This window comes from Paenibacillus haidiansis, assembly GCF_036553665.1.
GTDB classification, from domain to species: Bacteria; Bacillota; Bacilli; order Paenibacillales; family Paenibacillaceae; genus Fontibacillus; species Fontibacillus haidiansis.
Window position 1 is genome coordinate 1 of the sequence record NZ_JAZHPZ010000021.1, and the last position, 57,671, is coordinate 57,671.

The 57,671-nt window shown below is 53.2% G+C and carries 47 protein-coding genes, 1 tRNA gene, 2 rRNA genes and 2 riboswitches (1 of these 52 running past the window's edge); of the genes, 32 read left to right on the forward strand and 18 right to left on the reverse strand.

All coding sequences use genetic code 11. From position 1 onward, the window contains the following. From V3851_RS24480 to V3851_RS24540, 13 genes are all read left to right on the forward strand, one after another. Positions 1 to 178, forward strand: a 23S ribosomal RNA gene (locus V3851_RS24480); the annotation flags it as partial. Between the two features lie 61 nt (positions 179 to 239). Beyond that, a 5S ribosomal RNA gene (gene rrf / locus V3851_RS24485) occupies positions 240 to 356 on the forward strand. Between the two features lie 406 nt (positions 357 to 762). Continuing rightward, positions 763 to 1,599, forward strand: coding sequence for an RNA polymerase sigma factor (locus V3851_RS24490; protein WP_331849068.1), 837 nt, complete (start codon positions 763 to 765; stop codon positions 1,597 to 1,599). A gap of 17 nt (positions 1,600 to 1,616) precedes the next feature. Beyond that, positions 1,617 to 2,213, forward strand: coding sequence for an ATP-dependent Clp endopeptidase proteolytic subunit ClpP (gene clpP, locus V3851_RS24495; protein ID WP_331849069.1), 597 nt, complete (start codon positions 1,617 to 1,619; stop codon positions 2,211 to 2,213). Between the two features lie 330 nt (positions 2,214 to 2,543). Continuing rightward, positions 2,544 to 4,001 carry an IMP dehydrogenase gene (gene guaB, locus V3851_RS24500; protein ID WP_331849070.1) on the forward strand — a complete coding sequence of 486 codons (1,458 nt, stop codon included), beginning with the start codon at positions 2,544 to 2,546 and terminating at the stop codon, positions 3,999 to 4,001. A 109-nt stretch (positions 4,002 to 4,110) separates the two neighbouring features. After that, complete coding sequence (locus tag V3851_RS24505) at positions 4,111 to 5,532, forward strand: D-alanyl-D-alanine carboxypeptidase family protein (RefSeq protein WP_414859356.1); 1,422 nt, start codon at positions 4,111 to 4,113, stop codon at positions 5,530 to 5,532. 85 nt (positions 5,533 to 5,617) lie between these two features. Next, positions 5,618 to 6,499: a pyridoxal 5'-phosphate synthase lyase subunit PdxS gene (pdxS, locus tag V3851_RS24510; protein WP_331849072.1), complete on the forward strand. Its 882-nt coding sequence runs from the start codon at positions 5,618 to 5,620 to the stop codon at positions 6,497 to 6,499. Between the two features lie 77 nt (positions 6,500 to 6,576). Beyond that, complete coding sequence (gene pdxT / locus V3851_RS24515; RefSeq protein WP_331849073.1) at positions 6,577 to 7,161, forward strand: pyridoxal 5'-phosphate synthase glutaminase subunit PdxT; 585 nt, start codon at positions 6,577 to 6,579, stop codon at positions 7,159 to 7,161. A gap of 167 nt (positions 7,162 to 7,328) precedes the next feature. Further along, complete coding sequence (serS, locus tag V3851_RS24520; RefSeq protein WP_331849074.1) at positions 7,329 to 8,612, forward strand: serine--tRNA ligase; 1,284 nt, start codon at positions 7,329 to 7,331, stop codon at positions 8,610 to 8,612. Between the two features lie 61 nt (positions 8,613 to 8,673). Next, positions 8,674 to 8,762, forward strand: a tRNA-Ser gene (locus V3851_RS24525). Positions 8,763 to 8,889: 127 nt separating this feature from the next. Further along, entirely contained in the window at positions 8,890 to 9,042 is a 153-nt protein-coding gene (locus tag V3851_RS24530) for a small acid-soluble spore protein P (RefSeq protein ID WP_331849075.1), read from the forward strand. 289 nt (positions 9,043 to 9,331) lie between these two features. Then, positions 9,332 to 10,162: a YitT family protein gene (locus tag V3851_RS24535; protein WP_331849076.1), complete on the forward strand. Its 831-nt coding sequence runs from the start codon at positions 9,332 to 9,334 to the stop codon at positions 10,160 to 10,162. 99 nt (positions 10,163 to 10,261) lie between these two features. Continuing rightward, positions 10,262 to 11,338, forward strand: coding sequence for a DUF6612 family protein (locus V3851_RS24540; RefSeq protein WP_331849077.1), 1,077 nt, complete (start codon positions 10,262 to 10,264; stop codon positions 11,336 to 11,338). Between the two features lie 105 nt (positions 11,339 to 11,443). Here the strand turns inward: V3851_RS24540 and tadA are convergent, their stop codons facing one another. Continuing rightward, positions 11,444 to 11,938, reverse strand: coding sequence for a tRNA adenosine(34) deaminase TadA (gene tadA, locus V3851_RS24545; RefSeq protein ID WP_331849078.1), 495 nt, complete (start codon positions 11,936 to 11,938; stop codon positions 11,444 to 11,446). A gap of 335 nt (positions 11,939 to 12,273) precedes the next feature. Between tadA and V3851_RS24550 the strand changes: the two genes are divergently transcribed. Beyond that, the gene (locus tag V3851_RS24550) at positions 12,274 to 14,175 is read left to right on the forward strand and encodes a PAS domain S-box protein (protein WP_331849079.1); all 1,902 of its coding nucleotides are present in this window, start codon (positions 12,274 to 12,276) and stop codon (positions 14,173 to 14,175) included. A 16-nt stretch (positions 14,176 to 14,191) separates the two neighbouring features. After that, entirely contained in the window at positions 14,192 to 14,896 is a 705-nt protein-coding gene (rluF, locus tag V3851_RS24555; protein ID WP_331849080.1) for a 23S rRNA pseudouridine(2604) synthase RluF, read from the forward strand. A 60-nt stretch (positions 14,897 to 14,956) separates the two neighbouring features. On the opposite strand, the gene motB is transcribed toward rluF, so the two are convergent. Next, complete coding sequence (gene motB, locus V3851_RS24560) at positions 14,957 to 15,763, reverse strand: flagellar motor protein MotB (protein ID WP_331849081.1); 807 nt, start codon at positions 15,761 to 15,763, stop codon at positions 14,957 to 14,959. Beyond that, positions 15,747 to 16,550 (reverse strand): flagellar motor stator protein MotA, encoded by an 804-nt coding sequence (gene motA / locus V3851_RS24565; protein WP_331849082.1) that lies wholly within the window; start codon positions 16,548 to 16,550, stop codon positions 15,747 to 15,749. The genes motB and motA overlap by 17 nt, the downstream gene beginning before the upstream one ends. A gap of 191 nt (positions 16,551 to 16,741) precedes the next feature. On the opposite strand from motA, the gene V3851_RS24570 reads away from it, so the two are divergent. Beyond that, the gene (locus tag V3851_RS24570; RefSeq protein ID WP_331849125.1) at positions 16,742 to 17,035 is read left to right on the forward strand and encodes a hypothetical protein; all 294 of its coding nucleotides are present in this window, start codon (positions 16,742 to 16,744) and stop codon (positions 17,033 to 17,035) included. Between the two features lie 204 nt (positions 17,036 to 17,239). Then, entirely contained in the window at positions 17,240 to 17,539 is a 300-nt protein-coding gene (locus V3851_RS24575; RefSeq protein WP_331849083.1) for a 4a-hydroxytetrahydrobiopterin dehydratase, read from the forward strand. 74 nt (positions 17,540 to 17,613) lie between these two features. Here the strand turns inward: V3851_RS24575 and V3851_RS24580 are convergent, their stop codons facing one another. From V3851_RS24580 to V3851_RS24605, 6 genes are all read right to left on the reverse strand, one after another. Then, entirely contained in the window at positions 17,614 to 17,973 is a 360-nt protein-coding gene (locus tag V3851_RS24580) for a c-type cytochrome (RefSeq protein WP_331849084.1), read from the reverse strand. 152 nt (positions 17,974 to 18,125) lie between these two features. Continuing rightward, positions 18,126 to 18,632 (reverse strand): GNAT family N-acetyltransferase, encoded by a 507-nt coding sequence (locus V3851_RS24585; RefSeq protein WP_331849085.1) that lies wholly within the window; start codon positions 18,630 to 18,632, stop codon positions 18,126 to 18,128. Between the two features lie 399 nt (positions 18,633 to 19,031). Further along, positions 19,032 to 19,502, reverse strand: a complete 471-nt coding sequence (locus V3851_RS24590) for a C40 family peptidase (RefSeq protein ID WP_414859357.1) — start codon at positions 19,500 to 19,502, stop codon at positions 19,032 to 19,034. Positions 19,503 to 19,506: 4 nt separating this feature from the next. Continuing rightward, positions 19,507 to 19,642: riboswitch (cyclic di-AMP (ydaO/yuaA leader) on the reverse strand. A gap of 289 nt (positions 19,643 to 19,931) precedes the next feature. After that, positions 19,932 to 20,402, reverse strand: coding sequence for a C40 family peptidase (locus tag V3851_RS24595; RefSeq protein WP_331849086.1), 471 nt, complete (start codon positions 20,400 to 20,402; stop codon positions 19,932 to 19,934). A 2-nt stretch (positions 20,403 to 20,404) separates the two neighbouring features. Then, a riboswitch (cyclic di-AMP (ydaO/yuaA leader) is annotated at positions 20,405 to 20,539 on the reverse strand. A 217-nt stretch (positions 20,540 to 20,756) separates the two neighbouring features. Further along, positions 20,757 to 21,587 (reverse strand): hypothetical protein, encoded by an 831-nt coding sequence (locus V3851_RS24600; protein WP_331849087.1) that lies wholly within the window; start codon positions 21,585 to 21,587, stop codon positions 20,757 to 20,759. Positions 21,588 to 21,659: 72 nt separating this feature from the next. After that, positions 21,660 to 23,660, reverse strand: a complete 2,001-nt coding sequence (locus V3851_RS24605) for a M1 family metallopeptidase (RefSeq protein WP_331849088.1) — start codon at positions 23,658 to 23,660, stop codon at positions 21,660 to 21,662. Positions 23,661 to 23,835: 175 nt separating this feature from the next. On the opposite strand from V3851_RS24605, the gene V3851_RS24610 reads away from it, so the two are divergent. Continuing rightward, positions 23,836 to 24,360 carry a YwhD family protein gene (locus tag V3851_RS24610; RefSeq protein WP_331849089.1) on the forward strand — a complete coding sequence of 175 codons (525 nt, stop codon included), beginning with the start codon at positions 23,836 to 23,838 and terminating at the stop codon, positions 24,358 to 24,360. Between the two features lie 88 nt (positions 24,361 to 24,448). Here V3851_RS24610 and V3851_RS24615 read toward each other — a convergent pair whose 3' ends face one another. From V3851_RS24615 to V3851_RS24625, 3 genes are read right to left on the reverse strand one after another with little or no spacing between them, the layout of a single operon-like run. Then, the gene (locus V3851_RS24615) at positions 24,449 to 25,606 is read right to left on the reverse strand and encodes a copper amine oxidase N-terminal domain-containing protein (RefSeq protein ID WP_331849090.1); all 1,158 of its coding nucleotides are present in this window, start codon (positions 25,604 to 25,606) and stop codon (positions 24,449 to 24,451) included. Positions 25,607 to 25,665: 59 nt separating this feature from the next. Beyond that, entirely contained in the window at positions 25,666 to 27,945 is a 2,280-nt protein-coding gene (locus V3851_RS24620; protein ID WP_414859358.1) for a heavy metal translocating P-type ATPase, read from the reverse strand. Continuing rightward, positions 27,932 to 28,315, reverse strand: a complete 384-nt coding sequence (locus V3851_RS24625) for an ArsR/SmtB family transcription factor (protein ID WP_331849092.1) — start codon at positions 28,313 to 28,315, stop codon at positions 27,932 to 27,934. The genes V3851_RS24620 and V3851_RS24625 overlap by 14 nt, the downstream gene beginning before the upstream one ends. 285 nt (positions 28,316 to 28,600) lie before the next feature. Here V3851_RS24625 and V3851_RS24630 point away from each other — a divergent pair, with 285 nt between their 5' ends. From V3851_RS24630 to V3851_RS24675, 10 genes are all read left to right on the forward strand, one after another. Beyond that, entirely contained in the window at positions 28,601 to 31,378 is a 2,778-nt protein-coding gene (locus tag V3851_RS24630; RefSeq protein ID WP_331849127.1) for a PAS domain S-box protein, read from the forward strand. Next, entirely contained in the window at positions 31,375 to 32,043 is a 669-nt protein-coding gene (locus V3851_RS24635) for a response regulator transcription factor (RefSeq protein ID WP_331849093.1), read from the forward strand. The genes V3851_RS24630 and V3851_RS24635 overlap by 4 nt, the downstream gene beginning before the upstream one ends. A 191-nt stretch (positions 32,044 to 32,234) precedes the next feature. Beyond that, the gene (locus V3851_RS24640) at positions 32,235 to 32,690 is read left to right on the forward strand and encodes a chemotaxis protein CheX (protein WP_331849094.1); all 456 of its coding nucleotides are present in this window, start codon (positions 32,235 to 32,237) and stop codon (positions 32,688 to 32,690) included. Positions 32,691 to 32,700: 10 nt separating this feature from the next. Continuing rightward, on the forward strand, positions 32,701 to 33,066 hold the full coding sequence (locus tag V3851_RS24645; RefSeq protein WP_331849095.1) for a response regulator: 366 nt from the start codon (positions 32,701 to 32,703) through the stop codon (positions 33,064 to 33,066). Positions 33,067 to 33,208: 142 nt separating this feature from the next. Continuing rightward, complete coding sequence (locus tag V3851_RS24650; RefSeq protein WP_331849096.1) at positions 33,209 to 34,804, forward strand: methyl-accepting chemotaxis protein; 1,596 nt, start codon at positions 33,209 to 33,211, stop codon at positions 34,802 to 34,804. Between the two features lie 17 nt (positions 34,805 to 34,821). Continuing rightward, positions 34,822 to 36,807: a methyl-accepting chemotaxis protein gene (locus tag V3851_RS24655; RefSeq protein WP_331849097.1), complete on the forward strand. Its 1,986-nt coding sequence runs from the start codon at positions 34,822 to 34,824 to the stop codon at positions 36,805 to 36,807. A 15-nt stretch (positions 36,808 to 36,822) separates the two neighbouring features. After that, positions 36,823 to 37,251 (forward strand): chemotaxis protein CheW, encoded by a 429-nt coding sequence (locus tag V3851_RS24660; protein WP_331849128.1) that lies wholly within the window; start codon positions 36,823 to 36,825, stop codon positions 37,249 to 37,251. A 14-nt stretch (positions 37,252 to 37,265) separates the two neighbouring features. After that, positions 37,266 to 39,323 (forward strand): chemotaxis protein CheA, encoded by a 2,058-nt coding sequence (locus V3851_RS24665; protein WP_331849098.1) that lies wholly within the window; start codon positions 37,266 to 37,268, stop codon positions 39,321 to 39,323. 17 nt (positions 39,324 to 39,340) lie between these two features. Further along, on the forward strand, positions 39,341 to 40,141 hold the full coding sequence (locus V3851_RS24670; RefSeq protein ID WP_414859359.1) for a CheR family methyltransferase: 801 nt from the start codon (positions 39,341 to 39,343) through the stop codon (positions 40,139 to 40,141). Between the two features lie 16 nt (positions 40,142 to 40,157). Further along, positions 40,158 to 41,225 carry a protein-glutamate methylesterase/protein-glutamine glutaminase gene (locus V3851_RS24675; protein WP_331849099.1) on the forward strand — a complete coding sequence of 356 codons (1,068 nt, stop codon included), beginning with the start codon at positions 40,158 to 40,160 and terminating at the stop codon, positions 41,223 to 41,225. A gap of 24 nt (positions 41,226 to 41,249) precedes the next feature. On the opposite strand, the gene V3851_RS24680 is transcribed toward V3851_RS24675, so the two are convergent. From V3851_RS24680 to V3851_RS24700, 5 genes are all read right to left on the reverse strand, one after another. Beyond that, the gene (locus tag V3851_RS24680) at positions 41,250 to 41,927 is read right to left on the reverse strand and encodes a DNA-3-methyladenine glycosylase (RefSeq protein ID WP_331849100.1); all 678 of its coding nucleotides are present in this window, start codon (positions 41,925 to 41,927) and stop codon (positions 41,250 to 41,252) included. A 279-nt stretch (positions 41,928 to 42,206) separates the two neighbouring features. Beyond that, positions 42,207 to 46,100, reverse strand: a complete 3,894-nt coding sequence (locus tag V3851_RS24685; protein ID WP_331849101.1) for a fibronectin type III domain-containing protein — start codon at positions 46,098 to 46,100, stop codon at positions 42,207 to 42,209. An 81-nt stretch (positions 46,101 to 46,181) separates the two neighbouring features. Continuing rightward, complete coding sequence (locus V3851_RS24690; protein ID WP_331849102.1) at positions 46,182 to 47,285, reverse strand: BTAD domain-containing putative transcriptional regulator; 1,104 nt, start codon at positions 47,283 to 47,285, stop codon at positions 46,182 to 46,184. Between the two features lie 3 nt (positions 47,286 to 47,288). Continuing rightward, positions 47,289 to 50,405 (reverse strand): sensor histidine kinase, encoded by a 3,117-nt coding sequence (locus V3851_RS24695; RefSeq protein ID WP_331849103.1) that lies wholly within the window; start codon positions 50,403 to 50,405, stop codon positions 47,289 to 47,291. Positions 50,406 to 50,545: 140 nt separating this feature from the next. Further along, positions 50,546 to 52,612 (reverse strand): transglycosylase domain-containing protein, encoded by a 2,067-nt coding sequence (locus V3851_RS24700; protein WP_331849104.1) that lies wholly within the window; start codon positions 52,610 to 52,612, stop codon positions 50,546 to 50,548. Positions 52,613 to 52,869: 257 nt separating this feature from the next. On the opposite strand from V3851_RS24700, the gene V3851_RS24705 reads away from it, so the two are divergent. The 4 genes from V3851_RS24705 to argS all read left to right on the forward strand — a co-directional run bounded on the left by V3851_RS24705 (position 52,870) and on the right by argS (position 56,494). Further along, complete coding sequence (locus V3851_RS24705) at positions 52,870 to 53,004, forward strand: hypothetical protein (protein WP_331849105.1); 135 nt, start codon at positions 52,870 to 52,872, stop codon at positions 53,002 to 53,004. Between the two features lie 292 nt (positions 53,005 to 53,296). After that, positions 53,297 to 54,124: a polyamine aminopropyltransferase gene (gene speE / locus V3851_RS24710; RefSeq protein WP_331849106.1), complete on the forward strand. Its 828-nt coding sequence runs from the start codon at positions 53,297 to 53,299 to the stop codon at positions 54,122 to 54,124. 267 nt (positions 54,125 to 54,391) lie between these two features. After that, positions 54,392 to 54,811 (forward strand): YwiB family protein, encoded by a 420-nt coding sequence (locus V3851_RS24715; protein WP_331849107.1) that lies wholly within the window; start codon positions 54,392 to 54,394, stop codon positions 54,809 to 54,811. Between the two features lie 3 nt (positions 54,812 to 54,814). Beyond that, the gene (gene argS, locus V3851_RS24720) at positions 54,815 to 56,494 is read left to right on the forward strand and encodes an arginine--tRNA ligase (RefSeq protein ID WP_331849108.1); all 1,680 of its coding nucleotides are present in this window, start codon (positions 54,815 to 54,817) and stop codon (positions 56,492 to 56,494) included. Positions 56,495 to 56,519: 25 nt separating this feature from the next. On the opposite strand, the gene V3851_RS24725 is transcribed toward argS, so the two are convergent. After that, positions 56,520 to 57,671 carry the 3' portion of a S8 family peptidase gene (locus tag V3851_RS24725; RefSeq protein ID WP_331849109.1) on the reverse strand. 15 nt of this gene lie beyond the right edge of the window, so 1,152 of the gene's 1,167 nt are visible here — the last part of the coding sequence; its start codon lies beyond the right edge, outside the window; its stop codon occupies positions 56,520 to 56,522.

Below are 57,671 nucleotides of genomic sequence, written 5' to 3' on the forward strand. Positions count from 1 at the left end.
GCTGGGTAGCTAAGTGCGGACGGGATAAGCGCTGAAAGCATCTAAGCGTGAAGCCCCCCTCAAGATGAGATTTCCCAGTATGTAAGACCCCTTGAAGACGACGAGGTTGATAGGCTGGGGGTGGAAGTGCAGCAATGCATGGAGCTGACCAGTACTAATCGGTCGAGGGCTTATCCAAAAGAACTAAAATGCAAATCTAAGTTTCGTATCCGGTTTTCAAGCGATTAAGCTTGAATACGTTTGGTGGCGATGGCGGAGGGGTTCCACACGTACCCATCCCGAACACGACCGTTAAGCCCTCCAGCGCCGATGGTACTTGGACCGAAGGGTCCTGGGAGAGTAGGACGCCGCCAAGCAAAGAGAAGAGAGCACTGCCGAGACAATCGGCGGTGCTCTCTTGCTTATTCTAAAGAAATAAGGGCCGAAATGGCCACTATTTCACGAAAATAAGCCGCGTCTCACAGAATAGAGCCTTTTTTGGCCCTTATTTAGGCCAATTCCGGCTAAACCACAGCCATTTCCCTCGATTCAGCCGAAATAGGGCCCTTTTTGGCCTCTATTTTTGCGAAAAGTGCCGCATCTGGCCTAATAAGGATGTCTTTGGCCCTTATTTTGCCGCAATGGCCCCAAAAAGCTGGGCGTCAACCGTCCGCTGCTTGAAAATAAATTATCTATATCGTACCGTATCTACAGGTACGATTTTTTCGTTTATAAAGGTGAGATCGCCAAAGATACAAACGATCTTTTAGGAGGTGTGCCATATTGCGTCAAGAGGAGTTGGCAGGTAAGTCGGCTGCCGGAAAAGGGAAGAAGCAGGCGGAGATATCGGCATGGTTCGAAGCGCATCAACAGAGCCTGCGGCAATACTGCCGCGCTTTGGCCGGCTCTCCATGGGAGGGTGATGATTTGGCCCAAGAAACTTGGCTCAAAGTGTGGTCGACCCTGCTCGGAGGAGCCGATTCCGGGCGCTTCACCCAAGCGTATTTGTACAGGGTAGCGCGGAATGCGTGGATCGATCGCAATCGCAAAAAGAGCATACCCACCATACATCAGCCGCTCGATGCTTTCCAGCACCCTGACATCGACTCCGTCGAGATATGGGGAGCCATGGAACTGCTGGTTCAAAATCTCGCACCCGCGCAGCGGACGGCGCTGCTGCTGGTGGATGTTTTGAAATATACCGCTGCGGAGGCCGCGGAGCTGATTCATTCCACGGAAGGGGCCGTAAAGGCCGCGCTGCACCGAGCAAGGGTGAAGTTGCAGAAGACGATTGCTTCCAAGGAGTCGTCTGCGAGCGAAGACCAAGAAGAGCGGCAGGAGTACTGCTCGGACAGGGAGAAGAACCGGCGGAACTCTCGGCTCCGGTCCCAGTCCCCACAAGAAGCTGATCGACAGGAAGCCGACTATCTGTACGCCTACGCCTATTTGGAAGCATTTCGCACGCAGAATACGGCGGCCATGGTCCTGCTTATGAATGATGGGGCGCCGGAAGACGCAGCCGTTTCCCTGTTGCATGCACAACCCCAGGCGCGGCAGCGTGAGCGGAAGGCTTCCCGCCCGGCGAAGATGCAATCCCTCTTCATGCAATTGGCCGCCTAATCAATGGAGGTGTGCATATGAGTACGGTAATTCCTTATGTGATTGAGCAAACGGGACATGGCGAACGGTCCTATGATATTTACTCCCGCTTGTTGAAGGATCGGATCGTTTTTTTGGGATCCGCTATCGATGATCAGGTGGCGAACAGTATTACGGCACAAATGCTGTTTCTGGCCGCGGAGGATCCTGAGAAGGACATCCATTTTTATATTAACAGTCCAGGGGGCTCAACTTCCGCAGGCTTTGCGATCTACGATACAATGCAGTATGTGAAGCCGGACGTTCAAACGATATGCGCCGGGATGGCCGCTTCGTTTGCCGCAATATTGTTGTTGTCAGGGGCGAAAGGCAAGCGGTTTGCGCTGCCCAACAGCGAAGTCATGATCCATCAGCCGCACGGAGGGGCCCAGGGTCAGGCGAGCGACATCGAAATCAGCGCCAGACGGATTATCCGGACGAGGGAGAACTTGAACCGGATCGCGGCCGAGCGGACCGGACAGCCGATTGAACGGATTGCGAAGGATATGGATCGGGATTACTTTATGAGCCCGGAAGAAGCCAAAGCGTACGGGATTATCGATCAGGTGATCCAAAGCGCAAAATCGGTTAAATAACTTCAATTAATTATGTATAACTGCCGTCGGCGAAATCGGTCGAGGGCAGCTTTTTTATGCCAATTCATGCTTGCCTCCATAAAGAATGGATTCCGACTGTTTAGGGCAGTATTATTTTCAAGTTGAAATTGTTGTGATTACCCATGATGTACACGCAGAAAGGACATTCGTTCCCCCTGAAAAGGCTTTGTGTTTTCCGCTAAACCTATTCTTGACAGCCTATAGGCCCTTTGTTAAGATGGCAATAATATATTTTCGTAAGTACGATTCGGCCTTGATTTATAAGGAAAATCGACCGGACCCGATCAAAAATAAGGAGGATAACCAAAGGTGTGGGAGAGTAAATTTGACAAGGAAGGGCTTACATTTGATGATGTGTTGCTCGTTCCCCGCAAGTCGGAAGTATTGCCAAAAGAGGTGGATGTGTCCACGAGACTTAGCGATAAGGTGAAGCTGAATGTGCCTTTGATCAGCGCGGGGATGGACACGGTAACGGAGGCGGCGCTGGCGATTGCGATTGCGCGTGAAGGCGGCATCGGGATTATTCACAAAAATATGCCGATCGAGCAGCAGGCGGAGGAAGTGGACCGGGTTAAACGGTCGGAGAGCGGCGTTATCACCAATCCGTTTTCTTTGTCGCCCGAACACCTTGTTTCCGATGCGGAAACCGTCATGGGCAAATTCCGGATATCCGGCGTACCGATCGTGGATGCCGAGCATAAGCTGATCGGTATTTTGACCAACCGCGATTTGCGGTTTGTGCATGATTATAACATTAAAATCGGCGAGGTCATGACCCGCGACAATCTGGTTACCGCTCCGGTCGGAACGACTCTGCAGGAAGCCGAAGTCATTCTGCAGAAGCATAAGATCGAGAAACTGCCTTTGGTGGATGAAAATAACGTATTGAAAGGCCTTATTACCATTAAAGACATCGAAAAAGCGATCCAGTTCCCGAACGCGGCCAAGGATGCGCAGGGCAGATTGCTGGTCGGCGCAGCCATCGGGATTTCGAAGGACACGTTTGAGCGAACCGAGGCTCTCGTGAAAGCTGGCGTGGACGTCATTACGGTCGATTCGGCGCACGGGCATCACATTAACATTATCGACGCGGTGGCCGAGCTCCGCAAACGTTACCCGGATCTGACGATTATCGCGGGCAACGTGGCGACCGGGGAAGCGACCCGCGCCTTGATAGAAGCCGGCGCTTCCGTGGTGAAGGTAGGCATCGGTCCGGGCTCCATTTGTACGACGCGCGTGATCGCCGGTATCGGCGTGCCGCAAATCACGGCGATTTATGATTGCGCGACCGTAGCCCGTGAATACGGCGTGCCGATTATTGCGGACGGAGGCATCAAATATTCCGGCGAGATTACGAAGGCGATTGCCGCAGGCGCAAATGCCGTCATGCTCGGCAGCCTGTTTGCCGGTACCGAGGAAAGCCCCGGCGATTCGGAAATCTATCAAGGACGCCGTTACAAAGTATACAGAGGCATGGGTTCCATGGCCGCGATGAAGCAGGGCAGCAAGGACCGCTACTTCCAGGACGACGACAAGAAGCTTGTTCCGGAGGGCATCGAAGGCCGCGTAGCCTATAAAGGCCCGCTCTCCGATACGATCACCCAACTGATCGGCGGATTGCGCTCGGGTATGGGCTATTGCGGAGCGAAGACCTTGGACGAGCTGCGCAACGATACGCAGTTCGTACGGATTACCGGGGCAGGCTTGCGCGAGAGCCATCCACATGACGTGCAAATTACCAAGGAAGCACCAAATTACTCTCTATAAGAATAAGTGAACCATTATATACCAAAACAGGCAGGGCGCAAAAACGCCTTGCCTGTCTTTTTTTGCAGAAAGGCCTGTGATAGAATAGATAAAGCAAACGAACGAGAATATGAGAGGAGCTTTAAGAACATTGAAACTGAAAGAAAACACCCTAGCAACTTCGAAATCAAAACGGAATTATCTCCGCAAAGGCGTAGCTTCCGTTCTGCTATTGAATATGCTGTGCTTCTCTCTGGTTCCGGCCATGGCGCTTGCGGAGGGCGAGCAAACGGAATCTACCACTTCTACGAAGCCGGCCAATGTACAAGCGGCGACGACCCAAATTCCTTCCGCCGAATCTCTTGATCTTAAAGTAAGATCCGCCGTACTGCTGGAGCCTGTATCGGGCCAGGTACTGCTTAACGTTAATGGGGATGAGCCTTTCCCTCCGGCGAGCATGACGAAAATGATGACTGAATATATCGTTGCCGACCTTGTCAAACAAGGGAAATTCAGTTGGGACGATGTGGTGACGGTAGGCAAAAACGCCGCACAAACTATCGGATCGCGAATCTTCCTTGCCGAGGGAGACCAACATACAATAGAAGATCTTTATACCGCGATGGCTATCGCTTCCGCAAATGATGCTACTGTGGCCTTGGCGGAGTACGTCGCAGGTTCGGAACAAGCTTTTGTCAAAATGATGAATGATGAAGCCAAGCGGATGGGGATGACGACGGCTCATTTCGCTAACTCGACCGGTTTGGACATTGCCGATATGCCGGAGGAATTCCGGCCGACGGACGGTCAGGAGACGGTGTTGTCCGCGATGGACGCGGCGATTCTCGCCAAGTATATCGTAACCGACCATCCCGACTTTACCCGGTTTACCACGATTCAGAGCAAAAAGTTCCGCGACCGTGACAAAGAACCGATGGTCAACCTGAACTGGATGCTGGAAGCGAACAAAAATATTACGAACTTTAAACAATATGCCTATGAAGGCCTCGATGGACTAAAAACCGGACATACCGCCAATGCGGGCAATAACTTCACCGGTACCGCCGTTCGAAACGGGATGCGGTTGATCAGTGTCGTGATGGGCACCAGCTCGGATAGCGCGCGTTTCGTGGAGACCCGCAAAGTGCTGGATTACGGCTTCAACAATTTTGAGACCAAGCAAATCATTCCGCCGAAGTCAACGGTAGCCGGTACCGAAACCGTCACCGTCAAGAAAGCGAAAAATACGTCCGTCCCGGTCGTCAGTGACCAGGCTGTAAGCTTTGTGGTTCCTAAAGGCGCCGATATCAGCACGGTAGAGGCGAAAGTGACTCTGTCGAACGAAACGCTGACAGCGCCGCTGAAGCAGGGAACCAAAGTCGGTACGGTCACCTACTCCTACAAGCCGGCAGGGATGGATCAGACGCTGGAGCAAACCGTGAATCTGATTACAGCTCAGGATGCGGAGAAAGCGAACTGGTTTAAACTGCTGATGCGCGCGATCGGGGAGTTCTTCGGCGATCTGTTCAACGGCATTAAGAATTTGTTCTAGGGGTATCCATCCCGAGTGAACAGATTGTATATTTACGGTTATTATTGTAAAATTACAAGTTAGATTATTGTCGGGGGGCGTCGATATGGAAACAGGAACATCACGCGTCAAGAGAGGCATGGCAGAGATGCAAAAAGGCGGCGTCATCATGGACGTCATGAACGCCGAGCAGGCTAAGATCGCCGAAGCGGCCGGGGCAACCGCCGTTATGGCTTTGGAACGGGTTCCCTCCGATATTCGTGCGGCCGGCGGCGTAGCGCGCATGGCGGATCCTACGATTATAGAAGAGGTTATGAAAGTAGTTTCCATCCCTGTAATGGCCAAGGCACGGATCGGGCATTATGTCGAAGCGAAAGTTCTGGAATCTCTCGGGGTAGACTATTTGGATGAGAGCGAAGTTTTGACCCCGGCGGACGAAGTATTCCATATCGATAAACGGGATTTCACCGTACCGTTCGTTTGCGGAGCCAAGGATCTGGGCGAAGCGCTGCGCCGGATCGGCGAAGGCGCGTCCATGATTCGGACCAAAGGCGAGCCGGGTACGGGCAATATTGTTGAGGCCGTGCGGCATATGCGCCTGATCAACAGCCAAATCCGCAAAGTTCAAAATATGTCGAAGGACGAGCTGTACGCGGAAGCCAAGAACCTCGGCGTCGCTTATGATTTACTGCTCGAAGTGCATGAGCTCGGCAAGCTGCCGGTGGTCAACTTTGCGGCGGGCGGGGTCGCCACCCCGGCGGACGCGGCGCTCATGATGCATCTTGGAGCGGACGGGGTGTTCGTGGGCTCCGGTATTTTCAAATCCGATAACCCGGAGAAGTTCGCCCGGGCGATTGTGGAAGCCACAACGCATTATACGGATTATAAATTGATCGCCGAAGTTTCCAAGAACCTGGGTACACCGATGAAAGGTATTGAAATTTCCAAGCTTTCGGCCGCGGAGCGGATGTCGGAGCGCGGCTGGTAAGCTTCATCGGCGCTAACCTGTTATAAGGCGTGTGAAGCAATGAAAGACAGCAGGGCTAGGGGAAAGAAGGGCAGGCAATGAAGGTAGGCGTATTGGCGCTTCAAGGCGCCGTAGCGGAGCATATACGGAGCATTGAACATGCCGGCGCGGAAGGCGTTGCCGTGAAGCATCCCGGGCAGCTTGACGAGCTTGGGGGCTTGATTATTCCCGGCGGAGAAAGCACGACCATCGGTAAGCTGATGCGGAAATACGGCTTTATCGATGCCGTCCGCTTCTTTGCGGCACAGGGAAAGCCGGTTTTCGGGACTTGCGCCGGGCTGATCGTGATGGCCAAGGAGATCGAAGGCGGGGAAGAAGCCCATCTCGGGCTGATGGATATCAAGGTGTCCCGCAATGCGTTTGGCCGTCAGCGGGAAAGCTTTGAGACCGATCTGGAGGTAAAGGGACTCCGGGCACCGCTGCGGGCGGTGTTTATTCGCGCGCCTCTCATAACTGCCGTCGGCGATAGCGTCGAGGTGCTGTCAACGTATCGGGAGGAGATTGTAACGGCCCGCCAGGGGCATCTGCTCGTCTCTTCCTTCCATCCGGAGTTGACGGATGACAGCTCGCTGCACGCCTACTTTTTGGAGATGATCCAAAGCAGTGAAGCGGCCGTAAAATAAGGCCGCAGAAGATACCTTGACTCTGTACCAGGGTTAAGGTTGTTTTTCTTTCTTAACACGGGAAACGTAGCATTTATGTTTTTCGGCAAACCCGGCGGTCATGTTCAAGTTTCGCGTAAAATTGGTACGGCACGGCTGTTACGGGATGATTCTAGGAGGGACAACCTATGTTGGATGTAAAAATATTGCGAAATGACTATGCGCGCGTGGAAGAAGCGCTGAAAAACCGGGGGAAATCGCTCGATCTGATCGCCGGGTTCCCGCAGCTTGACGAGAAGCGCCGCGAGCTGCTCCAAGAGAGCGAAGCTCTGAAGAACCGCCGTAACACCGTTTCGGCCGAGGTAGCGAAGCGGAAGAAAAATAAGGAGGATGCCGACGAACTGATCGTCGAAATGCGCCAAGTGGGCGACCGGATTAAGGAGCTGGATGAAGAAGTCCGCGAGCTTGAAGCCAAAATCGACGAATTGACGATGAGCATTCCGAATATTCCGCACAGCAGCGTGCCGGTGGGCGCCTCGGAAGAGGACAATGTGGAAATTCGCCGCTGGGGCGAGCCGGGTAAATTCGACTTTACGCCGAAGGCGCATTGGGATGTCGCGTCGGAGCTCGGCATTCTCGATTTTGAAGCCGCTGCCAAGGTGACCGGTTCCCGGTTTACGTTTTACAAAGGCTTGGGCGCCCGGTTGGAGCGCGCACTGATCAACTTTATGATGGACCTGCACAGCAATGAGCACGGGTATGAGGAAATGCTTCCCCCATACATCGTAAACCGCGACAGCTTGTATGGAACCGGCCAGCTGCCGAAGTTTGAAGAGGACCTCTTCAAACTTACGGAGAGCGACTACTATCTGATCCCGACGGCGGAAGTGCCGGTGACCAACTATCATCGCGAGGAGATTTTGAATGCCGAGGATTTGCCGCGCAAGTATGTCGCGTACAGCTCCTGTTTCCGTTCCGAAGCGGGCGCGGCGGGCCGCGATACGCGCGGACTGATCCGTCAGCACCAGTTCAACAAGGTGGAGATGATCAAAATCGTCCATCCCGAAAGCTCCTATGACGAGCTGGAGCAAATGACCGCGAACGCGGAGCGCGTCCTGCAATTGCTCAAGCTTCCTTACCGTGTGCTGGCGCTTTGTACGGGCGATATGGGCTTTACGGCGGCAAAAACCTATGACCTTGAGGTTTGGCTGCCGGAGAGCGGCGTCTACCGCGAAATCTCGTCGTGCTCGAACGTCGAGGACTTCCAGGCCCGGCGGGCAAATATCCGTTTCCGTCCGGAACCGAAGGCGAAGCCGGAATTTGTGCACACCCTGAACGGCTCTGGACTTGCGGTTGGCCGGACGGTGGCGGCGATCCTGGAGAATTATCAGCAGGAGGACGGCAGTGTGGTCATTCCGGAAGTGTTGCGTCCGTATATGGGTAATCTTGAGGTCATTGCCAAGAGAAAATAGCTTGATAACGAACTCCGTATGTGATAGAATCTGATTTGTTACGCGAATCAGGTTCCTATTTGGAGAGGTACCGAAGCGGTCATAACGGGGCGGTCTTGAAAACCGTTAGAGTGCAAGCTCACGTGGGTTCGAATCCCACCCTCTCCGCCATACATACCACAAGCACAAGAGGGCGAATTGCCCTCTTTTTTGTTTTTCTGCATAATCGTACTCCTCTTGTCGCAGGCTAACTGAAGCGGTGCTCGCAGTATCATTTCAGGAAAGGGGATGCTTTTCGGTGACCAAACCCAAAACATACGAAACTTCCGGCACCCACCCGGGCGGGAACGAGCGCAGGGAACGGGGGCGTGAAGGACAAGAGCCGCTTTCCGGCTCCAAGAAGGTAAAGAACCGGAATCATGTAAGCCATAACAATCCTGAGGGAAGTTAATGCGGCAAAGTAAAGCAACCGAGTTCATATCTGCCAAAGGGTCCGGCGATGCGCCGGGCTTTTTTTCGGTCAATTTTGAATTAAGCAAGACATGAGGCTCATAAAATGTCATAATAAAGATAGGTCTATCTGATGCAACTGATATTTATTGAAACGGAGAGATGGAGGAAAACTATTTTAATATGAAAGGATCGTGATGCGATTGAATCTTCTAGAAACAAACATCCCTTCCACGGAGAATCTTGCCTGCACAACAACACGCCAGCATAAGCAGCGGAGCTTGGGCAGCATGTTGCTCAGATTCTGCTTTATTGTACTCGGCGCCATTATAGTATCTGTCGCACTGGAACTGTTCCTGGTTCCCAACAAGATTACGGATGGCGGGATTACCGGTATTTCTGTCATGTCCTCTTATTTGTCCGGCTTGCCGCTCGGTATTTTTCTGTTTCTCTTCAACCTCCCTTTTCTGATTATCGGTTATAAACAAATCGGCAAAACCTTTGCGATTTCCACTTTAGTCGGCATCACCGTGATGTCGGTCGGTACCGCCTTGCTTCACCCTGTGGACCCGTTTGTGACGGATACGCTGCTTGCTTTTGTTTTTGGCGGGGTACTGCTGGGCGTAGGCACAGGGATTGTGATCCGGTTCGGCGGATCGCTGGACGGCACGGAGATCGTGGCCATTCTTCTATCCCGCAGACTGCCGTTCTCGGTGGGCGAGATCATTATGTTCTTCAACTTCTTTATCCTGTTAAGCGCCGGATTCGTATTCGGATGGGAACGTGCACTGTTCTCGCTGTTGGCTTACTTTATCGCCTATAAGTCGATCGATATCGTGGTCGACGGTCTGAATGAGTCGAAATCGATCTGGATTATCAGCGATCAGATTGACGAAATCGGGTCGGCCATCGTGAGCCGGTTGGGTCGCAGCGTGACCTATCTGTCCGGCGAAGGCGGTTTTTCCGGCGATCCGAAAAAAGTTATTTTTTGCGTGGTTACTCGTTTGGAAGAGGCCAAACTGAAAGATATTGTGAACCAATTTGATGAGCACGCGTTTTTGGCTGTAGGAAATATCCATGACGTGAAGGGCGGCCGTTTCAAGAAGAATGCAATTCACTAATTGTTCTCGGAATGGGTTTCCCCTCGCAGGAAAATGGTTTATTATATGGGAGAACTTATAAAATACATGTGTTTGTAGGGGAGAGAGGAGTTTTTGTCTTTGAAGTCAAGTAAGTGGTTTTTATCCGTTTTGGCGGTATTGATGTCGGCGGTTCTGGCGCTGTCCGGCTGTACAGCCAAGAAGGAGCCGAAAGAAGCGCTCGGAAGCGCCGCGGCTCAAGCAATGAAAATGGATTCTTACGCGGTAAGCAATCAGATTAAGATCGTGGATTTTTCGGTGGAGTCCGCTTCCCCCGAGGGAGCGGAGATGGGCGCCGTATTCTCGATGCTGAAGAATGCGGAGCTCAATATTAATCAGGTTTACCAAAAGGATCCGCTGCAAACGGAGGCGACGGTGGAGCTCAAGCTGACCGGGGATATGTCAACCACGATTTCGCTTCCGCTCGTCGTGACCGGCGAGAAAATGTATGTCAAAATCCCCAATATCCCTTTCCTGCCGTTGCCTGAGAGCGTCGTGGGCAAATTCCTGGAGATGGATCTGAAAGAGCTCGCGGAACAAAGCGGGGAAGATTTCAATCCCGATCTGTTTAACCCCGACAAAACGCAAAAGCTCTCCAGCGAACTGATGAGCGCGGTACTCGCGGAGTATGATTCGGATACTTACTTCAAGGACGTGGATCCGAAAGATGTCACTCTGCCCGACGGGTATAATGCGAAGCAAGTCGTGCAGTTTAGCGTCACCGACGACAACGTCAAAGAAGCCGTGACCATTCTGATCAACAAGGCGCTTCCGAAGGTGCTCGACATTATGGGCAAAGAGGAATACCGTTCCTTGCTTAATTTGGAGCCCGAAGATATCGAACAGGCCAAAAAGGAGCTGCAAGAGGGCAATCAGGATGAGCTCGGTAAAGCTTTGGACGAAATGAAGGAAGATTTGAAGATCAATACGTTTACGATCAATTCGGCGATCGACAAAGAGGGCTATCCTTCCTACAGCGATCTGAACGCCGACGTGGAAATAAACGACTCGGAAACAGGCGATATCTTCAAGCTGGCATTGCAAGTGAAGAGTACGATCAGCAAAATCAACGAAAAACCGGAGTTTACGATCGGCATTCCGACCGATACGATTACGATGGAACAATTTGAAGCGGAAATGGGCGGGCTCGGTTACTAGGAGCGGTCCCATAAATAAAAACCGTATGAATCTCCCCGAGATTCATACGGTTTTTTTGCACGATCCAGGACGCTGTTGGCCGCGGAGTTATCGGGCGCGCAATTGCTATTCTTTCTTACGAAGCTTGCGGAAGAATAAGGTCAGCAGGGAGGCGCATTCCTCCTGCAATACGCCGGACACGACCTCCGTCCGGTGGTTGAAGCGGGGCTCCTGCAGCAGGTTCATAAGCGTCCCCGCGCATCCGGCCTTCGGATCGGGGGCCCCGTAGATGACCTGCGGGATCCGGCACTGAACGATAGCGCCGGAGCACATCGGGCAAGGCTCCAGCGTGACGTACAGCCTGCAATGCAGGAGGCGCCAGGCGCCCAGCGTTTCGCTGGCTTCGCGGATGGCGATCATTTCGGCATGCGCCGTCCCGTCCTTTGAGCTCTCCCTCAAGTTGTGGCCCCGCCCGACGATTTCGTCGCCGAGGACGATCACCGCGCCGATCGGCACTTCTCCGATCGCTTCCGCTTTTCGGGCTTCGTTAATCGCTTCCTGCATCCAGTATTCATGGGGGTGAGTGGAAGGGGGCGGCTCCGGTATGAACGGGAGAGGCATAGAAAGGTCAGCTCCTTTGACAATTCTCGACTTCGGGTTGTGCAACGAACAAATATTCGTTGTTAACATGTTGTGGATAACACTGTGGAAAACTGCCTATTTATCCACGGTTTTATTCACATATTCAACATATGCATTGTTGATATGTTTATAATTTGTTGATAACCTCGCCGAGTTGAAAATAATAATGAGAATAAATAGGTATATTTTCTTATTGTATGTAATGTATCTGGGAAATTCAACGTCTTTGCAAATCCTGCCGATACAGGTATGATGAGGATAAGTGTCGAATCATTCCAAATATCCCCAAGTTCACCCAAGGGGGGAAGAAACGTATGTCGATAAAAACCAAGCTATCCCTGATCATGACAGCTTTCGCTGTTACGCTTCTTTCTATTAATATCGGGTTAAGTTACTTGACCATCCGCGACAATATGCGTAAGGACAGCGAGGTCAATATGATGTTGACCGCCAAACAAATTGCCTTGGCTGTCGAACGGAGCCGCGCGGTCAATGAGCATATTCGCAGCGGTATGGAATCGACGGCCAGGAATCATGAATTTGTCGAGGATACGCTGCGAATGACCAATCCGCAGCGCATTGTGGAGGAGTCTCTGCAGGCCAACGGAAGCTTGCTTGAAATCTCGGGTATAAACCCGGATTCGTTCGAGCGCGGGCATTCCTTGTTATTCGGTACATATGAGTATAAAAATGATCAACTCGTCTTAGATTCGGCTAGGGAGGCCTTGGAGACCGGTACTACCTTGCTCCGTGAGACCAAAATTGACGGGCGGCGGGTACTGGATAGCTTTATTCCTATAAAGCCTTTGTATCAGAAGCCTTATGTCATTCGGATTATATCCAGCTATGAACCGATCTCGTCGGCGATTTCCAAGCTGATGATGAGCCAGTTGTCCATCTCCATCGTTCTGCTGCAAATCGTCGTCTTCGTCAGTTACATCATGGCCGGTGAGATGATTCGTCCGATCCAGAGCCTGTTATTGAGGGTCAACCGGCTTTCTTCCGGCGACTTTGATGCCCGGATCCAAATAAACCGGAACGACGAGCTGGGCCAATTGGCCATGCAAATCGATACGATGGCGGACAGCATGGGCCATTACATGACGGTCTTGCGGCAGAAGAGCGAAGAGAACCGGCAGATGAGGGAGCAATTGGAATCGATTATCAACCAGACCGCGGACGCCATTCACTTAACCGATCTGGACGGCAATATATTGCGGGTGAACGAGGCCTTCGAGGAGCTGTACGGGTGGAGCGGCGAAGAGATCGTCGGCTCGAGGCTGGATTTTATTCCGCCCTCCCTGGCGGACGAGCGGGAGGATTGGGCGCGTGAAACCGAGCGGGGCCGCCCGGTTGTGCTGACGGAGACCGTACGCTTGCGCAAGGACGGGAGCGAAGTGCACGTAAGCATCAGCGAGTCTCCGGTTTACGACGAAGACGGGCTTATCGTCGCGTTCATCAGCATTTCCCGCGATATGACCGAGCATAATAAAATGGAGGAATTGCTGCGCCGCTCGGAGAAATTGACGACCGTCGGGCAGTTGGCCGCCGGGGTCGCCCATGAAATCCGCAATCCGCTCACAACGCTGCGGGGATTTCTGCAGATGCAGCAGCGGACGAAAGCGGTCAACCAGATGCATACGGATATTATGCTGTCCGAGTTGGATCGGATCAATTTGATCGTCAGCGAATTTTTGATTCTCGCCAAGCCTCAGGCCGTGCAGTATGAGGTCAAGGACATCCGCTTTACGCTCGGGGATGTGATCTCCCTCTTGGATAGCGAAGCGCATTTACATAATATCGAGTTCGAAGCCCATTTCTCGCCGGCTCCCGTTCTGGTACACTGTGAGGAGAACCAATTGAAGCAGGTGTTCATCAATATCTTGAAAAACGCGATGGAAGCCATGCCGAACGGCGGAAAGATCACGCTTTTCGTCGAGGAAGGGGACGAACGCGAAGCCGTGATTCGCGTCATCGACGCGGGCGAAGGGATCGCGAAGGAAAGATTGGAGAAGTTGGGCGAGCCCTTTTATACGAATAAGGAAAAGGGGACAGGCCTCGGCCTGATGGTCACCCAGCGGATTATAGAGGGCCATAAAGGCTCCCTGAGCATTGAAAGCGAGCTGGGGGTAGGTACGTCGGTAACTATCGTATTGCCCGGCGTAACCCAGGTTAGCGGCCCGGAAACGGCGGCGGACAGAAAGAGTTTAGCATGAAGGGTGACAGGCAAAGGTGAGAATCAATAAGTTCATCAGTGAAACGGGATATTGTTCCAGACGCGAGGCGGACAAGCTGGTAGAGTCCGGCCAGGTGACGATCAACGGAGAAACGGCCGTGCTGGGAAGCCAGGCGGAGGAGGGGGACGATGTCCGCATCAACGGCAAACCGCTGAAGGAGAAGCTGGACCGCCACGTGTATATCGCGCTGAACAAGCCGGTAGGGATCACCAGTACGACGGAGCGGCATATCCGGGGCAATATCGTTGATTTTGTCGGACATGACAAACGGATCTTTCCGATCGGCCGGCTCGATAAGGATTCGGAGGGATTAATCCTGCTCACGAGCGACGGGGACATCGTCAATAAGATTTTGCGGGCCGAAGGCAAGCATGAGAAGGAATATATCGTTACCGTAGACAAGCCCATTACGCCCTCATTCCTGAAAGCGATGGGGGAAGGGGTCAAGATTTTGGGCGAAATGACGCTGCCCTGCCGGATTACCCGCGTCTCGGAGCGGGTGTTCAACATTATTCTGACCGAGGGCAAGAACCGGCAAATCCGCCGGATGTGCAGTGCGCTCGGGTACGAGGTACGGAAGCTGCAGCGGATCCGGATCATGAACATCCATCTCGGCAACCAGAAGATCGGCACCTGGCGCGATCTGACGGACCGGGAGAAGCAGGAGCTAGGCAAACTGCTAAATTACACGCTAACGTAAAAATCAGGGCCGCCCGTGAATGGGCGGCCCTGTTGTTATGCGAATAAGTTTGTTCGATGATCAATGTGTGGCCGGCATACCGATTTGCTGATCGCCTTCCTGGTATTTCCGGATAATCGATACTTCGACGCGGCGGTTTTGCGCTCGGCCCACATTCGTTTCGTTGCTGGCCACCGGATGGTATTCGCCGTAACCGATGGCGCTGAATTTTTTCGGATCCAGCTTGTCGTTCAGCAGCAGAATTTTCATAAAATTGAGGGCCCGCACCGAGCTCAGATCCCAGTTGGACGCAAATTCATGATTTGAGATCGGTATATTGTCGGTATGCCCCGAGACGATCACTTCATAATCCGGGAATTCCTGCAGCATGGTTGCAATCGCCTTGGCGAGAATCCGTGCATCGGGTTTGACTTCCGCTTCCCCGGAAGGGAACAGCGCGTTGTCACTGATCGTGATCATCAGCTGGGATTGATTGAGCTTCGTGTCGAGCATGTCGACCAGGCCGTTCTTTTTGATATAATCATCAAGCTGCTTCTTTAGCGCTTCGAGATTTTCCTGCTCCTGGCGCATTAACTGATTTTTCTGGTTCATCAGCTCGGAGGATTTGGCTGTATCGTTGTCACCCTCGGTCATGGAGGTATTCGTATTACTGGTCATCGCGTTCTGATCGAGGACGCTGGTTCCGCCGGTGAGTACGCTTTTGAATGCTTCGCTCATCTCTTCGAACTTCTGGGCGTCAATGCTACTCATGCCGAACAGGACGATGAATAGAGCCAGAAGCAGGGTCATTAAGTCGGAATAGGGCAGCAGCCAGCTCTCGTCGGCATGCTCTTCGTGCTCTTGATGCTTCTTATTCCTTTTGCTCACCTTGTCCCGCCCCCTTTTCTAGAATTTCCGCACGCTCGGCAGGGGTTAAGAAGACGGCCAACTTTTGTTGAATCGCGATTGTCGATACGCCGGATTGGATCGAGAGAAGCCCTTCCACCATCATCAGGCGGACTTCCATCTCTTTCTTGGATAGGCGCTTCAGTTTATTCGCGATCGGGTGCCACAGAACATAACCGGTGAAAATACCGAATATCGTAGCTATGAAGGCTCCGGCGATCGCGTGTGACAGTTTATCAATATCACTCATATCCGCCAGTGCGGCAATCAGGCCGACTACGGCCCCGAGTACACCAAGTGTAGGAGCATACATCCCCGCCTGGGAGAATATCTGAGCCCCGACTTTATGGCGTTCCTCGGTAGCGGCGATATCTTCCGTAAGCACGTCCTGGACGAAGTCCTGGTCGTTGCCGTCAATGATCATGCGCATGCCGCCGCGTAAGAAATCGTCATCGATTTCTTCTACCTTGGCTTCCAAAGCAAGCAGGCCTTCGCGGCGAGTGATGGTGGCCCATTCCATAAACATGGTGATCAATTCGCCTTTGCTGATCATTTTCGGCTTAATAATCGTCATTTTGATCAGCACAGGGAATTTCTTAAGCTCGGAGAGCGGAAAACCCATGAATAGCGTTGCTGCCGTTCCCACAAAAATAATGACAAAGGCCGCAGGGTTTTCCAGCAGGCTTTCGACCGGTGCGCCTTTGAGAATCATCCCCAAAATGAGCGACACTAAACCGAGAATAAGTCCAATAATTGTTGAAATTTCCATTGCACACCTCGTCCTTGAGAGTATTGAGTCCATTTTTCCGTCTCCCGCATCCTTGCTGAAGACACTCTTAAATCGTCCGAAAAACGGTTTATCTTTTTTATCGACATATTCGCCTTTTTTTTTAAGGTGTATTTTCCGGTATAATAAGATTACAGTCTGCAACAGACAACAAGGAAAGGGGCCGTTTGGCAGTGGGAGTAAAGCACGGTAGAGATTATGAATTTATTTTGGCGGATTTAACGGCCGCAATGGGCCGTATTCAAGATAGCTATGAATTTTTCGAAATGGAAGCTTCGGAATGGCAGGAGCTCTCGGCCGAGGAGCGGCTGGAGGTGCAGGAGGCGCTCGCGGAGGATCTCTTCTTTGCGCTGGGCACGGAGCCTGTAATTCCGGTGGGGAGCGCCGTCGTTATTTACGATCCGGAAGGTCACCGGATCAACGTGCTGATTGGAGAGGAAGAGCTGACTTCGGTTAAGCTAATTTGATGGGAGTTTCGCAAATTTTTGGATTATTGAATAGGGCATGGTAAAATATTATATTGGAAGAACAGTCAGCGGTATCGCATGAAATGGCGCATCAAAGAATAGAATAAACAGATGCCGGAACCGAACCTTTAACGATTGTCTTGAATTCGCTTAACCTCAGAATTACATAGGAGTGGAAGTTTTGAAGAACGGGGAGGAAGAAAAATGCCGTTTACACCACAAGAAGTAGAAGCGCATTTGGAAAAGCTGGAGGGCTGGGAGCTGGAGGAAGGCCGCTGGATCATCCGGAAATACACCTTCTCCAACTTTATGAAAGGGATTGCGTTCGTCGACGAGGTGGCAGCTATTTCGGAAGCATTTAATCACCACCCTTTTATTACCATTGACCATAAAACGGTGACGCTTCGCTTGACCTCTTGGGAGGAAGGTGGAATAACGGCCGTAGATATCAAGGAAGCGCAGCAATATAATGAGGCTTTCGAGAAAAACCGCACGGCCGGTTAATTCCCGAAGAAACGGAAATACGCCCGTCCGGACCGATTCGATCGGTACCGGGCGGGCGTGTTTTGCTTCAATCGCTATTTCTTTTCCGAAAGATACAAGGCCACGTTGGCGATCTCGTCTTCCTTCAATTTATCCTTGAAGGACGGCATGACGCCCCCTTTGCCTTTGGTGATGATGCTGTACAATTGATCGGACGACAGTTCGGATCCGATTTTTTGCAGATTAGGACCGGCCCCGCCCTGCAATTGATCCCCGTGACAGGCGATGCAATTCGCTTTGACTGTGGCTTCGGCTTGCTCTGCATTTAATGTAACTTCAGGCATTTGCGGCTTTTCTTCCTGGGCTACCTGTTCCCGGCCGGGCAATGTAAACATTAACACGACTGCGAAGATGCATGCCACGGCGAGTATTCCGCTCATGATCCACTTCTGCATTCCAATCGTCCCTCCTATGTAAGCTACCCCTCCATTATAGCGGAACATGTTGGCCGATCATAGCGTTTGTGACAAAAAAAGTAATGATTTATTGTAATTTACGCAAAAAACAGCAGTTTAATGTGTGATTGTTCATAGACGGATGAAGAATGTTATTCTGCAGCAGTCGGGATACCCCGAAAAACCATGCAATAAAAAGGCTTGGAAATGCCGCCGGGCGTCATTTTTTCGTACAGATCGGTGATGACGAAGCCGGCCTTTTGGTACGCCCGAATTGCCCGGGTATTCCAGGTCAGCACCTCCAGATCGATCACGTCCTGCGGTTTCCGCCGTCTGGCCTCCTCCACGATGGTGAGCACAAATGATTTCCCCAAGCCGTGGCCGCATAAATCGGGCCGCATGCCAATACCGAGGCGCGTAACCCCCTCCATGGGAAAGTACTGGGCAAATCCGGCAAGTTCGCCCTGTTCGTTCAGCAAGGAAACGTACTGCTGGGCTCTTAAGGTAGGGTTGCCGAACTCGACATCGAGCGCTTTCATTTGTTCCCAAGGGAGCCAGCTATAAATATCATACGGAGAATCGTAATGCCAGGTACAGATATCCGCGCCGTGGCTTTCTTCCATAGGGACGATCCGGAATGGGGGGATTGTTTTTTCCATCTGTCTTCGCCTCCTTAAACGATAGGAATGCATAGGCTATTCAATGTGACTGGCTCAAGTTCTTTTTAACCTCACTCTAAACGTAATTTCTTTGCTTGTAAAGGCTTGAAGCCCACGAACCCGAGAGGATAAGGGAAGAAAAATTTCTTGGGTTTGCTGAAATTTCCGTTTAGCTTTTCTCCGGACGGGGTAAATTTTGGATATAACGAGGATTGGATGTAGGAGTGCGGTGGAACACGGACAGCAAAAAAATAAATCTTTATCTACATGTAACCTTTGATACCGGTCCTTCGTTAAATGGGTAGTGGCAGCAAAAAAAAAGACCGCGGACGATTCCGGCCAGAATCGCTCACGGTCCAACGGGTTTTAAGGTGTAGGGTCTCCAGCTTTGAGGGGTAATCAGGATTCGGCGGCAAAGGTGCTATAGCCCCAATTGCTCAGAATTCTTTTTGCCCCTACATAGCGCGTCTTATAGTAGCTGTTGTCCAAATTATCGATATTGATTCCTTTGGAAGACGAGGCATGGGCGAATTTCCCGTCGCCGACATAAATGCCGACATGGGAGATGCCGCTGCCGGAAGTGTTGAAGAATACCAGGTCGCCCTCTCTCAGTTGGCTTTTGGCCACCGGAGTGCCCTGCTTGTACTGGGCTGTGGATACACGGGCGAGGTCGACACCGAATTTCTGGAACACGTATCTGGTAAATCCGGAACAATCGAAGCCCGCGGTAGTGACGCCTCCGTATTTATAAGGCGTGCCGATCACGGAATTAACTACGGTGTCCAATGTGCTGTCGGCAAAAGCGCTTCCGGTTCCCATCGTGAACAGGATGGCCAAACTCGTCGCTGCTGCAGCAAACGTCTTTCTCAAGATATAAAACTCCTTCCAAGGCCTGCGAGGTTAGCTTAAGGATTCGGTTGAAGGTTCCCTATGATCCTTGGATAACGGATCAATTCACCCAAAGTGGTTCCCCCGTTTCCCGGGTGTCGGGAATTCGGCTGTTCTTGTTGATTGCACCCGAAAAAACACGACATGATCAAAATGATTACAAATACGACAATAATAATTACAAAGTTGTTACCATTTACTTTGGTTATTTTACCAAACCTCTTCATGTATTGGCAAGCCGATTGCGGCCTTTTTTGCTAAATAGGTTAATTTGAACTGTTTTAAGCGGTCACCACAACTATTTAGTAGGAAAGGGTTCCTAATCCTCACCCGTATAAAATGAAAAAGACCCGCGAGATCCTGGTTAAAGAATCTCTACGGGCCCTTGCTTATCCGTTCAAAAATGTTACCTTACGATTCACTGGTAACTTCATCATATTTGTCGGAGCTCATGATCCGCTTGGCGCCGACATAGCGTTCGACGTAATACTTTTCGCTTAATTTGCTGATGACTACACCCTTGGAGGTGGAGGCATGAGCAAACTCGCCGTCGCCGACGTAGATGCCGACGTGGGAAATGCCTTTGCCTGAGGTGTTGAAGAACACCAGGTCGCCGGCAATCAATTCATCCTTGGACACTTCGGTTCCCATTTTGTATTGGGAAGCCGATTGATGCGGCAATTCAATGCCGATCTTTGCGAAGACGTACATCGTAAATCCGGAACAATCAAAGCCTGAAGTCGTCGTTCCGCCCGATTTGTAATCGGAACCCAAAGCCGGTTCGATGGCGCTGTTCAATTTGGAATCCGCGAAAGCGCTACCAGTTCCGATGGAAAATACAATTGCAAGGCTTACTGCCGCTGCGGTTAGCTGTTTCTTCAAGAATATGCTCCTTCCAATGCCTACGAGGTTAGCTTAAGGATTCGGTTGAAGGTCCCCTATGATCCCTCCGTTGCGAGATCAATTCACCCAAAGTGGTTCCCCCGTTCCCCGTTAAGGGAATTCGGCTGTAATTTACGTTTTATTCTTACAAATTCGACACCCGGCATAATACGCTGCCAATGATGACAAAATAATAACAAAATCGTTACTGAAATTGTGCTGCTGTTATTGTAACAAAGGCAAGTATATTTTGGCAATGGTTAATTAGCAAGATTGAGAGGGATAAACGCACAAAAAGACCCCCGGAAAGCGCGGAGGCCTTGTGGCACAAGGAAAAATAAAAGTGAAAAAAATTTAACTTTTTTGTGTTTTGGTATACCATAGCTGGTATTGAGAGGTTAGCGTCCACACTTGCCATAGACTGCGGATAAAAGGATAGGATTGCTGTAATATTAGGGCCAAGAGTCCGGTCCAAATCCAAGAGACGGTGCCGAACAGGAGGAACAGTCCCGCTCCGGTGGCGCCCAGAATGAGTGAAATCGCGATGCCCGGCAGAAGATGTCTTAAGCTGAGCAGCAGTGAGGTCCAGAGTCCGGCCTTAAACAGATACCCGAACTGGGCGAACAACAGCAGTTGGCGGACAAGCCAGGCGTAAACCATCCAGCCCAGCAAAATCCCGCAACCGATCAGAACGGGGGCAAGGCGGCTGCCGGGTACGGCCAACCGGGGCAACAAGGCCTGGAGCTGCGGGAGGACCCAGAAGGAAGGCAGTGCCAGCAGCGCAAGCTCCAACAAATAAAAGAGTACGACGGGCTTCCAAAATTCCTTCATTCCCCGGAAAAAAGGAAGGCCGGAGCCCCGCTCCTCGGACGGCTTAAGGCCGTAGAGGATGCCGGCTTGAATGAGCGGCGACAACAGCAGCCGCAGAGCGATCATCGCGAGCAGCAGCCAGATGTATTGGTATACCGCCGGATTATGTCTAAGCTCGAACTGTCCTTCAAGCAAATATAATATCCGGCTCATCTCCGTCGGGGGCGGGTCGGGGTACCGCGACAGGACGTCGCTAACCGCGGAGCTTACCAGCCGGTACAGAAACAGTCCCCACAGCAACTGGTACAGGAACAGGATGATCACAGAGGGAAACTGGCTCCTGACATGCCCCCATCCATTCCGAATATAGGTCATAATTTTCCCTCCTAAGAGTTTTGTGAGTGATACATCTATGAAGAGCTTCAGAGAACCTCATGATTTGCTCTACTACCACGCGAGGGCGCCGAGCAAAGTTTCAAGCAGCTTCACAACGCTTAAGGTGGTGCGAGTGCCGTCTTGTTCTTCGACCTCGGCTTTGATGTAGTTGTTGATGTGCTTGTTCTCCAATACCAGCGAATAGTCGGGATCGACCTGTACCCAGTCCAGCGGCTCTTTATACTGGAGCTTCAGTTGTACGCGGTCGCCGGCCCCGTTCCATACCTTTCTTTCCGTATGCCCATCCTTGAAGCTGAACAGTAGCGGCACCTTGGGCGCCGTCCCGCCCTGCCGGCTGATTTCCACCGTGGATTCGTAGACGGTACTCCCGTCTTTGATAACCGGCGTGACCGTAATCCGGTCGACGGAGAAATCGGCCATTTTGCCCTCATATACATATTGATTAAAATAGGCCTTCCAGCTTCGTCCCGTCGTCTGCTCGACAACCCGCTGAAAATCGGCCGTCGCCGGATGCTTGAACCTGTACTTTTGACTGTAGTTATAGAGAATCCGTTTCATCGTCTTCGTGCCGACCTGACGCTCGATATCGAGCAGCACGAGCTTGCCGCGATAATAAGCGTTCTTGGCGTAGGAGTCCGACGAGCCGTATTTCCAGGCCGGCAGCGTAAGCGAAGCCGGAGATGAGATCAGCGCGGCCTGAAGGGGCAGATTCGGCGCGATGCCGAATTCCTGCTCCATCAACTTGTCTTCGGCATAAGAAGTGAAGGCTTCGTCCAGCCAGGCCTCCTCGAATTCATTGCTGGCAACCATGCCGTAGAAAAATTGATGCCCAATCTCATGAATGACCGTCCGTTCCAATTCATCGTACCCCGGGGAATCACTACCCGCGCCGAAGGCGGTGACCAGCGTCGGATATTCCATGCCTCCGGCGCCGTTGCCGCCGATGGGCGGGACGACCACGGAGAGCGTGGAATACGGATAGCGGCCGTACCATTTGCTGAAATTCGAAATCGCCACCTTCGCCGCATAGAAATAGCGCTCTTTCAAATCTTTATGCTTGGGATCGAGATAGAGCTTGATCCGGACGCCGGGCACCTCCGCCGAAGAGAATGGCTCCTCGGCATATACGAAATCGGGAGAAGCCGACCAGGCGAAATCATGGACATCGTCGGCATAAAACTGAACCGACTTGCGGCCGTCCTTGAGCACGGCCGGTTTGGTTTGGAACCCGGTCGCGGCGACGGTATAAGTTTCGGGCACGTCAATATTGACACTGTAAATCCCGAAGTCGGAGTAAAACTCGGAATTGCCGTGATACTGATGCAGATTCCAGCCCTCCGCCTTCCGGCCGCGCGTTCCCGCCGGCTCGTATACGCTCAGTTTCGGGAACCACTGCCCGGCCATGACGAAATCTCCGGATACGCCCATACGGGCGAACAATTTCGGGAGCTTCACGGTGAAGTTGATTTTAAGCGTCACGCTTTCGCCGCCGCGAACCGTGACGGGAAGCCGGACTTTGGCCAGCGTTTTGTCATGGACATTTCCGTCGTCCGGCTGGACGTACTGCAGCCGATGGAGCAGGGAGATGCCGTCCGTCGTGCGGATTTCGGTCAATTCCATCGCGCCCCATCCGTCCTTGGGCATGACGTCGCCGCGCAGCTTACCGCCGGACTCTTTCATAAACGTAGTATTGGCGGAAGCAAAAGCATTGGGATATAAATGCAGGTATAGCTCGTTGACCGCTTTTTTGCCGGGATGGGTCCAGGTCAAGGTCTCCGTACCGGTCAGGGTATGGTCCGCTTCGTTCAGCTTGACTTGAATATGGTACTCCGTGACCCGGTTGCTGAGAATCTCCGCCGTCGGCTGTTGAATGCTTTCGGCCTGAGGCAGGGCGGGAGCGGGACCGCTTTGGACGGCTTCCAGGGGCTTGACCGCTTCGGATGCGACAGAAGAACGGTTGGACGGGCCCAAACTCAGAGTGTACCGGACAGTACCGGCGATGAGGCACAAGGCAAGAATGGAAATGCCGAAGAATAAAGTTCGTCGGGTCATACAATGGATACCTCCCGTTGACAAGCATCTACAGCATGTATATGTTTGCATTTGGGAGATTATTAGCTAAAATTAAATTAACGTTTCAAGCCTGTTTTCAGGACGACAAACCGGCGGCGGACGCCGCTTAAACGTATAGACTTCATTAGAAATCGAAGCTACTCGGGAGGGAATCATGGACAACAATAATTCAAATTCGCAAAAAACGGGCAAGAAGATCTTTTCATTGAACATTATCAGCAACGAGGACAAGAGCAAGCATAAAGGCTTCGGGGCCGGTTCCATCGACCTGAACAGCATGTCGCCGGTCATTATCGACGGGGATGATGCTTATATCGATATCGGCGCGATGCATGCCAAGAGCAAAGTGGAGAAGGGCATTAAATTTTCGACGAACCGTGAAGATGTACCGAACGGGCGTCAGGTATGGGTCGTTTGGGTGGCGGTGGACCGCTCTCCGGAGGGGCAGTTTTACGGGGGGATGACGGCATGCGAGATGTGGATCGATACCGAAGCGCGCCGCGGCTGGAAAATTCTTGCCGATCACGTCAATAAAATGGATTACGCGTTGAAGCGCCGGATCATCCTGGACGGGTTGGCCGCCGGGCAAAAGCAAGCGCTCAAACAGCTCTTGATCGAGACGAACGGGGAATGGTGGGACCGCTCCCCGGATGAACTGAAGGCTGCGTTGGAACCGTAAACGAAGACGACAAAATCGCAAAAAAAGGCGGCAGCCCGCGCATGATGCGCGAGGCGCCGCCTTTTTTATTGAATCTTACAAATAGGGATTACTCGGGGAGGACGTAAACTTTAGTCACCGGCTCGGCGCCGGAGTAGGCAAATTTCCAGCTGAATTTCAATTGGTTGCCGGAACGGCCGATATATTTCAGCCCGTCCCCGATCCCAAACTCATCGTTATCGATCTGTTCAATAATGCCCTGATCCAGCATGCTCTTATAGATCGGCGTTGTTTCGCCGGACTCCCGGTCGACCAGCAGCAGGGTGCCGGTAGAATAAGGGCGGATCAACAGGAAATCGCTCTCCATGGCTTCCACGCTGTATACGTCGTCCGGTCCGCCGATTTTCTCCAAGTCAATTGTCTCAACTACAGTTCCGTCCTGCTTGACTAAATTGGCAGTCCGGCCGTTGTTCATGAGAATTTTGCCGTCATAGGAGAGCACATCGGGCTCCAAATTGATGTATGAAGGACCGCCGAAGGACATGCCGGTTTGCCGGACGATCGTTCCGTTATGCAGCAGCACCCGGTAACGGGTGTTGAAGATATGGGGCTCCCCATAAGCATTATTAATATTGACCACATACGTGTTTTCGTCAATTTTGTGGGCATCCATGCCCAGCCAATCGGGATACTCGATATTCACGGTTCCGCTCCGGACAGGGAGCTGGCCGCTGGGACCGGCGTATAGAACGCCTTTATCGCGGTTAAGCCAGAACAACATGCCGTCCGTTTGAATCAGTGTATATTTGGAGGAATACACATAGCTGATGTCTTTCGTACCGGTGGCGGTGACCGGAATTCCGAACAGTTTCGCGAACAGCGAAGCCGGAACATAGGTGACCCCTTGCTTCTGTTGTACTGGAGCGCCCAAAGAGACGGTTACTCCATTCTTTCCGGTCGCTTTTAAACTGCCGACTTTAAATTTGGCAAATTGGGTGACGCCCGTAAGCTCCAGCGACTTGGACGCATTGTCGTAAGTAAGCTGGAGATCCAGATAAGCCGCCACCTCCCGCAGCGGGAGATAAAGCTGCCCCGATTGCTTGTACGTTTGATGTTCCAGGGTAAGCGTACTTTTCTGATTGGTTACGGTTTCTGCGGCCGAAGCCTGCAGCGGTCCATAGCCGGGAAGACCGACGGACGCCAGCGTTACGGTAAAAGCGAGCGTAACGGCCGCAACTTTGGAAACAGATTTCGTATTTTTCATCATCAAGATGAGCCTCCTTTTGCGTATATGGACGCATCCAGGAGGGGAAAAGTTGTGATAATTTATGCTTTTGGTTCCGGAGACGGATATTTATCCTTGCCGAGGAGTACCGTTAATCCCAGCAGAGTGACGACGATGGTGGCCCCCATGTCGGAGATGACGGCGATCCACAGCGTAAGCCAACCGGGAATCGTGAGCAGCAGCGCGATCAGCTTGAGGGTCAGCGAGATGCCGATATTCCAGCGGATCACCCGGCCGGCCTGCCTTGCGACGCCGATCGCGCCGGGCAATTTGCCAAGGTGATCCTGCATCAGGACGATATCGGCGGTTTCCACCGCGCTGTCCGTCCCTTTGCCCATGGCGATGCCCAGATTCGCGGCCGCCAGAGCGGGAGCATCGTTGATGCCGTCCCCGACCATCGCCACCGTCCGCGAGCGGGATAGCTCTCGGACGGCTTCCGCTTTCTGCTCGGGCAGAAGGCCGGCCCGCCAGTCCGTGACGCCGGTCTTGGCCGCCACCGCCCGGGCGGCTCCGGCATGATCGCCCGTCAACATGACGGTGTGGGCGATGCCGCTCTCGTGCAGCCGGCGGACGACGTCCGGGCTCTCCGGCCGGAGCTCGTCGGCGAGACCGAACAGGCCGAGCACGCGGCGCGCTTCGGCGGCGAGCACGACGGTGAGGCCGTCCTTCTTGAGCCGGGCCAGGTCGGCAAGGACGCGGCTGCGGGCGCTCTCCGGCAGGGAGAGCCGACCCAGCACCTCCTCGCTGCCGACCCAGTACCGCGTGCCATCCAGGCTGGCGGTCAGCCCGACGCCGGGAAGCGTCGTCAGCCCGGCTGGCTGCGGCAGATCTTCCTTGGCGAGAGCGCCGCCCGCCGCCGTGGCATGCCGCACGACCGCTTCGGCGAGCGGGTGCAGGGAGCCGGCCTCGACGGCCGCGGCGACGCGGTGAAACCGTGCCGGATCGTAAACGACCTCGCGGATTACCGACGGCCGTCCCAAGGTCAGGGTGCCGGTCTTGTCGAACGCGATTGCGTCGATCTTCCCGAGCTGCTCAAGGTGAACGCCGCCTTTGACCAGGACGCCGTTACGGGCGCAGCGGGTCATCCCGCTGACCAAGGCGACCGGCGAAGACAACACGAGCGAACAAGGGCAGCCGACAATCAGAATCGCCAGCCCTTCGTAAAGCCATTTCATCCACGGCTGCCCGAACAACAGCGGCGGCACGAGCACAATCAGCACGGCGATCAGCATGATGGCCGGCGTATAATATCTGGCGAATTTGTCGATAAACAATTCGGTCGGCGTTTTGGTATCCTGGGCTTCCTGTACCAGGTGCATAATCTTCGCGAGGGAGGAATCCTCGTAAGCTTTGTCGATATGGATCTTCAGCAGCCCGTCGGCGTTGATACTGCCGCCGAAGACGGAAGCCCCCGGCTGCTTCGGCACGGGAATGGACTCGCCCGTAATCGCCGCTTCGTTCAAGGCACTGTAACCGCTAAGCACGGTTCCGTCCGACGGAACCTTCTCGCCGGCGCGGACAAGTACGATATCCCCGGCACGAAGCCGTGAGATCGGCACCGTAACTTCGCGCCCGTCCTTGACCAGCACCGCCTGCTTCGGCGAAGCATCCAGCAGCGCCTCCAGCGATTGGCGGGCCCGGTTCATGCCGTAACCCTCCAGCAGTTCGTTTAAACCGAACAAAATGGCGACGAGCGTGGCCTCTTTCCATTCGCCGATCAGCGCCGCGCCGACCAGGGCGACGGTCATCAGCGTATCCATATTGAATTTAAGGCGAACGAGATTGCGCAGCCCGCGCACAAAGGTGGAAAACCCGCTCAATATAATAGAAGAAATATACATCAAAATGATGACTTGATCCGGCAGCAGGTTGTTTACGAAAAACGTGGCGGCATAGAGCAAAGCGGAGACGGTCAGCAGCCACTGCCCGCTATGATCGGCCTTTTCGCCATGGCTGTGTTCATGACTATGTCCATGACCTTGAGGCCGGGTATGGGCATCCTCTCTTCCGTGTCCATGGTCCGCGTGATCATGCCGTTCCTTTTCGCCTTTCCTATCGTTGCCGGGAGATGGCAGGGCAAGGGAAGCCCCGTCGCCGCTAAGAATGCGCTGGACCCGGGCCAGATCGATTTCCGGCCGGACCAGCAGCCGACCGCTGCCAAACAACAGCGCGGCATCTTGGCCATGATCGAGCTTTCGGATCTCCTCCTGCATCTCGCGCGCGCAATTGGCGCAGGACAGTCCCTGCACTTTGTATTCCATACGCAAGTCCGGTTGCCCGGCTGTTTCTTTAGGGGCGGCATCGGATTTATTCATGCTCATTCCTCTCCTTTTGGTGCTCCAACGTCATCGTAATCAGGGTCTCAATATGATGATCCTTCAAAGAATAGAAAACATTCTTCCCGTCTTTACGCGATTTGGCGATTCCCATGAGCTTGAGCTGGCGTAAATGATGAGAAGCGGTCGCGATCGAAGCGCCGAGCACGGACGCAATATCGCATACGCAGCATTCCTGCTCTTGCAGCAGCAAACAGGCGATTTTCACCCGGTTGGGGTCGGACAATGCTTTGAAAATCTGTGCCATGCCAAGTATGTCGTCTTCCCGGAATTCGCCTTGCAGCCAATCCGTACGGGCAGAATCTCCACAATGCTGCTCGCAGACTTCATCGGCCGGCTGGATATCGGTCTTCATGCGGCTCCCTCCATATTCCAATTTCGCAACTTATCTTTCATTCAAATGATCGTTTGAATGTTTACCCAAATTATACGACTATGAACCATTATATTCAAACCTTTGCTTGAATGATTCCCTGATTTCAGGAATTTTCGGCCAATATTTGTCACTGTTTAAATCTTTCGGCAATCTTTGAAATCCGGGCAATTCTGCCGATATGAAAAATATAAGCAGTTTAGGAAAGATAGGAGTCCCGTCTTGACTTGATTACTATCTCGCAAAGGGGAAACTAACTTGGACAGCATGATAGACGAAGGAACTGCGCTGGTCGTTTTGATTTTTATAATTATTCTTTTTGCGGTCATTTGCTTCTTTCTGAAGCGGCTTTGGCATCTTCGCCAAATGCTGAAGGCTTCGGAGGAGCGGGGAAGGCTGCTCGAAAATATGTTGCACAATATCGACGTCGGCACCTGGTCGTATGACGATCATTTGAAAAGGGTCGTCTTTACCTCGCGAGCCTTCGTATCGATTACTGGATTCCTTCCGGGGAGTTTTACGAGCAAGATGTCATGGCAAAACATCATTCACCCCGACGATTTGAATTATTTCACGAAAGTGGCGGCAGGACTTAGGCAGGGTAAGGCCGATGCCAGTGATTACCGCATCATTCACGCGGGCGGTGAGACACGTTGGGTAAACGTGCGGATTATCCCTACGATGGATCGCCATGGAGAGCTTGTCCGGCTGGACGGCATCGTGCTCGATATTACCGAGAAAAAGGAATCGGAGCAAAGGCTTCAAGAGAGCGAAAGGCATTTCTCCAGATTAATCGAGCTTTTCCCGACTCCGATGATCGTTCAGAAGGGGGGAAAATTTACTTATGTCAATTCCGCCGGCCTCCGGCTTTTGGGCTTCGATTCGCTGGATGAAATCGTCGGCCAGGATATTTTGCGCATTTTACCCCCACATGAATGGGAGAAGGCCAAGCGGCGGATTCGAGCTATTCCGGTCTATAAATACGGGGATGCGATCGAGTATGAGGTGCTGCGCGGGGACGGCCAGCATGTATATACGGAGGTGACCGGGGTATACGATGAGTTCACCGGTTCTACCGTTCACGTATTTTATAATATTACCGAACGCAAGAAGATGGAGATCGCCCTTAAGGAAAGCATGGAACGTTACCGCAGGCTGGTGGAGCTGTCGCCGGTGGCCATAGCGGTCATTCAACACGGAATGGTCGTGTATATCAACCCTATGGGGCTGAAAGTGCTGAAAGCGTCGAATCTTGCGGATATCGTTGGAACAACACCTTGGGAGTGGATTGTCGGAAAGAACGCCGAATGGGGTAAAACGGTCGTCGAGACTCTGAATCAAAACGGTTCTTTGCCTGCGGAAGAGATGACGCTGGTCTGCGTGGACGGCAAGGAAATCGAGGTGTCCGTTACCGGCATATATGATAAAGCCAATTCAAACGTGGAGGTCGTGTTCGAGGATATAACGGCCCGCAAGCAAGCGGAAAGGGCGCTCATGGCTAGCGAGCAACTGAACCGCCAACTGATTGAGCTGCTGCCGCTGGCGATATTCATTCACAGGGATTACAAGATTCTCTATGTTAATCCGGCGGGTGTCCGGATGCTCGGCGCCAAAGACGAAGAGGAAATCATCGGATTGCCGCTGGCCCATTTTTTACGGCCGGAAGACGTAGAGAAGGGGCTGGAGATAATCACGCAGGTGTATGAACAGCCTGGGGGCACCCAAGTGACCGAGTATAAGGTCATCGATCTCCAGAACCGGACTCTGGAATTGGAGGTCGTGCTTACCTCGATCCCATATCTGGGCCAAGGGGCGGCGCTGGGGCTGGCGTGGGATATCACTTCAAAGAAAAGAGACGAGGAGGAACGGCGGAATGCGGAGCAATTGATCCGAGAGAGCGAGGACCGTTATTTCCGACTCCAGATGAGTCTGGATCAATTTTCGTCCGATCTGTTCGGTGTGGTGAAGGTGGAGGAATTAAACGACCGGCTGGTCCGGGAGGTGCGGCAGGTACTCGGGAGTGAGCGCGTGTGCCTGATGACCGTCTGTCAGGACGGCGGGACGACCGTTATGCATGGATACAGGGATATTCCCCGGGGAGTCGCCGAGAGTATCTCGGAGTATGGAGCCGATTCTCTGCCGCTTTGCGAACTGGTCGATACGCTGGACGGGCATTATGTGAAGATTGGGGACGTAGGCGGGGACAGCTGCATTTTGTGTGTGAGCGAGAGCTCGCAGCTGTTGATGATACAGGCTCACAAGGTCTGGCTCGAGACGCTGTCTCGTTACGTCAGCGTTCTGTATGACAATTTCCGCGTTATTGAAGATTTGCGCCGCGATGTCGATCAGCTGGCTTCCGGACGGGTGATCCCGCAGTGGCTGCTGCGGTTTATGTTCCATTTGTCCGAAAATGAGCGCAAGCGGTTGTCCCAGGATCTGCACGACGCCGCACTGCAGGAGCAAATTATCTGGTACCGCAAGCTAAACCAGCTTGCCGAGAGCGTGAACCTGGATCCGGAATATCGCAGGCAAATGGCGGAAATCGAGCAGGGGCTGCTTGATGTAATTTACCAAATCAGAATTACCTGCAACGAGCTAAGGCCGCCGCTTTTGCAAGAGGAAGGACTGGAGCGTTCGCTGGAAACGCTGTTTGAATTCACGCAGCTCAGGACCAATTTCGCGATCCGGTTCGATTATTCCGATCTCGGTTACGCGCTCGGCGACGATCTCCTTATCGGACTGTACCGTATCGTACAGGAATTGCTGGCGAATGCGTCAAAGCATTCCCGGGCTTCGCTCGTCATCATCAAGCTCTATTCAAGAGATGAGCGGGTTCATTTGGAATATGAAGACAACGGAGTGGGCCTGGATGTAGAGGAAACCACCTCCGCTTTTCAAAGCATGGGCATTTACAGTATGCGGGAACGGGTACGAAGTATGGATGGAAGCATCGAGCTCTACTCGCCGCCGGATTCGGGATTGTCCGTACACATCTCCGTACCGGCGGGCAAAGAAAAAGACAGAACGAGGGGGGACAAACGGTGATCGATATTTTGCTGGTGGACGACCACCCTTCGGTCATGGCGGGCACCAAATTCATGCTTGAGCAGGAAGGAGATATGGTTGTGGCGTTGGCCCAGACGCCCGAGAAGGCGCTGGAGCTGGCCAGACTATATCATTATGATGTCATGCTGGTCGATCTGCATATGCCCGGAATGAACGGAATCGACCTGGCCAAACAAATATTGGCCATCGTACCGGAAGCGGTTATTTTAATATATACCGGATTTGAATTCACCAATCACTTCAATCTGATGGTCGAGGCGGGAATTTCCGGCTTTGTGCTGAAGACCGCCAATAAGGATCAGTTGGTGACCGCTGTACGTTGCGCATTGCGCGGCGAGGTCGTTTTGCCCTTATCGCTGATCAAGCAGGTGAGGAGGACTTCCGCCCAGACGCCGGTAACGGCGGGGAGCTCGGAGCCGGGCGTGGTGACGGGCAGGGAATATGATATTCTGAAGCAGATTGCCAGAGGTAAAAGCAACAAGGAGATCGCGGAGAAAATTCATGTGAGCCAGCGATCCTTGGAGTATTCTCTGACGAATCTGTTTCAGAAATTAGGTGTGAAGTTCCGGATCGAAGCGGCCGTAAAGGCGAAGACGCTGGGCCTGTTGTCGGATTCCGATTTTTCCTCGTCGGTGAATTCATAATTGAATTGAAGGACGTGAAACCCCGTCTCCCTTTGGACACGGGGTTTTGTGTTTTTCGACAATTATCAACAATATTCCGCATTTTTTTTGCGTGCCCCCGCAACTTTTTTTCGGTTACCAGCCATGAGGGTGAGTGTATGATGAGAGTACTAAAAAGATAGGACAAATATCATAGAAAAGAGGATTATTTAATGGTGCAAAAGTACGACGGGGCCACGGATTTGCTTAATAGCGCCATCGAATCCATCAGGCATGTGTTTTCTTGCCCGATGCAAGTTGAAGCTCCCAATCTATTCGATCAATCGTTCATTCAAAGCGATGTCGGTGTGCTGGTAGGCATTGTCGGCGATGTGGAGGGGCGGTTGATCATCGAAGGGGAAGGCCGGATTTTCAGCCGGCTCAGCCAAAACATGTTCGGCATGGCTCTTGAAGGAGATATGCTTCACAGTTTTGTCGGCGAGATGGCGAATATGATCGCCGGGAATACTTCGACGATTTTATCGGGGAAGGGCAGAAAGATAGATATAACGCCCCCGACCGTGATGGTCGGTCAACTGCAATTGTTCGGATTCCAACGCGGAATCCGGGTCAAAATCAACCTGGACGAGATCGGTCCGGTCAATACCATTTTACTGCTGCAGAATTAAGGAGGATCTCATGAGCAATAAGATTTTAGTCGTCGATGACGCGGCTTTTATGCGGCTAATGTTGAAAAATATGCTGACCAAGAACGGTTACGAGATAGTGGGCGAGGCGGAGAACGGGCAGGAGGCCATCGAGAAGTACCGGGCTTTGACGCCGGATCTGGTTACCATGGATATTACAATGCCCGTTATGGAAGGCGTGGAGGCGGTTCGTCAAATCAAGAGCTTCGATCCGGACGCGAAGATCATTATGTGTTCGGCGATGGGGCAGCAAACGATGGTTGTGGAGTCCCTTCAAGCCGGGGCCCGGGACTTTATCGTCAAGCCGTTTCAGGAAGAACGGGTTCTGGAAGCTATCCGCAAGGTATCGGGAAAGTAAGCAAACGAAGGAAGGAATAACAAGTGGAATTTATCGCATTCAATCATAATGATCGCTTGTCGGAAGAAGAGCTGGAGCGGATTTTGGAACACCTTGAGGAAGAGATGGAACAAATAAAAGACAGGGAGAGCGGGGGTTCGTAATGAGCTGGTTTCGTAATTTTAAGGTTTCCGTGAAATTGAGTATCGCGTTTATAGTTATGACGTTATTGATCGTAATTATGGGTCTATTCGGTTTGAGCAATTTGAATAAAACCAACGATAATCTATCCGCTATGTACGACAATAATCTTATGCCTATACGCTATCTAGGTGACGTGTCGGAAGCGTACCAGAAAATTCGTGTAAATATCCGCGAGATCTATTACATGGCTGAAACGAGAGAGCAAAAGGAAGCTATTAATCAGAGTATTCAAGCAAGTGCTCAAGAAATCGAAGACCAAATCAATCAATACCGAAATACGCAGTTAACACCGACCGAGGAAGAATTGCTCGGCACCTTCGCTACGGATTGGGAAAATTACTATCAACTCGTGAATCAGGGGGTCGAGCTTGCTTATGCGAACAAAAGCGAAGAGTTCGGTGCCCTGGTACAGGGAGGTTTCCAGGCAGCCGGCGACAAGGTTGCGGAAACAATAAGCCAACTGATAGAGCGGAACAGTCAATTGGCGAATGATCTTGATCTGGAGACCGATAGAGCGTACGCATTCTCCCGTAATGTTACTGTGGGTCTGATTGTTTTGGCCGCGCTGATCGGCCTTGTGTTGGGCACATTGATTTCCCGCAGTATTTCGGTTCCGCTGAATAAGGTGGTCAACTTGGTGAAGAAGGTCGCCGATGGAGATTTGACCGAGACGACCGATCTGGATTCGAAGGATGAGGTTGGGATGCTGGCAAATTCTACGAATGAAATGGTTCTCAGCTTGCGGAAAACCGTCAGCAGCGCCGTATCTACCGCGGAAGGCGTGTCGGCCGCCGCGCAGCAGATTTCCGCCAGCACCGAAGAAATCGCCAGCGGCAGCGCCGCTCAGGCTAACGCCGCACAGACGATTAACGAACTGTTCCAGGAATTGACGGCAGCCACTCATGCCGTAGCCCGGATTGCTGAACAGGCATCGGATATTTCCGGTGATACCATGGACATCGCGGAGCAAGGCGGCAAGGTGGTCCGTTCTTCGATCGAAGGCATGAACCAGGTCAATCTGCAGGTAGCCAGACTGGAAGACGACTCCAACCGGATTGGTGAGATTATCGAGGTCATTGATGATATTGCCGAACAAACCAACCTGCTGGCTTTAAACGCGGCGATTGAAGCGGCCCGTGCGGGGGATCAAGGCAGAGGCTTTGCCGTGGTAGCCGATGAGGTGCGCAAATTGGCGGAACGCAGCGGGGAAGCGACGAAACAAATTACAGGCATTATTAAAGGCATGCAGGAAAATACCCGTCAAAGTGCGAAGGCGACCCGTGAAGGGGTCGTGCTGACCGAGCAGACCGGCGAGGCGTTCGATCTCATCATCGCGAAGGTCAACGAGTCCGCGGGGAAAGTGACCGAGATTGCGGCGGCAAGCCAGCAGCAGGCGGCCCAGTCGACGGAAGTCCTGTCGGCGGTAGAGAATATCTCGGCCGTAACCGAGGAGTCGGCGGCAAGCTGCGAAGAAACGGCCTCGGCGGCCCAATCTCTCGCCGGGTTGGCGGAAGAGTTGAACCACACGGTATCGGTATTCAAGGTGAAATTATAACTTAGGTGGGGACGAGCGTGAATTTAAAAAGGTTTGGCTTTTCCATGAAATTGCGGTCGCGTATGCTGATTACGATCCTGGGTTCAATCATTATTCTGCTCGGAATAATGCTGTACTTTATCATAGCCAGCACCCGAAGCGAGGCTTTGGAGTCCGCCGCCGCTTTGACGGAATCGGCGGCGGAGAAGATCGGCGTCAGTGTGCAGAAGGAATTTGACGGTACGATCGGCATCGCCCGGAATGTATCGGTCACGCTGGAGATCATGAAACAAACGGGTTCGGCAAATCGGGATGCGGTCAATGCCTTGCTTAAAAAAGTTCTGGAAGATAACCCGGCTTATATCGGAGCGTGGACGATTTGGGAGCCGAACGCATTTGACGGCAAAGACCAGGCTTTTCGCAATACACCCGGTTCGGATGAGACGGGAAGGCTGCTTTCCTATTGGGCGAGAACCGACTCGGGTCTGAAGCTAAGCGCGCTTAAGGATTATGATGTGGCGGGAACCGGTGACTTCTATTTGCTTCCGAAGGAAACCGGCCGGGAGACGGTCCTGGATCCTTACATCTTTCAGCTTGACGACACCGACGTGATGATGACTTCCCTTATTGTTCCAATTAAAGAAAACGGCCAAGTAGTAGGTGCGGTAGGGATTGATATTGATTTGGCCTCTCTGCAAACGATGATGGATCAATTCCAGTTGTACAGCACCGGATATGCGAATCTTTATTCCAATACCTCAACGATTGTAACTCAGCGTGACCGGAACCTGATCGGAAAGAAGCTGAGCGAGGCCTTCCCGGGCGGTTTTACCGATACGGTTGTTAATGCGATCCAAAACGGCGAAACGTATACGGGAACTTCGAACGGCAAGTATCTCGTATATGATCCGATTGAGATCGGGGAGACAAATACCCCTTGGTCGGCCGCCATCGCGATTCCGGTGGAAGAGATTACCGCCGATTCGGACCGGCTGCTCGGAATTTTCTTCATCGCCGGAATTTTGACCCTTCTGATATTAGGGACTATCATCACCCTGCTGACGGCCAGTATTGTGAACCCGCTGAACAAAGCAGTGGAGGTTGGGGAATATATGGCCCGGGGCGATTTCACGCAAGAGCTGCCGGAGCGGGTGCTGCGAAGACGAGACGAAATCGGGGTGCTCGGACGCGGATTCCATGAGATTGCCCGGAGTATGAGGTCCATGCTTGGCCAGGTCAGTCTGACCGCCTCGCAGGTTGCCGCCGCGTCGCAGCAAATATCGGCCGGGTCCGAGGAACTGGCTTCGGGAAGCAGCGATCAGGCATACTCGGTCCAGACCATCAATGAGCTGTTCAAGGAATTGTCCGTCGCGATTAATTCGGTAGCGGCCAGCGCCTCATCGGCTTCCGAGCTGGCGAACAAAACTTCGGAGGTGGCCGGCGACGGCGGAGCTGTGGTGCAGCGGTCCATTGAAGAGATGAACACCGTGAGCAGTCAGGTGCTTAAGCTGGAAGAGGATTCGAACCGGATCGGCGAAATTATCGAGGTCATCGACGATATTGCCGAACAGACCAACCTGCTGGCCTTGAATGCGGCGATTGAGGCCGCGCGCGCCGGAGACCAGGGACGGGGCTTTGCCGTCGTGGCCGACGAAGTACGCAAGCTGGCCGAACGGAGCGGCGAGGCGACGAAGCAAATCAGCGGCATTATCAAGGGAATGCAAAGCAATACGTCGGAAACGGCCAAAGCGGTCGAGGCCGGTGTAATCTCGACGGTGAGATCGGGGGAGGCCTTCGAGCATATCGCCACCATGGTCGGCGAGTCGGCGAGCCGGGTGATGGAGATCGCGGCGGCGAGCGAAGAGCAAGCGGCGCAATCGAGTGATGTTGTGGCCGCGATCGAAAATATATCGGCCTCCACGCAACAAACCGCGGCCAGCAGTGAGGAAACGGCTTCGACGGCCGGTTCGCTGGCCGAACTGGCCGAGGAACTGAACCGTATGGTATCGGACTTTAAAATCTGAAGGGAGGGGAGCATGATGCAGTCGATCGTCCAGGATCAGTATATTGAGTTTGGAATCGAGCAGGAACAATACGCCATCCGCATTCAGGATATTCATGAGATTATCAAAATCCAAGAGATCACGGCCATTCCAAACGTAAGGGAATATGTCAAGGGCGTAATCAATTTGCGGGGAAGAATTGTCCCGGTCATCAGCCTCCGCTGCCTGTTCGGCAGCGAAGAAGCCGAGTACACGAAGAGTAGCAGAATCGTTGTTATCCACCATCGGGAGGAAGCTGTCGGGATTATCGTGGACCGGGTGAATAAGGTGACTACCTTTTCGGATATCCAGCCCCCTCCCGAGCGGGTCGGGGGCGTACAGGGCGGCTTTTTTACGGGGATTGGACTGGCGGAGAGCGGTCTGGTCGGAATTTTGCGGCTCGACGAAGTTCTGCTGCATGAATAAGGGGGCAAACCGGCGTGCTGTCTGAATATAGAGAGGTATTTCTGGAAGAGCTTGAGGAACAACTCCAACTGATGGATGAGGAAATATTGAAGCTGGAGCAGGGCGGAGATACGGGCCGGATCGTGCAGAGCCTGTTTCGTGCCGCTCATACTTTGAAGGGCTCGTCCGCGGCGATGGGCTTTGATGTCATGAAGCAGCTGACGCATGAGATGGAACAACTGCTTGATCTGGTGCGGAGCGGAAAACGAAACGTGACCGGCGGGCTCGTTGACCGGTTGTTTCAGGCTCTCGATCATCTGAAGCTGCTCAAGCTCGATATTTTGGACGGCGGTGGCGGTACGGGCATCGATGTTTCCGTCTGCATCGGCGAGCTGCGCAATTTTGCCGGCGGGGTTGAGGCAGTCTTGCCGGTTAGTCCGCCGGAATCCGAGCCGGCTGTGCAGCCCCGGGATTCGTCTTTGGCAAACCCGGAACTGCCGCTGCACACCCGCTTAAAGGCCGGCGAGTGTCTGGAGCAGAATCGGATGGTCAACTGGGTTTTCGTAACCATATCGCAGGATTGCATCATTAAGGGAGCGCGTGCATTCGTCATCCACTCCGGCCTATCGGAATGGGGCGAGGTACTGTTTGCAGCACCGGAGCTGGAGGAACTGGAGGAATCCGGCGGGGATGCCGCGGAAATCGCCTTTCTCCATGCCGGAGTCTTGGAGCGGGAGGAGCTGCATAAACGGGTCGCGAATTTAACGGATGTAGCCGAGGTGCGTATCGAGTCTTTAACCGCGGCGGAAATAGAGCTGGTACAGCCTTCTGCTGCCTTATCCGACCCCAAGAGGGACGGTCGGGAGGAGAATGAGAGTGCCTCCTCCGGGAAAGCAAAACCGCCTCAAACAATCCGCGTCAGCGTCGAGCGGCTGGAGCATTTGATGAACCTGGTCGGCGAACTGGTGATCGATCAGACCCGAATTCATCAGGTGGAGCGCATTCAGCGAAGAAGATTTACCGACGATTCGGTGGAGGAGCTCGGTCAAATTTCCGACCATCTTTCGCGCATTATCGCAGATTTGCAAGAGAGCGTAATGAAAACGCGGATGCTTCCGATCGAACAATTGTTCAACCGGTTCCCGCGGATGATTCGCGATTTGTCGCGCGATCTTGGGAAGGATATCGAGCTGGTCATCGAAGGCAAGGACACCGAGCTGGACCGGACGCTGATCGAAGAGATCGCCGACCCGCTCATCCACTTGATCCGGAATGCTGTGGATCATGGGATCGAGGCTCCCGAAATCCGCAAAGCCGGCGGCAAAGACCCGAAGGGCACCTTAACGATTCGGGCGGCCCATGAAGATAACCAAGTGGTGATTTACGTCGAAGACGACGGGGCCGGCATTCATCCGGAAAAAGTGCGGGCATCCGCGATCAAAAAAGGCGTAATTACGCACAAGGAAGCCGAGGAGCTGACGGAAAGGGATTCGGTGGAGCTGATTTTCCGGCCCGGATTTTCCACGGCCGTCGTTGTCAGCGAGGTTTCCGGACGGGGCGTCGGGATGGATATCGTCAAAAGCCATATCGAGAAATTAAACGGCTTGATTGAAATCGCCACGAGCGCCGGTAAGGGGACGAGCTTCAAAATCAAGCTTCCGCTTACGCTGGCTATCATCGAAGGCCTTCTGGTCAAGGTTTCAGGGCAGACCTACATCATTCCGATGAGCAATATAGCGGAGATTGTCCGGATCACCTCCGAAGACATTGTCTCGGTTAGGGGGCAATCGGTCATTTTGCTCCGCAATCAGGTGATCCCGGTCGCATGGGTTCATGACTTTTTCCGTTTATCCAAACCTGAGGCACCGCGCGGGCATATTTCCCTGGTCATCGTCGGTTCGGCCGAAAAAAGGCTGGCGTTGGTCGTTGACGAACTGGTGGGGAACCAGGAAATCGTGATCAAATCGCTCGGCTCCTACATCGGCAAAGTTCCCGGCATCGCCGGAGGAACGATCCTCGGCGACGGCAGCGTCGCCCCGATTATGGAGATTGCCGGCATTATCGGCAAAATCGGCGGGAAAACGGGAGCTTAACATACAAGAAGGCGAAGGTGAAACAAGTGTCGACCTCCCTGCAGAAGGATCAGGACTTTGAGCGGTTCGTCCAGCTCTTCAAGACCAAGTCCGGGATTGACTTAGCTTTATATAAAGAGCAACAAATGAAGCGGAGACTAGGCAGTTTAAAAGAACGAAAAGGGTTCTCGACTTTCGTCGATTTCTATCAGGCATTTGACGCGCGGCCCGAGCTGTATGCTGAGCTGCTGGATCAGATGACAATCAATGTATCCGAATTTTTCCGCAACCCGCAACGGTGGGAGGTGCTCGCCAAAAGGGTGATTCCCGAGCTGCTGGCGCGGAGTCCGAAGCTGAAATGCTGGAGCGCCGCCTGCTCGACCGGTGAAGAGCCGTATTCCATAGCCATGGTCTTATCCGAGTTTATGGAGCTGAAGGATATCGGACTGCTGGCGACCGATCTGGACCAAAATGCGATTGCCAAAGCGAAGATCGGCAACTATCAGGCCACGGCGGTCAAGGATGTGCCGAAGGCTCATTTGGCCCATTTTTTTACGAAACAAGGAGAACGGTATTTGATCTCCGACGAGGTGAAGCGATGTGTCCATTTCAAACGGCACAATTTGCTCTCGGACCCCTTTGACACTCAATTTGATCTGATTGTGTGCCGGAACGTGCTGATTTATTTTACCGATGAAGCGAAGGATTTGATATTCGCCAAGTTCAGCCAGGCGCTGAAGCCGGGCGGGTATTTGTTCATCGGCGGAACGGAACAGATTTTTCAGCCTCAGCAGTATGGGCTTGAGTCGACGGACACTTTTTTTTACAGAAAACAATAGAAGGAAGAAAGCGGCCATGGGGAAAATCAAGGTACTCGTCGTTGACGATTCGATGTTTATGCGCAAAATGATCGTTCGGCTTGTGGAAGAGGACGGGGATATCGAGGTCGTCGGAACGGCCCGGAACGGGGCCGAGGGCGTCAGGATGGTCAAGGAGCTGCGGCCCGATGTCGTGACGATGGATATCGAAATGCCGGAAATGAACGGCATCGAGGCACTGGCCCGGATTATGGACGAATTGCCGACAAGGGTAATTATGATCAGCTCGTTGACGCAGGAAGGCGCGGAAGAGACGATTACCGCGCTGCAGGGCGGCGCGGTCGATTTTATTCCGAAGCCGTCGGGCACGTTGAGTTCGGGACTGGCCGTCGCACGGGAAGAGATCGTCGGCAAAATCAAGGCGGCGGCCAGAACCCCGCTCTCGGTGCTGATCTCGGCGCGCCGCGGCGCGTCCAGGCAGCAGATCGCGTGGCAGCCGAAACGGGCCGTCTCCGCGGGTTCGAAGGAGTTCCGGCATATCGTGGCGATCGGGACGTCCACCGGCGGGCCAAAGGCGCTGGAAACGGTGCTGACGGGGTTGCCGGCCGATTTCCCGTACCCCGTGCTTGTCGTTCAGCATATGCCGCCGAAGTTTACGTTCTCGCTGGCCCAGCGGTTGAACAACATCTGCCGGATTCGGGTGGTGGAGGCGGAGGACGGCCAGGTTATTCAAGGGGGGACCGCCTATATCGCTCCCGGCGGCTATCATATGACCCTGGTCCGGAAGCGGGACGAGGTACGGATCGCCCTGCATCAGGAGCCGCCGCAGAACGGCCACCGGCCGTCGGTCGATGTCATGTTCGAATCGGTCAACATGCTTCCGGGGCTGAAGAAGCATTACGTCATTATGACCGGTATGGGCAGCGACGGAGCGAAGGCGATGGCGCAGGCCAAACGGCAGGGAGCGGAATCCACGATCGCGGAGGCTCAAGACACCTGCGTCGTCTTCGGCATGCCGCGGGCGGCGATCAGCCTGAACTGCGTCGACCATGTCGTGCCGGTGACGGTCATCGCCGCGAAAATCCGGCAGCTGACGGGGGTTTAATCGTGTAAAAGGGGCATTCCTTATTCATAAAGGAATGCCCCTTTTGTTGTCGATAACCGATACGTACGGGTTATCGCGATAATAGAAGCGCCACGGCATGTCGGCGTACTCCGCCGCATAGGCGATGTTGATGCGCGGCGCGGCGATGATGGCCGGCTCGGCACCGATGCTCTCCGCCGGTGCCGGGGCGGCCTCCAGCCGCAGCGGGCTGCCTGGGCTGTGCAGCGGCGCGCCGTTCAGCGACTTGTCGATGGCAAGGGCCCGGCACAGTTTGCCGGGGCCCCCCGACAAGTCGACCGGCCGGCGCACGCTCGTACCGCGGCAGGCGCGCATCAGAGCCTCGTCCGCCGGCGTCAGCGGCTCCACGGCCCGGATCAGAACGGCCTGCGGATCGTCCTGCGGCCCTGTTACCACATTAAGGCAGTGGTACATGCCGTAGATCAAATAAATATAGGCGGCGCCGCCCGGAGCGAACATAATCTCGGTCCGGGCGGTCCTGCGTCCGCCGTAGGCGTGGCTGCCCTTATCCTCGACGCCGCCATAGCTCTCGGTTTCGACGATCCGGCAGCGGATCTCGCCTGCGGAGGTTTCGCGGACCAGCGTCTGCCCCAATAGGCGAGGCGCTGCCTCCAATGCGGAGACCGCATAGAAAGAAAGCGGGAGCAGCTCCCCGCCGGTCTGCTTTCTGGGGTGGGAATTCATGAGTCCAAGGATCTCCTTTAAGTTAGTAGGTATAGGCTTACAATTTACAATGAATCCGAAGCATGTTTTACCAATGGAAACAGCAGATCTTCATCACTATTTCGCGCAACGCGGCTGCAAGCGCTCCCTTTTATATTATGGATTAAAGCTGTGAATACTATTATAATTTTTTAATATTTTATCTTAAAAACTATCGACTAGGCACGTAATATTTTCCAGGCCCTAATAGACCAAAGGGGATCCCACTATCGGGATCCCCTTTGCTATGATTTAGAAGTTTTAAATCAGATCCGATTTCTGCAGCAGCCGTTGTACAATAGCGGCAACTTCGGCTCTTGTAATGTTCGACTTCGGCGCCAGCTCGGAGCTGCTCCGGCCCGTTACGATGCCGGCCTGCAGGCAATGCGCAATACTTTCAAGCGCCCAATTGGCGGCAACCTCCGCATCCGCGTAAGGAAGAAGCGTATCATTCGCGGTTTGGTCGGGAAGCTTGTCCGCCAGGGTCGTCACTTTCATCGCCTTGGCGATAATCGCCATCGCCTGTTCGCGGGTAATTTGTTCGTTTGGCCGGAACGAGCCGTCTTCAAATCCGTTGATCAGCTCATATTCATAGGCGGTTTCGATCGCGCCGCTGTACCAATCGGTTGCGCGGATATCCGAGAAGGCCGTTTCCCCGTCACCCAGCTTGAGCCCGAGTCCGCGCACGACGATAGCCGCAAATTCGGCACGGGTAATGTTCGTATTCGGGTCGAACAGATTATCGCCGACACCGTCAACGACCATCCGTGAGCCCATGTCATTTACGGCATCCTTGGCCCAATGATTAACCACATCGCTGAATTCAAGCGGATGCCAGATCACCGTGTAGGTGCTGTTGGTCAGGCTGTTGATTTTCGCGTAATAGCTACCGTCGATGACAACGACTTTCGTCGGTACATGGCGTACGGTTCCGTCGGGCTCAACGACAACGCCGGTAGTAATTTTGCTTGGATCGATTCCGTCCGGAATGGCAAGCAGCCGTTCCACATAGCTGTTGAATTTCGTCACTTCGATCGTTTGGTCCCCGTAGATGCCTCTGATTGTAAAATCAACCGGCGGCGCAACTACGGTAAAGCTTCCTTTGACCGCCGCATCCGCCACAATTTGTATCGTATCCGCGGCAGGCTCGGCGATTTCGATCTGCACGGTGATATCCTGCAGCGCTACCGATTCCCCGATTTGTCTGGAGACGGAATCGATATTAATTTGCCGTGCAGGCAGGGTGTACGTGGCCCGGTCCGTTTTGATCTCCAAAACGGTCTCGTTGTCCGCCATGTTTTTGACCATCTGGCCATTCAGCACTCCGATCACGATATCCGATTCTGTGACAACAGGTATCGTGATCACCGCATTCCGGCCTTCGGCGGCAAGCGTATCCGCCAGTTTGTGTTGATCCAGCGTCACGGTCGTTACGGATTGTCCGTTTCGTGTGCTTGTCGCTACGGTTCCGGCACTTCCTGCTTTCCCGTTGATAAGAATGTCCACGCTGTTATCCGGTGCTTGCGGCGCAGCCGGTGGCGTTATTACCGGTGTCGATGTTGACGATGACGAGGATGAAGAAGAAGAGGAGCCTCCGCCTCCGCTTGACGGGGAGCGCGGCGTTACCGCGGCGGATTCCGCCGAAACTTCGCTTCCGCCCACGCCGTTGATCGCCCGAACCGTGAACGTATAGCTTGTTCCGTTCGTCAGGCCCGTCACCGTAATCGGACTTCCGGTTCCGGTTACTGTCATGCCGCCAGGCAAAGCCGTAACTTCATAGCCTGTTATCGGGCTTCCGCCATTATCCGTTGGCGGCGTAAAGGTGATCGTGGCTTTGCCGTTTCCGGCGACCGCTCTCACATCGGCAGGTACTCCCGGAACGGTCACCGGAGTGGCGCTTACCGGCAGGGATGCCTCGCTATCCGATCCCAAATTGGTGGCCTTCACCACAAAATAGTAGGTTGTTCCATTCGTCAACCCGGTCACCGTGTATTCGTACACCGAGCCGGTGACGGTCGTTACTTCCGTTTCAAACGCATCCGGAGTTTCGCTTTGGAACACTTTATATCCGGTGGCATCGTCCACACCTTCCCAAGACAAGGCGACTTGGCCGTTTCCGGCTACAGGGGCCTTCATGACCGGAGCGCCGGGTGCGGGCGGTCTGGGAATGGCGATGTTCGATGGCGCCGAAGCCGCCGAATCGCCGGCACGGTTGGTCGCGATAACGGTAAAGGTATATTCCGTGCCGTTGTCCAGGCCTGTAACTGTGATCGGGCTGCCCGTTCCGGTGGCTTGTATTCCTCCCGGGCTTGCGATTACCGTATATTCCGTTATCGGGCCGTTCCCGTCATGGTCAGGGGCCGTAAAATTGACAGTAGCTTCGCCGTCGCCCGGTATTGCCGTTACGGCAGTCGGTGCGTCAGGCTTGGCGGCAACATTGACTGTTGCCGAAGCGGTATAGTTTCCGTTACTTGTCGTAACCGTTATCGTCGCGACCCCCGGACCGACCGGGGTCACGAATCCATTCCCATCCACCGATGCCACCGAGGCGTCGCTGGAGGCCCAGGACACATTCTGGTTTGCTGCATCCTCGGGGAGAACCGTTGCGTTCAGTGTTTGCCCCGGTCCGTCTACCGTTAAATCCAAGGTGTCGGAATCAAGGATTACCCCGCTCACGATGCTCTCGCCTTCATCGATCACAACCAACCTGAACGAAGAGCTATAGATTAATTCTCTATCATCAACGGTTACCGTGATTTCAGCCGAACCAACGGCGTTGGGCGACGGCGTCATCGTCAGAGTCCGTTGCTCGCCGCTGCCGGTAATAACGAGATTGTCGTTAGATATCAGTGCAGGATTGGACGAAACGGCAGTTACATTTATGTCGGCATTATCGATATCATAAACCTTAAACGACCTTGCCGCCGATCTGTTCTTGTAGGTCGTTGTCGATCCGATAAACCCTGCATCTTGTTTCCAGGTGTTCCCGACCAGGGAACCGTCTTTTCCCTCCGGTGTACTAACCGCAATATTGGAATCGATAGGCTCATTCAATTTATAGTCGGCAACCAGGCCTGCCTCCGACCCGGTCAGATCGGCGTTCATATCACGCACGATATCATTCTGGCTGCGGGCCGTACTCCAGTACCTTACATCTCTCATTCCGCCGGCATAATAAAGATCCTGGGCCCAGGAACTTCTGCCCAGCCAGTTATTGGACCGGGAAGTACTCGAAGAGCTTATATCCATAGGGCCTTTAGCCATTAATTCACCATTCCAATATATATAGCCTTGCTTGCCGCTTCCGTCATAAACGGCTGCAACATGCACCCATTTATTGAGCGGAAATGTCGCTGATGTCGTAATATTGTTTGAACCAATGGGAATGATGGCACCGACATACGCTGAGAAATTCATCATTCCTCTGTCAAAGCCGACGAAAATATTGCTGCTGTTCGCCCCGTCGGACGACTCAAAAAATCTCATCCATTGATTGTAGCGGTCGATCTTCAAATATCCTTCAATCGTAAAGGAATCGTTGTACAGCGGGAAGGCGGGGACGGATAAATAATCCCCACTCCCATCAAAGCCAATATACGCTCCGCCTTTTTCGTCCGTAAGATAGGGGGCGTCATTTTCCGGAGTCACCGTTATCTCGGCTGTTCCCGTTGTATCGCTAAAGAGTCCGGGGTAAGCAGATGTGTCTACGTAAGTGTAGTTATGAAGCTCGGAAATATCCCAAAGTTTCATAGTGAGCACCGCTTTACCGTTCCAGTCTTGGGCGGGCACAAACTTCAGCTTATCCGTGCTTTTAAGCAGGAAGGCGTTCGCATCCGATGCAGATGAGATACTGTACCAAAGGCCGTTTCCCGTGTTGTAATACTGCCAGGTTCCGCCGGCGTCGCCGGTGGATACAACGGCAATTCCCGTGACCTCCGGATTCTGTACTTTTCCGTCCAGAAGCGAAGATACTAGGATCTCGGGAATATCCGGCTGATCTTCGATGATCGGAGCGATGACGAAAGGGCTGTTATCCGTCCACTCGGTATATGAAATGGACTCCGCCATGGCAGGCAGAACAGGGCTAATACCGGATACGGCAAGCCCGAGGGATAGGGTAGTGCTGATGGCTATTTTCGATAATGATTGCTTCATGCGCTTCTTCCCTTCTAAAGATGACAAATATCGACTGATAGCCCCTATTGTATAAAAAATGAATAAACAAAAAATAAACAACTATTGGTTCATTTTCCCAATTAAATTTTGCAGCTCAGGGCCGGGTTTTACTCCCAGCTCCCGCTGTAAAAGCTGCTCCAGCATCCGGTAATGCCTTAACGCCTCATTCGTTCTTCCCAGCTTGATATATAATGAAATGATTTCATGGCTGATGTCTTCTCTTAATGCATCCAGCTTTATAATTTCACCGAAATAATGCAGCGCCTCCTGCGTTTCATTCCGTTCGAGATAGAATCTTGCGGCGAGCTCCAGCACCTTCGTGTAATCCTGTTCGAGCCGCCGCGTTTTCTCGCCGATCCATTCGTAAGCCCTGCCTTTCAATAAAGGCCCGGAGTATAGCGATTCCGCCTGTTTAAATAAATCGGTGTTTTCGGCGGTCGTCCGCAGGATTAGTTTCAACAACCGTTCGAATTCAAATAGATCGCAGTATAAACCGTTCTCCACAATCCGGATTCCGTTCCTGTCGGCATGCAGGCATTTATCCATTCCGGCTTCACTGAGCGCCTTTCGGATGTAATACAGGGTTGAATTCAAGTTTTTCCATGCTTTATCGGGGGCAAGGCCGCTCCACAACGTATCGATAATTTCTTCGCGGCTGACGGATCTCTTGCAGACCAGGAAGGCGAACAGTTCCTCCGTTTTCGGGCTGCGCAGCTTTATCGGCTTTTGATCCCGGTCCGGCCGGTAAATCCGGAAGCCGTCAAATAGCTGTACCGCCAAAGTGGGCCTGATTGCCGGGCTCCCATTTCTTTTCTTAAGCTTGCCCAACGTTTTGGCAACCCGCTGAGCCGTTACCGGCTTCAAAAGATAATCAAGCGCGTTCACTTCAAAGGCTTGCACCGCATATTCGTCATAACCGGTTACAAACACCACTTCAATGGAGGAATCCAGCTCATCCAGGAGTCCGGCAAGCGTCATCCCGTTAATCTCAGCCATGGATATATCAAGAAATGCGATATCTATCGGATTCCTCTTCGCAAATTCATAGGCTTCGAGCGGATTCAGAAAGTCATGACAGGACATAACTTCCCCGCTCTCGGCCAAAATTCGCTTCAACCGTTTGACCGACAACTCTTCATCATCAACTATAATGGCTCTGAACATGATTTAGCCTCCAATCCGCTTGAGCGTTTCCGCAGGAATAGTGAAGGAGACTTTTGTGCCTATTCCTGCCGCGCTTTCAATGGTGATGTTCCTGCCGTATAGAAGCTTGATGCGCTGGCTGATATTCCAGAGACCTACGCCTTGTCTGCCCGCAGTCCCGCTAAAGATTTCATCCAATTTCCGCTTGCTCATTCCGCACCCGTTGTCTTCCACAACGAAGTTGATTTCCTGATCCCGACTCATTCGTACCGTAATACTGACCGTTCCTCCCTGGAAATTGGACATCAGGCCGTGTCTGATCGCATTTTCAACGAGCGGCTGCAGAATCAGCGGAGGCATCAGGAGATGGAGACTGGCATCGATCTCATAGACTACCTGCAGTCTGGTCCCAAAACGCGCTTTTTCGATGTTGATATAAGCTTCCACCAGCTCCAGCTCTTTCTCCAGCGTGGATAGCGAATCCAGCTGTTTAAAGTCGAAGCTGCCCCTTAAATACCGCGAAAGCTCCAATGTCAATGCCTCCGCTTGCTCGGGCTCACTTATGCACAACTCGGCAATGGAATTGAGCGCGTTATACAGGAAATGCGGATTGATCTGGGAGCGTAAAAATGCGACTTCAGCGTCTTTGGCGCCCTTGACGGACGCTTTCAATCGGGTTAAACTTCGGACGCGCGCCATCAGCTCATCAGCTTCAAACGGCTTGCAGACGAAGTCGTTTGCCCCGTTTTCCATCGATATCTTCATGTCGGAAACGCGGTTTGTGGCGGTTAGCATGAGCACCGGCAGTTCGAAGGGGGAGAATCTTTCCCTAATCCTTTTCAACAATTCATAGCCCGTCATATCCGGCATCGTAATGTCCAGAATCACAAGGAAAAAGTCGCGGTTGTTGGCCAGTTCCTCCAGCGCCGCTTGGCCACGGTTCACCGCAACAACGGAATATCTCTCCAGCTTGAACAGATTGATCATCGATTGAAGATTGGCCCAATCGTCGTCGACCACCAGAATCGGCTCATCGATTTCACCGTCAAGCCGGAAAGGAAATTCGATATTCGCGCTAACGGCCTTGTCTTGCCGAAGAAACTCCTTCTTCTCGGGGGACGCCGTAAGCCTATCCAAAGAAGGCGTTGCCGGCGGCAGAGAGAAGGTGAACACCGAGCCCTGCCCGGGCTCGGAAGCCACCGTAATATCACCGCCGTGCAGCTCCACGAGCCGCTTGGTTATGCTTAATCCGATGCCGGTTCCGCTGCCGTATTGCATAGATTCTGCGACATTCCCCTGCTCAAAAGCGTTAAATATACGTTCTTGCATATCGGGAGCTATACCGATACCGGGATCGCTAACCGAAATCAGGACTTTGCCGCGAACCGCCTCAGCGCTAATATCTATGGCACCTCGTTCGGAGAATTTGACCGCATTGCCGATCAGATTATGCAAGATTTGCGCCAGCCGGTTGCCGTCCGCGTATACGGGGGGGAGGCCGTCAGGCACGCTGTTGACGAGAACAAGCTCTTTTCCGCCCAATAAAAACAGATGAACCCGGATCACGGCATCGACGGCGGCTTTTAAATCCACGTTATTTTTATAGAGAATAATGTCTCCGTGTTTCATTTTTGAATAATCCAGCAAGTCGTTTACCAGATATTTGAGTCTTCTTCCGCTGTCCATGACGATCGTCAAATTATGGGCCTGTCTATCATTAACCGGTCCTTCGGCTCCTTTTAACAGGGTATCCGTAATATTCACGATGGCGTTCAACGGCGTTTTTAACTCGTGCGAAGTGTTGGACAGGAAATCGTCCTTAATTTTGTCAAGGCGGAGAAGCTGATTTTTCATTTCGTCAATCGTGTGATAGGCCTCAAAAAAGCGCAGCACGATCATAAAAGTCATGATCAGACTGAACGTAACAACATAGAACTGCCCAAGCCCGAGCCCTTCCTCCACGGAGAAGGCGAACAGAAGCAGTGCCAGCGAGTACAGATTGATCGCCAGGATCGCCATAAACAGCAGCATCGACTTGAAACGGTTGACCGCGGTACTTTGGACATAGAGCAAGGCGGCCTTTAAAAGCAGCCAAATGAGCAGCGATTCATAGACCACGATGATATAGGGATTAATCAAGGTGTAGGTATGAATCGGCAGAAACGGAATCAGGAGCAGAAAGCAGCCCAGCACGGCACCGACGGCTTGGGCGAATTTTAGTGAAATGATGTTTTTTTGCATCTGGTAAAAGAAGACCGCCAATACGATAAAGCAGGCTATGGAGACCATGTCCTTTAATTTATATGCCGTTTCAAATGATATTCCCGGCATAAATAACAGGAGCGAGCGCTCTCCAATCAGGCCGTGATAGATGCCGAAGAGCAGACAGATCACTGCAGAAAGCAGCAATGCATGGTCCTGCTTCCGGTAAATCATCGCCGCCAGGTAGCAGATGAAAAAAATCAGCGCCAGGGTGCCGAGAATAACAATCGTGCCGAATTCGCGCACCAGGCTCTTCTGGCTTTGCTCAACCATTACCGACTGTTCGCCAAAATAAAGAGACATCGGGATCCCTGCGTTGATATAGTCGTAATTGGCGACCTGAATAATAATTTCAACATTCCCCTGGTCGGGGGTGAACAGCCCCATCTGCGGAATATTGCCGGCCAGATAATCCGCCGCATGGCCGGAAGGTCTGCCGTCCTCGAACAGCTTATGTCCGTTTGCATATATGGCGCTTGAAAAGCGGATATTTTCCTTTTTTAAGCCAAACACCTTACCGGGGGGCAAGTTCTTGAGCACCGCCCGGTATGTGGCGTAACCGTAGGCGGGCAAAGGCTTGCCGTCGATCGATTTTTCGGTCCACAGCGACGGTACTTGCATGAGCGTCGTATAAGAAGGCTTCTCTCCATCCTTTTTCATAAAATCCTCGGAGGAGAGTAGCTTCTGCCAATAAAACTCCCATGTTCCGTCCAATTTAATTTCCTTATGCTCCTCATAATCCCATGCGGAGAGGTCCATGACACCGTTTTGGACCTGCAAAGCATTCGCGGGCTGACGGTTATCCTTAATAATGGATAGCGGAATAAGTGCGACAAAAATCAAGCTGATCAAACAAATGGCTATAATCCTTCTGGTCACGGGGCGGCTCCTCTATGCTGGGATAAGAACTTTATGGAATGACTACTATTTTAATGGTAATCGCGATGATTGGAATATAAGAATTCGGAATAATCGCAAAAAAATAGCTTGGCCATAGGCCAAGCTACCAAAAAGGAACTCTAATTCATCCACCACCGCTTCAAATCGCTCCACCAGGAGCGGGATTCCTGCTCCTTCTCCACCGGCAGCGGCTCGGCCGGCGTTTCGCCGCCTCCGTGCTCGGTGCAAAACTCCGTCGGCTCCGTACCCTGCAGGAACACCTCCAGCTTTTTGTCCGGGCAATCGGCGGTCGCGAGCTTGCCCGTGGCGGGATCGATATAGACGCTCACTACGCCGTCCGGTATCGGAAAGATCTTCGGCGGCACCTTTTCCAGCGCTTTCTCCGTATACTTGGCGAAGATCGGCGCCGCTTTGCGGGACTCGGCCGTGCCGAGCGTCTTGCCCTTATCGTAGCCGACCCAAACGGCCGTCGACAGCTCCGGCGTAAAGCCGACCAGCCATGCGTCCGTGCTGGTCGTTCCGGTCTTGCCGGCGACCGGCCGCTTGATCTCGGACGATACCCGGTTGCCGGTGCCGCCGGTCTCAAACACGCTTTCCATTAACTGCGTCAGCACATAAGCGGCTGCCGGCTCCACGACTTGCTCTTGCTGATAGGACGGCGCTTCGTACAGCGTGTGGCCCTCGGCGTCGGTAATCTTCAGGACGGCGACGGGCTTGACGCTCCGCCCCTGGTTGCTGATTACCGCGAACGCCGTCGCCATTTCGAACGGGCTGACCGGGGACGTGCCGAGGGCGAGCGAAGGCACCGCCTGCAGCGGACTGGTGATGCCCATTTTCCGCCCGAGTTCGACCACCTGCTCCGCTCCGACCGTCATGATCGTGTTGACGGCGTAAATATTGTCGGAGGCGGCGATTGCCTGCCGCATATCGATATCGCCCAAATATTTATCGCCGAAGTTTTTCGGGCTGTAGGTTTTACGGTTGTCGTCGTAATGGAATAGGGTCGGCTGACTGTTAAATTTGCTGGCGCTGGTCAATTTCCCGGAGGCTAGAGCCGACAAATACATGATCGGCTTGAAGCTCGATCCCGGCTGGCGGGTCGTGGCGAAGACGTGGTTGTACTGGCTTTGCGCATAGTTGCGGCCGCCGACCAGCGCCTTGATCTCGCCGCTGCGCGGATCGATCGACACCAGCGCGGCCTCCAGCTCGTCTGTGCCGGTGAGCCCAGTGGCTACTGCTTCTTCCGCCGCTGCTTGGGCGTTCAAATCAAGCGTCGTATAAATGCGCAGACCTCCGTGCTCCAGAAGACTCTCGTCGATTCCGAGCTCATCTACCACGACGCTGCGGACATAATCGCGGAAAAAGGGAGCCTTGCTGACCGTCGCGCGCTGCTCCTGCGATTGGAATGACAGGATTTCGGCGTAGGCTTTATCCGCTTCCGCTTCGGTGATCTCGCCCGTTGTGACCATGGCCGCCAGCACCGTTTTCTGCCGGTCCTTCGCATTCTTCATATGATTGTAGGGCGAGTAATAAGTCGGTCCTTTCGGCACGCCGGCGAGCATGGCACTCTCCGCCAGATCGAGCTCTTTGGCGGGCTTGCCGAAGTACAGCCGGGCGGCGGCCTCGATACCGTAAGCCCCATGCCCGTAATAGATTTCATTTAAATACATGTTCAGAATTTCGTCTTTGCTGTATTTCATCTCCAACTGAGCGGTGTACATCGCCTCTTTCATTTTCCGCGACCAGGTGCGCTCATGAGTAAGATATAGATTACGGGCCAATTGCTGGGTAAGGGTGCTGGCTCCCTGGACCTTGTCCATACTTTTCAGATTGACGAGCAGGGCCCGGGCCATCCCTTTTAGATCAAAGCCCCAATGATTGTAGAACTGGCGGTCTTCGGTCGACAAGGTGGCCTTGATGAGCCAAGGGGAAATCTCCGGGAGCGCCACGCTCTGCCGGTTCCGTTCCCCGTCCGAGAAAACGGTCACCGCGCTTCCTTCCCGGTCCAGCAGCACCGAGTTGCGGTCGGAATTCGCCACCGGCAAATCGGCCTGAAATAAATAGAGCAGCAGAACACCGGCGGCACACAGTCCCGCGAAGCCGACGGAAACCAACAATTTGAACCATAGCCATCTTCGGCGCTGCTTTGGCTTTCCCTTCTTGCCGCTGCGGACTAATCTATCCATGGAATGCCTCCTTCCGAGCCTTCGTTCCCTAATGACCAGTATGGGGAAATTTGGAACGGAACATTCATGGAAATCGGCTGCACGGCGATCTTTATCGGGCGATACGGCGGAAGGTTGCTGTTTATTGATAATACATCGTGTTATGTATGTAAAAAGAGGCGGTAAGTTATGGGCGAGTTGTTATCCGGGACCATCACAGGCGCATAGGGCGAAGCTGCTCACCGCATAATACTACCGACATGAGGAGGTGTATTGTGATGAACAAGGAGAATAATGCGAAGCACAGCTCCAAGCAAGTAAGAAAGAAATTAGGTGTTCCCAATCTTAATGCGGAATTTGCCGGTGAAGATCCAAAAGCCCCTAAAGGAACGTCGCAAAAGACGAAGCAATAGAACGAGCATAAGACCACTGAGGCATAACGCCAAAGCGGTCTTTTTTTCATATTGCATATAGAACTCGTGTCCGATACATAGCCGCTCGAGTTTGACTGCTTAGGTTATTTTGCAGGTAAAAACGCCCTTTTCGCGCATATCGCAAATGCTGCAGCTTCTGTGTTATTATACAATTTGTTTGGTACAATATAGGAAATGAAGCTTTGCAAGAAGTGAATCCGAAGGACCCCTGTTTTCGGTTTGGGTTAATATGACGGCTAAACACTATTCTGACGGAAAGAAGGGTTGTACGATGGAATTGTGGTTTACGGAGAAGCAAACCCCGGTCTTTGGCATCACGGCTAAAATTCGGGAAACCTTGGTAACGGAAAAAACGGATTTTCAGGATCTTGCTATGATCGATACCGAGGAGTTCGGGCGGATGCTCGTGCTCGACGGCATGGTGATGACGACGATCAGAGACGAGTTTGTGTATCATGAAATGGTAGCGCATCCGGCGCTCGTTACCCATCCGAATCCGAAGCATGTGCTTGTCGTAGGCGGCGGTGACGGCGGGGTTATTCGCGAAGTCATCAAACATCCCGAAGTGGAGAAGGCCGTACTCGTGGAAATCGATGGGAAGGTCATCGAATATTCGAAGAAATATTTACCGGAGATCGCCGGTGAACTGGACAACCCCCGGGTCGAGGTTCAGGTGAACGACGGATATATGCATATTATTCAAAGCAAGAACAAATACGACGTGATTATGGTTGATTCAACCGAACCGGTGGGACCTGCGGCTCCGCTGTTCGAACGGGGCTTTTATCAAGGCATCTATGAAGCGCTCAAAGATGACGGTATTTTCGTCGCGCAAACGGACAACCCTTGGTTTAAGGCCGACCTGATTCAAAAGGTCAACCAGGATGTGAAGGAAATCTTCCCGATCGTCCGCGTTTACGGCGCGAACATTCCTACTTATCCTAGCGGTCTATGGACGTTTACGATGGGCAGCAAAACGTATGACCCGCTTGGAGTCGACGAAACAAAGATTCCGGAGCTCAATACCAAGTATTACACGTCACGGTTGCATAAAGCGGCCTTCGCGCTGCCGAAGTTCGTGGAAGACCTGGTGAAATAGGAGGAGAAAGTCGCTCCGATCTATGATCACACCGGGTAGGCACAAATCGTCGCGGCGAAGCTGATCCGCGTGATGCTGCCGGGCTTTGTGAAGAAAATAATCTTTAGTTTTTGCGCCAAACACCTCCTGTCGGAGTCCTATTCGACTAGGAGGTGTTTTTTTAATGCCGAATTAGTCTCTGAATGCAGCCCATTGAATTGAAACAATAAACTCGGGTATAGTGGTACAATAGGAAACGATGTAATATATAGAATGGAGATTTGGGACATGCCGGATCGGAACAAGGCCAAAATTGTGGTGGCTAGCCGCCAGGGGGCGGACGAAACCGTTCAGGAGATAATCGGAGAAGCCTTTGTCCGGGGGGATACGGCCTATATCAAGTACGAGGAGCCCGAGCAAGGGCCGACCGGGGGAACGACGCGGACCATAGTCAAAATCACCGGCGGCGAGCTGAAAATTATGCGCCACGGCGAAGTGGAATCGGAGCAAACCTTTCAGGTCGGGCGTAGGCTGCCCGGATTTTACCGCTCTCCCTTTACGAAGTTCAATCTGTCCACGCACACGCGGACATTGGAGACAAGGCTGGACGGTCCTTTCGGGCATGTGGCCTGGGAATATGACTTATACGTGTACGAGGAACTGTCGGGACATTTCTCTATCAGTTTACATATACAGGAGGAAGCTTGAATCATGACACAGAATCCATTGGAACAAATCAATCAGGCCGTTAAAGACGCTGTTTTTGAAGCGATAGCCACAGCCGGGCTGGCGCAGCGGGAAGAGATTCCGGCCGTCGTGCTGGAGGTGCCGAAGGATAAGGCGCACGGGGATCTGGCCACGAATGCGGCCATGCAGTTGTCGCGCATCGCGAAGAAGAACCCGCGTCAAATCGCCGAGGAGATCCTCAGCCACCTCGATTATGCGAAAGCGGGCATTGAAAAAGCGGAAATTGCGGGCCCGGGCTTTATCAACTTTACCCTTGGCAAAAGTTATCTGTATCCGGTCATCGGCCAGGTTTATGCGCAAGGCGAGAAGTACGGCCGGATCGAGGCGGGCCGGGGGCAGAAGATCGAGGTCGAATTTGTCAGCGCCAACCCGACGGGCAGCCTGCATCTCGGACATGCCCGGGGTGCCGCTGTGGGCGACGCGCTGTGCAATGTGTTGGACTTCGCCGGGTACGACGTAACCCGGGAGTATTACATCAACGATGCCGGCAACCAGGTGGTCAATCTGAGCAAGTCGATCGAAGCACGCTACTTGCAGGAGCTGGGCCAAGATGCGGAAATGCCGGAGGACGGCTACCATGGTGAGGACATCAAGGGCTTTGCCAAAGAGCTGGTCGCGGAGAAAGGCGACGCGCTGCTGTCGATGTCTGCCGAGGAACGTGCCGACTTCTTGCGCACCTACGGACTTGAGAAGGAGCTGGCGAAGATTAAGCGCGACCTTGGCCGGTTCCGCGTCGGCTTTGACGTTTGGTTCAGCGAGACCTCGCTGTACGAGAACGGACAAGTGGAAGCCGCGCTCAAGGAACTCGGCGCCAAAGGCCAAACCTACGAACAGGATGGGGCAACCTGGCTGAAAACAACGGAATACGGGGACGATAAGGACCGGGTTCTCGTCAAAAACGACGGCACCTATACGTATTTGACGCCGGATATCGCGTACCACCGCAACAAATACGACCGCGGCTTCGACCGGTTGATCAACATTTGGGGAGCCGATCACCACGGATATATCCCTCGCGTAAAGGCGGCGATGCAGGCGCTCGGCAAAGATCCGGAGAAATTGACGGTCCTGATCGCCCAGATGGTCAGCCTGTTCCAGGACGGCGAGAAGGTGAAGATGTCCAAACGGACCGGCAAAGCGGTCACGATGGTCGATCTGATGGACGAGGTCGGCGTCGACGCCATCCGCTATTTCTTCACTATGCGCAGCATGGACTCGCATCTGGATTTCGATATGGACCTCGCCATTTCGACATCGAACGAGAACCCGGTATATTACGTGCAATATGCCCATGCCCGGATCTGCAGCATTTTCCGCCAGGCGGAAGAGCAAGGGATCGCTATCCCGTCGCCGGACAGCGCGAATTTGCATAAATTGACCGCGGAGCATGAATACGACCTGCTGCGAAAGATGGGCGAACTTCCCGAGGAAATTCGGGTGGCGGCCGATAACTACGCTCCGCATCGCCTCGTCCGCTATGTCTATGAGCTGTCGGCTATGCTGCACAGCTATTACAGAGCCGAGCGCGTCATCACGGAGGACGCGGAGCAAACCGCGGCACGGCTTGTACTACTCGGCGCCGTCCGCACGGTAATCGCGAATGTGCTGGGGCTCATCGGCGTGTCCGCGCCGGAGCGGATGTAACCGCGATTTATGAAACCGTCAGGGATTACGATTTCCCTGACGGTTTTTTTGCGGCCGCGGCCGGTTTGCCGCGCACCAGGCGCGCCGCGTTCACTTCCCCGGCGCCAGTCTTCGCTTTGGCGGACGGGGAGGCCAAAGGACGAGCCGTGCGGCGCAGCCGCCTTTTGATTTCACCCGGCGACAGCCCCGGGCGGTACGCGAGCAGCAGGGCGATCGATCCGCTGACATGCGAGGTCGCCATCGAGGTGCCGTTCATCTCGCGGTAGCCTCCGCCGAGCCAGCTTGATTTGACTTTTTCGCCCGGCGCGTAAATATCGATCCGTGGTCCGTAGTTGCTGAAGGACGCGATTTTTCCGTCTCTGCCGGTGGCCCCTACAGAGATCGTGTAGGGATACCGTGCCGGGTAGTCGGCGTTCCGGCTTTTCTTATCGTTGCCCGAAGAAGCGACGACGACGATGCCGGCGTTATACGCCCGGCGTATTGTATTTAGCAGGGCCTGACTTTTGTTTTTCATCCCAAAGCTCATATTGATAATATGCATGCGGTTTTGGACGCACCAGTCGATGCCGAGAATAATGTCGGAAACATAGGCGGAGCCGTTATGATCGAACGCCTTTACTGGGTAGATCAGAGAACGGGGAGCCACCCCCATCATACCCTTGGAGCCGCCGGAGGCGGCAATCGTCCCGGCGATATGCGTGCCGTGGCCGTTATCGTCATAGGGCGGGGTCATTTGGTTCAGCAGATTGACGCCTCTCGCCAGCGAATTCCGCAGATCGGGATGGCTGAAATCCGCGCCGGTATCGATGACGCCGATTCGAATCTGATTCCCGGTGGATACCGACCAGGCTTCAGGCGCACCGATCCGCCGGACTCCCCAAGGGGTGCCTATGGACTGTTCTTTGCCCGTTGTCGCGGCGGAGTGGACGATCGCCTTGCTATCTTCTTCGACAAGCAGGCCGAACCGGCCCAGGACCTTCTCGTCCGGGAAAGGCAACGGGCAGAAAAGGGCCTGGAGCAGAGAGGAGGTCCTTACCCGTCGCAAGGGGGGGGATTGGGCTCTTCGCTTCCGCAACTGCCGCACAAGTTCGGCGAATAGCGCCGGGTGTGCAAAGCGGATGATGTGCCGACCGCTTTTTCCGGAGGTGTCGATGTGTTCATTCAAGTACCGCAGGAA

Coding starts and splice junctions, on each gene's coding strand:
- clpP (WP_331849069.1), top strand. CDS start 1,617: ATGAGTACGGTAATTCCTTATGTGATTGAGCAAACGGGACATGGCGAA.
- V3851_RS24505 (WP_414859356.1), top strand. CDS start 4,111: ATGAGAGGAGCTTTAAGAACATTGAAACTGAAAGAAAACACCCTAGCA.
- pdxS (WP_331849072.1), top strand. CDS start 5,618: ATGGAAACAGGAACATCACGCGTCAAGAGAGGCATGGCAGAGATGCAA.
- pdxT (WP_331849073.1), top strand. CDS start 6,577: ATGAAGGTAGGCGTATTGGCGCTTCAAGGCGCCGTAGCGGAGCATATA.
- serS (WP_331849074.1), top strand. CDS start 7,329: ATGTTGGATGTAAAAATATTGCGAAATGACTATGCGCGCGTGGAAGAA.
- V3851_RS24535 (WP_331849076.1), top strand. CDS start 9,332: ATGTTGCTCAGATTCTGCTTTATTGTACTCGGCGCCATTATAGTATCT.
- tadA (WP_331849078.1), bottom strand. CDS start 11,938: ATGCCTCTCCCGTTCATACCGGAGCCGCCCCCTTCCACTCACCCCCAT.
- V3851_RS24550 (WP_331849079.1), top strand. CDS start 12,274: ATGTCGATAAAAACCAAGCTATCCCTGATCATGACAGCTTTCGCTGTT.
- motA (WP_331849082.1), bottom strand. CDS start 16,550: ATGGAAATTTCAACAATTATTGGACTTATTCTCGGTTTAGTGTCGCTC.
- V3851_RS24575 (WP_331849083.1), top strand. CDS start 17,240: ATGCCGTTTACACCACAAGAAGTAGAAGCGCATTTGGAAAAGCTGGAG.
- V3851_RS24580 (WP_331849084.1), bottom strand. CDS start 17,973: ATGCAGAAGTGGATCATGAGCGGAATACTCGCCGTGGCATGCATCTTC.
- V3851_RS24585 (WP_331849085.1), bottom strand. CDS start 18,632: ATGGAAAAAACAATCCCCCCATTCCGGATCGTCCCTATGGAAGAAAGC.
- V3851_RS24600 (WP_331849087.1), bottom strand. CDS start 21,587: ATGACCTATATTCGGAATGGATGGGGGCATGTCAGGAGCCAGTTTCCC.
- V3851_RS24605 (WP_331849088.1), bottom strand. CDS start 23,660: ATGACCCGACGAACTTTATTCTTCGGCATTTCCATTCTTGCCTTGTGC.
- V3851_RS24610 (WP_331849089.1), top strand. CDS start 23,836: ATGGACAACAATAATTCAAATTCGCAAAAAACGGGCAAGAAGATCTTT.
- V3851_RS24615 (WP_331849090.1), bottom strand. CDS start 25,606: ATGATGAAAAATACGAAATCTGTTTCCAAAGTTGCGGCCGTTACGCTC.
- V3851_RS24620 (WP_414859358.1), bottom strand. CDS start 27,945: ATGAGCATGAATAAATCCGATGCCGCCCCTAAAGAAACAGCCGGGCAA.
- V3851_RS24625 (WP_331849092.1), bottom strand. CDS start 28,315: ATGAAGACCGATATCCAGCCGGCCGATGAAGTCTGCGAGCAGCATTGT.
- V3851_RS24630 (WP_331849127.1), top strand. CDS start 28,601: ATGATAGACGAAGGAACTGCGCTGGTCGTTTTGATTTTTATAATTATT.
- V3851_RS24640 (WP_331849094.1), top strand. CDS start 32,235: ATGGTGCAAAAGTACGACGGGGCCACGGATTTGCTTAATAGCGCCATC.
- V3851_RS24645 (WP_331849095.1), top strand. CDS start 32,701: ATGAGCAATAAGATTTTAGTCGTCGATGACGCGGCTTTTATGCGGCTA.
- V3851_RS24650 (WP_331849096.1), top strand. CDS start 33,209: ATGAGCTGGTTTCGTAATTTTAAGGTTTCCGTGAAATTGAGTATCGCG.
- V3851_RS24660 (WP_331849128.1), top strand. CDS start 36,823: ATGCAGTCGATCGTCCAGGATCAGTATATTGAGTTTGGAATCGAGCAG.
- V3851_RS24675 (WP_331849099.1), top strand. CDS start 40,158: ATGGGGAAAATCAAGGTACTCGTCGTTGACGATTCGATGTTTATGCGC.
- V3851_RS24680 (WP_331849100.1), bottom strand. CDS start 41,927: ATGAATTCCCACCCCAGAAAGCAGACCGGCGGGGAGCTGCTCCCGCTT.
- V3851_RS24685 (WP_331849101.1), bottom strand. CDS start 46,100: ATGAAGCAATCATTATCGAAAATAGCCATCAGCACTACCCTATCCCTC.
- V3851_RS24690 (WP_331849102.1), bottom strand. CDS start 47,285: ATGTTCAGAGCCATTATAGTTGATGATGAAGAGTTGTCGGTCAAACGG.
- V3851_RS24700 (WP_331849104.1), bottom strand. CDS start 52,612: ATGGATAGATTAGTCCGCAGCGGCAAGAAGGGAAAGCCAAAGCAGCGC.
- V3851_RS24705 (WP_331849105.1), top strand. CDS start 52,870: ATGAACAAGGAGAATAATGCGAAGCACAGCTCCAAGCAAGTAAGAAAG.
- speE (WP_331849106.1), top strand. CDS start 53,297: ATGGAATTGTGGTTTACGGAGAAGCAAACCCCGGTCTTTGGCATCACG.
- V3851_RS24715 (WP_331849107.1), top strand. CDS start 54,392: ATGCCGGATCGGAACAAGGCCAAAATTGTGGTGGCTAGCCGCCAGGGG.
- argS (WP_331849108.1), top strand. CDS start 54,815: ATGACACAGAATCCATTGGAACAAATCAATCAGGCCGTTAAAGACGCT.